The 57,671-nt window shown below is 52.2% G+C and carries 50 protein-coding genes, 1 tRNA gene and 1 other RNA gene (2 of these 52 only partly in view); 27 read left to right on the plus strand and 25 right to left on the minus strand.

Annotated features, from left to right (window positions below; all coding sequences use genetic code 11):
- The 4 genes in view from SH449x_RS26165 to SH449x_RS26180 are tightly spaced (each overlapping or abutting the next) and all read left to right on the plus strand, a layout consistent with a single transcriptional unit that may run on beyond the window.
- Positions 1 to 241, plus strand: partial view of a DUF5691 domain-containing protein gene (locus tag SH449x_RS26165; protein WP_482379028.1) — the 3' portion only. 1,187 nt of this gene lie to the left of the window's left edge; 241 of the gene's 1,428 nt are visible here — the last part of the coding sequence; the start codon falls outside the window, past its left edge; it ends in the stop codon at positions 239 to 241.
- Complete coding sequence (locus tag SH449x_RS26170) at positions 238 to 1,314, plus strand: ATP-binding protein (protein ID WP_482379029.1); 1,077 nt, start codon at positions 238 to 240, stop codon at positions 1,312 to 1,314. Before SH449x_RS26165 ends, SH449x_RS26170 begins: the two co-directional genes overlap by 4 nt.
- Positions 1,314 to 3,536, plus strand: coding sequence for a DUF5682 family protein (locus SH449x_RS26175; RefSeq protein WP_482379030.1), 2,223 nt, complete (start codon positions 1,314 to 1,316; stop codon positions 3,534 to 3,536). Before SH449x_RS26170 ends, SH449x_RS26175 begins: the two co-directional genes overlap by 1 nt.
- Positions 3,529 to 4,701: a VWA domain-containing protein gene (locus SH449x_RS26180; RefSeq protein ID WP_482379031.1), complete on the plus strand. Its 1,173-nt coding sequence runs from the start codon at positions 3,529 to 3,531 to the stop codon at positions 4,699 to 4,701. Before SH449x_RS26175 ends, SH449x_RS26180 begins: the two co-directional genes overlap by 8 nt.
- 195 nt (positions 4,702 to 4,896) lie before the next feature.
- Here SH449x_RS26180 and SH449x_RS26185 read toward each other — a convergent pair whose 3' ends face one another.
- Entirely contained in the window at positions 4,897 to 5,466 is a 570-nt protein-coding gene (locus tag SH449x_RS26185; protein WP_482379032.1) for a hypothetical protein, read from the minus strand.
- A gap of 208 nt (positions 5,467 to 5,674) precedes the next feature.
- Here SH449x_RS26185 and SH449x_RS26190 point away from each other — a divergent pair, with 208 nt between their 5' ends.
- The 3 genes from SH449x_RS26190 to SH449x_RS26200 all read left to right on the plus strand — a co-directional run bounded on the left by SH449x_RS26190 (position 5,675) and on the right by SH449x_RS26200 (position 10,565).
- Positions 5,675 to 6,562, plus strand: a complete 888-nt coding sequence (locus SH449x_RS26190) for a PQQ-binding-like beta-propeller repeat protein (protein ID WP_482379033.1) — start codon at positions 5,675 to 5,677, stop codon at positions 6,560 to 6,562.
- A 68-nt stretch (positions 6,563 to 6,630) separates the two neighbouring features.
- Entirely contained in the window at positions 6,631 to 9,156 is a 2,526-nt protein-coding gene (locus SH449x_RS26195) for a PSD1 and planctomycete cytochrome C domain-containing protein (RefSeq protein WP_482379034.1), read from the plus strand.
- A gap of 5 nt (positions 9,157 to 9,161) precedes the next feature.
- The gene (locus SH449x_RS26200) at positions 9,162 to 10,565 is read left to right on the plus strand and encodes a DUF1501 domain-containing protein (protein ID WP_482379035.1); all 1,404 of its coding nucleotides are present in this window, start codon (positions 9,162 to 9,164) and stop codon (positions 10,563 to 10,565) included.
- 182 nt (positions 10,566 to 10,747) lie between these two features.
- Here the strand turns inward: SH449x_RS26200 and SH449x_RS26205 are convergent, their stop codons facing one another.
- From SH449x_RS26205 to SH449x_RS26235, 7 genes are all read right to left on the minus strand, one after another.
- Positions 10,748 to 11,014: a DUF2442 domain-containing protein gene (locus SH449x_RS26205; protein ID WP_482379036.1), complete on the minus strand. Its 267-nt coding sequence runs from the start codon at positions 11,012 to 11,014 to the stop codon at positions 10,748 to 10,750.
- A 5-nt stretch (positions 11,015 to 11,019) separates the two neighbouring features.
- On the minus strand, positions 11,020 to 11,280 hold the full coding sequence (locus SH449x_RS26210) for a DUF4160 domain-containing protein (RefSeq protein ID WP_482379037.1): 261 nt from the start codon (positions 11,278 to 11,280) through the stop codon (positions 11,020 to 11,022).
- Positions 11,281 to 11,824: 544 nt separating this feature from the next.
- Positions 11,825 to 12,586 (minus strand): YwqG family protein, encoded by a 762-nt coding sequence (locus tag SH449x_RS26215; protein ID WP_482379038.1) that lies wholly within the window; start codon positions 12,584 to 12,586, stop codon positions 11,825 to 11,827.
- A 56-nt stretch (positions 12,587 to 12,642) separates the two neighbouring features.
- On the minus strand, positions 12,643 to 13,182 hold the full coding sequence (locus SH449x_RS26220; RefSeq protein WP_482379039.1) for a hypothetical protein: 540 nt from the start codon (positions 13,180 to 13,182) through the stop codon (positions 12,643 to 12,645).
- Between the two features lie 55 nt (positions 13,183 to 13,237).
- Positions 13,238 to 13,777 (minus strand): hypothetical protein, encoded by a 540-nt coding sequence (locus tag SH449x_RS26225; protein WP_482379040.1) that lies wholly within the window; start codon positions 13,775 to 13,777, stop codon positions 13,238 to 13,240.
- A 100-nt stretch (positions 13,778 to 13,877) separates the two neighbouring features.
- Positions 13,878 to 14,336 carry a hypothetical protein gene (locus tag SH449x_RS26230; RefSeq protein ID WP_482379041.1) on the minus strand — a complete coding sequence of 153 codons (459 nt, stop codon included), beginning with the start codon at positions 14,334 to 14,336 and terminating at the stop codon, positions 13,878 to 13,880.
- Between the two features lie 588 nt (positions 14,337 to 14,924).
- Entirely contained in the window at positions 14,925 to 15,572 is a 648-nt protein-coding gene (locus SH449x_RS26235; RefSeq protein WP_482379042.1) for a hypothetical protein, read from the minus strand.
- A 57-nt stretch (positions 15,573 to 15,629) separates the two neighbouring features.
- Between SH449x_RS26235 and SH449x_RS26240 the strand changes: the two genes are divergently transcribed.
- The gene (locus SH449x_RS26240; protein WP_482379043.1) at positions 15,630 to 15,848 is read left to right on the plus strand and encodes a hypothetical protein; all 219 of its coding nucleotides are present in this window, start codon (positions 15,630 to 15,632) and stop codon (positions 15,846 to 15,848) included.
- 72 nt (positions 15,849 to 15,920) lie between these two features.
- Here SH449x_RS26240 and SH449x_RS26245 read toward each other — a convergent pair whose 3' ends face one another.
- From SH449x_RS26245 to SH449x_RS26280, 8 genes are all read right to left on the minus strand, one after another.
- Entirely contained in the window at positions 15,921 to 16,415 is a 495-nt protein-coding gene (locus SH449x_RS26245; protein ID WP_482379044.1) for a hypothetical protein, read from the minus strand.
- A 439-nt stretch (positions 16,416 to 16,854) separates the two neighbouring features.
- A complete protein-coding gene (locus SH449x_RS26250) occupies positions 16,855 to 17,085 on the minus strand; it encodes a hypothetical protein (protein WP_482379045.1) in 231 nt (76 codons plus the stop codon).
- Between the two features lie 289 nt (positions 17,086 to 17,374).
- Complete coding sequence (locus tag SH449x_RS26255; protein ID WP_482379046.1) at positions 17,375 to 17,800, minus strand: dual specificity protein phosphatase family protein; 426 nt, start codon at positions 17,798 to 17,800, stop codon at positions 17,375 to 17,377.
- A gap of 137 nt (positions 17,801 to 17,937) precedes the next feature.
- A complete protein-coding gene (locus SH449x_RS26260) occupies positions 17,938 to 18,468 on the minus strand; it encodes a hypothetical protein (protein WP_482379047.1) in 531 nt (176 codons plus the stop codon).
- A gap of 116 nt (positions 18,469 to 18,584) precedes the next feature.
- Positions 18,585 to 18,947 (minus strand): hypothetical protein, encoded by a 363-nt coding sequence (locus SH449x_RS26265; protein ID WP_482379048.1) that lies wholly within the window; start codon positions 18,945 to 18,947, stop codon positions 18,585 to 18,587.
- A gap of 124 nt (positions 18,948 to 19,071) precedes the next feature.
- Positions 19,072 to 19,542 (minus strand): hypothetical protein, encoded by a 471-nt coding sequence (locus SH449x_RS26270; RefSeq protein ID WP_482379049.1) that lies wholly within the window; start codon positions 19,540 to 19,542, stop codon positions 19,072 to 19,074.
- 404 nt (positions 19,543 to 19,946) lie between these two features.
- On the minus strand, positions 19,947 to 20,156 hold the full coding sequence (locus SH449x_RS26275; protein WP_482379050.1) for a glycosyl-4,4'-diaponeurosporenoate acyltransferase CrtO family protein: 210 nt from the start codon (positions 20,154 to 20,156) through the stop codon (positions 19,947 to 19,949).
- A gap of 103 nt (positions 20,157 to 20,259) precedes the next feature.
- A tRNA-Ser gene (locus tag SH449x_RS26280) sits at positions 20,260 to 20,348 on the minus strand.
- Positions 20,349 to 20,539: 191 nt separating this feature from the next.
- Between SH449x_RS26280 and SH449x_RS26285 the strand changes: the two genes are divergently transcribed.
- From SH449x_RS26285 to SH449x_RS26310, 6 genes are all read left to right on the plus strand, one after another.
- Positions 20,540 to 21,883: a sulfatase-like hydrolase/transferase gene (locus tag SH449x_RS26285; protein ID WP_482379051.1), complete on the plus strand. Its 1,344-nt coding sequence runs from the start codon at positions 20,540 to 20,542 to the stop codon at positions 21,881 to 21,883.
- Between the two features lie 57 nt (positions 21,884 to 21,940).
- On the plus strand, positions 21,941 to 23,593 hold the full coding sequence (locus SH449x_RS26290; RefSeq protein WP_482379052.1) for an aldehyde dehydrogenase family protein: 1,653 nt from the start codon (positions 21,941 to 21,943) through the stop codon (positions 23,591 to 23,593).
- A 31-nt stretch (positions 23,594 to 23,624) separates the two neighbouring features.
- Positions 23,625 to 25,178 (plus strand): phytoene desaturase family protein, encoded by a 1,554-nt coding sequence (locus tag SH449x_RS26295; RefSeq protein WP_482379053.1) that lies wholly within the window; start codon positions 23,625 to 23,627, stop codon positions 25,176 to 25,178.
- 93 nt (positions 25,179 to 25,271) lie between these two features.
- Positions 25,272 to 25,499, plus strand: a complete 228-nt coding sequence (locus SH449x_RS26300; RefSeq protein ID WP_482379054.1) for a hypothetical protein — start codon at positions 25,272 to 25,274, stop codon at positions 25,497 to 25,499.
- 131 nt (positions 25,500 to 25,630) lie between these two features.
- Entirely contained in the window at positions 25,631 to 25,906 is a 276-nt protein-coding gene (locus tag SH449x_RS26305) for a hypothetical protein (protein ID WP_482379055.1), read from the plus strand.
- Positions 25,907 to 26,289: 383 nt separating this feature from the next.
- Positions 26,290 to 26,964, plus strand: a complete 675-nt coding sequence (locus SH449x_RS26310) for a hypothetical protein (protein ID WP_482379056.1) — start codon at positions 26,290 to 26,292, stop codon at positions 26,962 to 26,964.
- A gap of 91 nt (positions 26,965 to 27,055) precedes the next feature.
- On the opposite strand, the gene SH449x_RS26315 is transcribed toward SH449x_RS26310, so the two are convergent.
- The 4 genes from SH449x_RS26315 to SH449x_RS26330 all read right to left on the minus strand — a co-directional run bounded on the left by SH449x_RS26315 (position 27,056) and on the right by SH449x_RS26330 (position 34,595).
- Positions 27,056 to 27,388 carry a hypothetical protein gene (locus SH449x_RS26315; protein WP_482379057.1) on the minus strand — a complete coding sequence of 111 codons (333 nt, stop codon included), beginning with the start codon at positions 27,386 to 27,388 and terminating at the stop codon, positions 27,056 to 27,058.
- A gap of 18 nt (positions 27,389 to 27,406) precedes the next feature.
- Positions 27,407 to 29,386, minus strand: coding sequence for an arginine--tRNA ligase (gene argS / locus SH449x_RS26320; protein ID WP_482379058.1), 1,980 nt, complete (start codon positions 29,384 to 29,386; stop codon positions 27,407 to 27,409).
- 8 nt (positions 29,387 to 29,394) lie between these two features.
- Complete coding sequence (locus SH449x_RS26325) at positions 29,395 to 30,465, minus strand: GNAT family N-acetyltransferase (protein WP_482379059.1); 1,071 nt, start codon at positions 30,463 to 30,465, stop codon at positions 29,395 to 29,397.
- 89 nt (positions 30,466 to 30,554) lie between these two features.
- Positions 30,555 to 34,595, minus strand: coding sequence for a PQQ-dependent sugar dehydrogenase (locus SH449x_RS26330; RefSeq protein WP_482379060.1), 4,041 nt, complete (start codon positions 34,593 to 34,595; stop codon positions 30,555 to 30,557).
- Positions 34,596 to 34,933: 338 nt separating this feature from the next.
- Here SH449x_RS26330 and rnpB point away from each other — a divergent pair.
- Positions 34,934 to 35,310, plus strand: an RNA gene (gene rnpB / locus SH449x_RS26335) — RNase P RNA component class A.
- A gap of 45 nt (positions 35,311 to 35,355) precedes the next feature.
- On the opposite strand, the gene deoC is transcribed toward rnpB, so the two are convergent.
- Positions 35,356 to 36,087 carry a deoxyribose-phosphate aldolase gene (gene deoC, locus SH449x_RS26340; RefSeq protein WP_482379061.1) on the minus strand — a complete coding sequence of 244 codons (732 nt, stop codon included), beginning with the start codon at positions 36,085 to 36,087 and terminating at the stop codon, positions 35,356 to 35,358.
- 807 nt (positions 36,088 to 36,894) lie between these two features.
- Between deoC and SH449x_RS26345 the strand changes: the two genes are divergently transcribed.
- Complete coding sequence (locus SH449x_RS26345; protein ID WP_482379062.1) at positions 36,895 to 37,905, plus strand: calcium/sodium antiporter; 1,011 nt, start codon at positions 36,895 to 36,897, stop codon at positions 37,903 to 37,905.
- 60 nt (positions 37,906 to 37,965) lie between these two features.
- Entirely contained in the window at positions 37,966 to 38,889 is a 924-nt protein-coding gene (locus SH449x_RS26350; RefSeq protein ID WP_482379063.1) for an alpha/beta hydrolase, read from the plus strand.
- Between the two features lie 36 nt (positions 38,890 to 38,925).
- On the opposite strand, the gene SH449x_RS26355 is transcribed toward SH449x_RS26350, so the two are convergent.
- Positions 38,926 to 39,786, minus strand: coding sequence for a hypothetical protein (locus SH449x_RS26355; protein WP_482379064.1), 861 nt, complete (start codon positions 39,784 to 39,786; stop codon positions 38,926 to 38,928).
- A 128-nt stretch (positions 39,787 to 39,914) separates the two neighbouring features.
- Here SH449x_RS26355 and ilvN point away from each other — a divergent pair, with 128 nt between their 5' ends.
- The 6 genes from ilvN to asnB all read left to right on the plus strand — a co-directional run bounded on the left by ilvN (position 39,915) and on the right by asnB (position 48,897).
- Positions 39,915 to 40,442 carry an acetolactate synthase small subunit gene (gene ilvN, locus SH449x_RS26360; protein ID WP_482379065.1) on the plus strand — a complete coding sequence of 176 codons (528 nt, stop codon included), beginning with the start codon at positions 39,915 to 39,917 and terminating at the stop codon, positions 40,440 to 40,442.
- 97 nt (positions 40,443 to 40,539) lie between these two features.
- Positions 40,540 to 41,547: a ketol-acid reductoisomerase gene (ilvC, locus tag SH449x_RS26365; protein ID WP_482379066.1), complete on the plus strand. Its 1,008-nt coding sequence runs from the start codon at positions 40,540 to 40,542 to the stop codon at positions 41,545 to 41,547.
- Positions 41,548 to 41,857: 310 nt separating this feature from the next.
- Positions 41,858 to 44,257 (plus strand): DUF1592 domain-containing protein, encoded by a 2,400-nt coding sequence (locus tag SH449x_RS26370; RefSeq protein ID WP_482379067.1) that lies wholly within the window; start codon positions 41,858 to 41,860, stop codon positions 44,255 to 44,257.
- Positions 44,258 to 44,392: 135 nt separating this feature from the next.
- Positions 44,393 to 45,724, plus strand: a complete 1,332-nt coding sequence (locus tag SH449x_RS26375; protein ID WP_482379068.1) for a DUF1552 domain-containing protein — start codon at positions 44,393 to 44,395, stop codon at positions 45,722 to 45,724.
- Between the two features lie 283 nt (positions 45,725 to 46,007).
- The gene (floA, locus tag SH449x_RS26380; protein WP_482381855.1) at positions 46,008 to 46,931 is read left to right on the plus strand and encodes a flotillin-like protein FloA; all 924 of its coding nucleotides are present in this window, start codon (positions 46,008 to 46,010) and stop codon (positions 46,929 to 46,931) included.
- A 28-nt stretch (positions 46,932 to 46,959) separates the two neighbouring features.
- Positions 46,960 to 48,897 carry an asparagine synthase (glutamine-hydrolyzing) gene (asnB, locus tag SH449x_RS26385; protein ID WP_482379069.1) on the plus strand — a complete coding sequence of 646 codons (1,938 nt, stop codon included), beginning with the start codon at positions 46,960 to 46,962 and terminating at the stop codon, positions 48,895 to 48,897.
- Positions 48,898 to 48,923: 26 nt separating this feature from the next.
- Here the strand turns inward: asnB and SH449x_RS26390 are convergent, their stop codons facing one another.
- Together SH449x_RS26390 and SH449x_RS26395 are read right to left on the minus strand one after the other, a co-directional pair.
- On the minus strand, positions 48,924 to 49,079 hold the full coding sequence (locus tag SH449x_RS26390) for a hypothetical protein (RefSeq protein WP_482379070.1): 156 nt from the start codon (positions 49,077 to 49,079) through the stop codon (positions 48,924 to 48,926).
- A gap of 69 nt (positions 49,080 to 49,148) precedes the next feature.
- On the minus strand, positions 49,149 to 49,481 hold the full coding sequence (locus SH449x_RS26395) for a DUF1805 domain-containing protein (protein ID WP_482379071.1): 333 nt from the start codon (positions 49,479 to 49,481) through the stop codon (positions 49,149 to 49,151).
- 461 nt (positions 49,482 to 49,942) lie between these two features.
- Here SH449x_RS26395 and SH449x_RS26400 point away from each other — a divergent pair, with 461 nt between their 5' ends.
- The 4 genes from SH449x_RS26400 (at position 49,943) to SH449x_RS26415 (ending at position 56,884) form a co-directional block, all read left to right on the plus strand.
- Complete coding sequence (locus SH449x_RS26400) at positions 49,943 to 52,774, plus strand: WD40 domain-containing protein (protein ID WP_482379072.1); 2,832 nt, start codon at positions 49,943 to 49,945, stop codon at positions 52,772 to 52,774.
- 201 nt (positions 52,775 to 52,975) lie between these two features.
- On the plus strand, positions 52,976 to 54,271 hold the full coding sequence (locus SH449x_RS26405) for a hypothetical protein (RefSeq protein ID WP_482379073.1): 1,296 nt from the start codon (positions 52,976 to 52,978) through the stop codon (positions 54,269 to 54,271).
- A gap of 105 nt (positions 54,272 to 54,376) precedes the next feature.
- Positions 54,377 to 56,038, plus strand: a complete 1,662-nt coding sequence (locus SH449x_RS26410) for a tyrosine-protein kinase family protein (protein ID WP_482379074.1) — start codon at positions 54,377 to 54,379, stop codon at positions 56,036 to 56,038.
- A 12-nt stretch (positions 56,039 to 56,050) separates the two neighbouring features.
- The gene (locus SH449x_RS26415; protein ID WP_482379075.1) at positions 56,051 to 56,884 is read left to right on the plus strand and encodes an ExeA family protein; all 834 of its coding nucleotides are present in this window, start codon (positions 56,051 to 56,053) and stop codon (positions 56,882 to 56,884) included.
- Positions 56,885 to 56,889: 5 nt separating this feature from the next.
- On the opposite strand, the gene pepT is transcribed toward SH449x_RS26415, so the two are convergent.
- Positions 56,890 to 57,671 carry the 3' portion of a peptidase T gene (gene pepT, locus SH449x_RS26420; RefSeq protein WP_482379076.1) on the minus strand. 445 nt of this gene lie beyond the right edge of the window, so the window shows 782 of its 1,227 coding nt (coding positions 446–1,227); its start codon lies off the right edge, out of view — the gene reads right to left on this strand; the stop codon is at positions 56,890 to 56,892.

The following is a 57,671-nucleotide window of genomic DNA, read 5'->3' on the forward strand; positions in this document are numbered from 1 at the left end:
ACTGCTAAAACCGCTGCGAGCTATACAGGACATGAAGAAGCTATGTATGGAAGATTCGTCCTCGAATCATGTCCAACAAGAGACGCTTCGCCAGGGACTGTTTGCTCTAGGATTGCTCGCAGACCGCGCTGCCGCAATCGAACTAGTAAATTCTTTCACGGAAACCAATCTGTTCGCATCTGATCCATTGCTTGGAATGCTGAGACTAAACATTTGCTTACCATTAGGAGAATCTTTGTGAATGAAGTGCTGCGACAACCGGTAGAGTTGACTTATGCCGACGACTTGAACGCATTAAAGGCGGCCGACAAGCAACCTAGGCCGACTGGCTGGGTCCTCAGCCCGCAAGCCGTGGTGACTTATATTGTCGGCGGTACTACCGGCGATCGAAAGATTGAGCCCAAATACGTCGGAAATCGCCGCATCATCGAGACGGCCGTAGCAACGCTGGCGACAGACCGAGCCTTGCTGTTGATGGGTATACCAGGCACGGCGAAGAGTTGGGTCTCAGAGCACATGGCTGCTGCCATCAGTGGTGATTCGACCAAGATCATTCAATGCACCGCTGGGACCGATGAAAACCAAATCCGCTACGGGTGGAATTATGCCCAGTTGTTGGCCAAGGGACCAAGCCGCGAAGCGTTGGTACCGACCCCTCTGCTGCGAGCGATGGAAAGCGGCAGCATCTGTCGACTCGAAGAATTGACGCGCAAGGGGTCCGATGTACAGGATACGTTGATCACGGTCCTGTCGGAGAAGATGATGCCGATTCCTGAGTTGAATGATTCGATTTACGCACAACGTGGCTTCAATGTCATTGCAACCGCTAATGACCGCGATAAAGGGGTTAACGAATTGTCTGCGGCACTGAAGCGTCGCTTCAATGTCGTTGTGTTGCCGTTGCCGGATGATCTGAACGAGGAGATTCAGATCGTGACGCGGCGAGTCGGTGAGATGGCGCAGTCGTTAGATCTGCCCATGCCCAAAAATGTGGCCGAAGAAGTGGCTCGCGTGTTGGCGATTTTCCGCGAATTGAGGACTGGCGAAACCGCAGATGGCAAGACGACTTTGAAGAGCCCATCGGCTAGCCTTTCCACCGCAGAAGCGATCGCGGTAATGGTAAGTGGTTTTTCGCATGCTACGTACTTTAACAACGGGATTCTTTCGGCTGACGGCTTGGCTCCGAACGTGCTCGGTGCGATCGTCAAAGATCCGGTTCAAGACAAAGCGGTACTCGAGGAATACCTGGAGACAGTGCTGAAAAAGCGTCGCGATTACGCTGACTACTACACCCTTTTGACCGAGTTAGTTTAATGCCAGGTCATGTTGAGTATCTAGGCATTCGACATCACGGCCCGGGTTCAGCGCGTCGATTGGTGGAAGCCCTCGATGCCTTGCAACCGGTCGAGGTGCTCGTCGAAGGGCCTTCCGATCTATCGGACTTGATCCCGATGCTGGCAGATCCTGCCATGGTGCCGCCTGTGGCTCTGTTAGCCTATCCCGTGGGCGAACCAGAACGCTCCGTATTCTGGCCATTCGCCGTATTCTCGCCCGAGTACCAGGCCGTCGTTTGGGCGGTCACGCATGGCGTGCCAGTACGCTTTATCGATCTGCCCGTCTATTGGCGATTGCAGGAGCAAAAGTCGGAAGCTGTGACTTCTGCGTTGCCAGACGTTGCTGAGGTCCCGATGATGGAACGCGATCCCATCGGCGTGTTGGCTGCGGCGGCTGGTTACGAAGATGGAGAGAGTTGGTGGCAGCATGTGATTGAAGAGAATCCTGAGCCAGGACCCATTTTTGCTGCGGTGGCCGATGCGATGCGAGTGCTTCGAGAAGATCTTGCTCCCCCTAAAGACGAAGAAGCGGCACGTGAAGCCCACATGCGGCTTGAAATCGCAGCGTCTCGAAAACAAACCGAGGGGACCATTGCGGTCGTCTGTGGAGCTTGGCACGTTCCAGCCTTAACACAAAAGCACGCAGCGAAGGACGATCGCGAACTTTTAAAAGGGGTTACTAAGCGCAAGATATCAGCCACCTGGACTCCCTGGACCTCGCCAAGACTGGCAACGGCGAGCGGCTATTCTGCAGGTGTTACCTATCCTGGATGGAATCGACATCTCTGGGAGACGCCGCGTCGTGAACAATCGACGCGATGGATCGCGCGAACTGCTCGTTGTCTTCGAACGCAGGGACAAGTTGTTTCCACGGCATCCTTAATTGAAACCGAACGATTAGCAAAAAACCTCGCTGCGCTGCGAGGTCGTCCTCAAGCGGGCTTTGATGAATTGATGGATGCAACCATTGCCTGTATCTGCTTTGGCAATCGGACGCTTTGGCAATCGGTTGCAGATGAGATGCTGATTGGCCGTGAAGTGGGCAGTATTCCCCAAGGCGTTCCGTTGGCGCCTTTGCTGGAAGACTTGCAGCGACAACAAAAAGAGGCTCGTCTCAAACCCGAAGCCTTGGAACGCGAACTGATGGTTGACCTGCGAACGGAGAGTGGTCTGTTCCGTTCCACTTTGTTGCACCGACTGTTTGCGTTGGATGTACCGTGGGGCAAATTAGATGATCCAGGACGAAGTCGCGGGACCTTTCGGGAACGCTGGATTCTCCGCTGGGAACCAGAGTTTTCCGTGGCTCTCGTCGAGAACTTGGTTTATGGTGCCACAATTGCACAAGCGGCTGCGGGGAGAATTGTCGCTTCGTTAGAGCAAGCCAAAGGACTGGGGGAGTTGTCGACTTTGGTGTTCCAAGCTCTAACGGCTCAATTACCCGAGGCTGCCACAAAGGTCAGTGCAGCTTTGGAACATCGCGCAGGTCAAGCCACCGAATGTTTGGAGATGCTGTCGGCACTGCCGCCGATCGCCGACGTGTTGAGGTATGGCAAAGCACGCCAAATCGATACCGGCCAGATGTCCACTCTTTTCGATCGAATTGCTGTACAGGCAACCATTGCACTGCACCATGCCGCGCGCGGATTGGATGATGAAGCTGCCGGCATGCTCCGGACAGCGATACGAGACGCTGATCGGTCCATACAGCTTGTTGAATCCAGTTCGTTGGCCAACTGGTTATTGGCGTTACAAGATGTCGTTGACGACGGCCAGTCCACCGCCTTGGTTGCAGGGCAAGCTGCTCGCTTGTTGTACGAAGGCGAGCATTTGCAATCCGAGCAAATCGTGACTTTGTTCGCTCGTCGGTTATCGCCGGGGACCAAGACGTCGGAAGCCGCAGGCTTCTTTGAAGGTTTTTTGGAAGGGGCCGGGGACCGCTTGATTCATGATTCGGCGTTGCGAGAGTGCGTAAGCGATTGGATTCTCAGCCTCGATGAAGAAACGTTCGTCACCTCGCTGCCACTGTTTCGTCGTGTCTTTTCCAGCTTAGACAAAATGGAACGCCAGCGTCTCTTGACCGCTGTTCTGGGGCGAGAAGTGAAACAAACTAGCTTTGAAATCATCGCAGACGGTGACCAGCTTTGGGAGGAACAGATGCAACGTGTTCTCAACATTCTCAACGGGAAGTTTTCTGATGGATGAACGACAACGACGTTGGCAATTGATGCTGGGAGGTGATGCAGAGGGGCTCGGTGAGCGGGATCGTCGCATCAGTGGCGCGCTCGATGCGTTGTATGAACCACCAGACCCATCAGTTAACTCAAAGTCGAGACGTGGTGGTTTGGGACGATCCGCACCGCGCATCGCCAAATGGATGGGGGATATTCGCGAGTGCTTTCCGACGTCGGTGGTCCAAATCATCCAGAAAGATGCGTTCACGCGACTGGGGCTGCAACAGATGTTGCTCGAACCTGAGTTTTTGGCCGCTATGCAAGCCGATGTAAATTTAGTTGCTGATCTGATGAGTTTAAGGGGAATGATCCCTGACAAGGCAAAGCAAACGGCCCGCGAAGTGATTCAAAAGGTCGTAAAGGAATTGATGGAACGACTGGAATACAAAACGGCGGAAGCCTTACGAGGTGCAGTGGATCGCGGTAAACGGACCACTCGACCTCGCTCCGTGGATATTGATTGGCCACGAACGATCCGAGCGAATTTGCATCAGTATTTACCGGAGTTTCAAACCGTGATACCGGAACGACTCATCGGATTTGCACGCAAGCAACGACGTTTGATCGATCTCGATGAAGTTGTTTTGTGCGTCGATCAATCAGGTTCGATGGCACCCTCGGTAATCTATGCGTCCATCTTTGCCGCAGTCATGGCTTCGTTACCGGTGGTCCGAACTCAATTGGTTTGCTTTGACACGGTCGTTCTCGATCTGACCGAACAACTATCTGATCCGGTGGAAGTCCTGTTCGGAATTCAGTTGGGTGGCGGCACCGACATCAATCAAGCAGTTAGCTACTGTGCCACTAAAATTCAACAGCCTCGCAAATCGCACTTGATCTTGATCACCGACCTTTGCGAAGGTGGCAATGCCGACGAGTTAGTTGCTCGCCTCGGCAGATTGGTAGCAGATGGGGTCAACGTGATTGTTCTGCTGGCACTTAGCGATGAAGGGCGTCCCTACTATGATCCGGAATTAGCGAGCACGGTGGCATCCATGGGGATTCCCGTTTTCGCGTGCACACCCGATCAGTTCCCCACGCTAATGGCCTCCGCTTTACGTCGCCAAGACGTGTTTCAATGGGCTGCCAGTGAAGACGTGAAAGTGATCACTCATACCGCGCAAGCTTCGGTCTGACGATCTCGGGGAAACCTTGACTTGTTATCATCAGCCAACCTGAAGAAACGTCGGATGATGATACAGGAGTCCAGATTGATTTAGAGACTCGATTTGGTAGACGGTAGGAATTCCCACTATCACTCAACGAAAAACCCTGGGCAGTTGGACCCAGGGTTCGTTCTCGCAGGCGGAGAGGAGAGTTCTTACTGTGGGCTAGTATGGGCTGGACGCACCGGTGTCAGGATCGCCGCACATGTGGAAGTGGTTGTGGTCGATGTAGATCACTTCGACGCACTCGTTGTCTTCAAGGGAGTACGGAACCGGCCATCCGTTGATCATTCGCTCCTCGAAGTACACGGTACACTTGTAGTGTGCATGGTGTAGTTGAGCGAATCCGATGAGCGGAACAAATCGTGGCTCATCAACGTAATCCGCAATCTTCTCTTTCACGATGCGGACGCGATTGCGTTGCTTCTCGTTTAGGAAGGGGATACCGCCTCGCACGGGGCGAGCACGCTCCAGAGCGTGGATCACCTCATCGTCGCTGGGAGGGTCAATCGCCGCATGGTATGCGTCCGTGATCGGACCCATGATCGGCACCCGAGCGTATCGCTCGTGAACGTGGAATTGGAGTTCCTCGTTATCCTGCAGATATGGACTGATTGGAATCGGAATCGCAATGGGCCCCAAGGCCATATTGCTAAGTGATACACATCCAACCTGAACACTCATGGTTCCCAGAAGTGCGAGGCTGACTAATTTTTTGATCGTATTGCAGGACATCGATAACACCCTTGTCGAGTCGGTGACGATTGTTTCGTCGAACACCCAATGTTTCGGCCTGCTGGGTGTTAAAACTTGCGGGTTTTTCCGATCGCATCGAAAAATCCTAAAAGTTGGAATGCTACTATTTTACGATCTGCTACACTCCGACGACGCCTACAAGCCCACCTGATCAACCCAGATTCTCCCCCTTAGCAAAAGTTGCATTATGAAACTCCTGTATTCTTGTTTATTTACCCTATTTCTCGTACTTACACCTCAAGCTGCTCGGTCCCAGCAGACGGGAGAGGCTCGAAATTTTTTTGCCGCAGATTACGACAAAAAAGTCGCGGCTCTGGTCAATGCCGACAATTCCATTCGATGGAGCTTGCCAATCCAGGCCATTCACGACGCCCAAGAACTCGACAACGGCCACTGGCTACTGCAAACCTCCTTCGGGGAGGTGAACGAAGTCGACGAGCAAGGCAAAATTGTCTGGACCTACAAGCCAACCAAATTGGACGGAGTCCGATCGGTCGAAATCCATGCCTTTCAGAAGCTTGATAATGGCGAGCTAATGATTGCCGAGAGTGGGAATCGACGAATACTGCTGCTAGACAAGAGCCGAAGCATTGCGAGCCAATTCGCGATCACCGTCAAAAACCCTGATCCCCACCGAGATACTCGATTGGTTCGGCATACTCCACAGGATACCTTTCTGGTGTGCCACGAAAGTGACTCGACCATCCGCGAGTACTCCCGAGACGGGTCCGTAATCTGGGAATATCCGATCGGGACCAAGGTTTATTCCGCTGTGAGGCTCGCTAACGGAAACACCCTCATTGGCACCGGAGATGGGAACCGGGTTGTCGAGGTCACCCCAGAGAAACAAATAGCTTGGGAAGTCACCAAGAACGAGCTGCCCGGAATCGAGCTCGCTTGGATCACGATGGTCGATCGACTCCCTTCAGGAAACACTTGGATCGTCAACTGCCATGCCGGACCCAAAAATCCACAAGTGCTTGAGATCACACCGGAAAAGCAGGTTGTCTGGACATTTCGTGATTTCGAGCGATTCGGTAACTCGCTCCCCGTCGCCGTGCCCGCTCGCCGGTAGCTTAGTTTCTTCAGGGCTGGTTGTAGGTGGGATCTCACGGCCTTACAATGAGGGTGAGGAACAAGGCGATGCCAACTGAAATCATTCATCCACTCCGATTTCGAATTGTCGGGGCTAAATTCGTCACCAGCGTTTTGCTGGCTATGGTTTGTTCCCAATCAATCAGCCTATTGGGGCAGTCATCCAGCCAACCGCAACTGCCATCAAACCAGAGCCTTGAGGATTTGTTAGCTCTCGAGGCGCACTTTGAAAAGGCGATTCGTCCAGCCTTGATCGAACACTGTTTAAAGTGTCATGGAGCCACGAAACAAGAAGCTGGACTGAGGTTGGATTCTCGCGAAGCGATTTTGCGAGGCGGCGATAGCGGTCCAGCCGTGATACCGGGGGCCCCCGATGATAGCTTGCTGGTTTCAGCGATTCGACATCTCGACTATGAGATGCCACCAACCCAAAAATTAGACGATTCTCTGATTGATGACTTCGTGGTGTGGGTGGCGGCGGGTGCCGTTTGGCCCGAATCTACCGCAGAGCTCCGCCCGCCGTCGCGTGAAATCACGCTCGAAGACCGACAGTGGTGGGCATTCCAGCCTGTTGTTGCGCAGGACGTTTCGAGCTTGCCAGAGGATCAGTGGGCTAGAAATGACATCGATCGTTTCGTTTTGGCCGATCTTCGCAAAAAGGGTATCGAGCCCGCTCCACCGGCAGAGCCAGCGGCATTGCTCAGGCGACTCTATTTGCAGTTGGTCGGCGTGCCACCTACTCCTGATGAGATTGCCACGTTCGTTCGAGACCCAACGCCTGAGGCTTACGAGCAGACGGTGGATAGGCTGTTAGACGACCAGCGATTTGGCGAACATTGGGCACGGTTCTGGCTCGATTTGGTGAGGTATTCCGAGTCGGATGGCTGGAATCAAGACGCCTATAGGCCCAACATCTTTCGCTATCGCGATTACGTCATATCGGCTTTCAATGAGGATGTCCCCTATTCACAATTTGTGCGACAGCAACTCGCAGGAGATGAGCAACCACAAGATGATCCACAAGGTTTGATCGCTGCCGGTTTCTTGAGGTTGGGTATTTACGAGTACAACCAACGGGATGCCAGGGGGCATTGGAACGATGTTATGAATGAGCTAACCGATGTCCTCGGCGATGCTTTTCTTGGTCTAAGCCTGTCCTGTGCACGTTGCCACGATCACAAGTTTGATCCCATCGCTCAGAAAGATTACTTTCAGATGCGGGCTTTCTTCGAGCCCATCATTTGGCGGGACGATTTAACCGCATCCACCGAATCGGAACGCCAGGTTTATCAAGAAAAGCTTGCTGCCTGGGAAGCTGAGACGGAGCCCATTCGTGAGAAACTTAGGCAACTACAAGAACCTTATGAAAAGCAAAAATGGGCATCGACCGTGGATAAATTTCCACTCGAGATTCAAGCATGCTTTTTCAAGCCTCCCTCGGAACGCAACTCCTGGGAAGAGCAGATGGCTTATTTGGTCTCCCGACAATACCTAGAGGAAGGTGGCGGCCCCTATAGCGGGATGAAAAAGGAAGACCAAGAGTTGCGCAAGCAATACCTTTCAGAACTCGCTGCATTTGACGCTTTGAAACCAGGGTCCCTTCCTAGTGTCATGACAGTAAGAGATCACGAAGGTGAGATCTCAGATTTGATATTTGCGAGCGGAGGGGGTGAGCAAAGCGTTGCACCTGAGACACCATCGGTTTTGCCCAGGTGGCCAGAACAAGAAGGTTTATCCGTTCGACAAGGGTCCACGGGGCGGCGTACTCAACTGGCTACATGGATTGCCCATCCGGAGAATCCGCTCACCAATCGAGTCATAACGAATCGCGTCTGGCAACAACTTTTTGGTCGAGGCTTAGTCCAGACTGCCAGTGATTTCGGAACGCTAGGAGATCAACCCGCACAAAGTGATCTGCTCGATTGGCTAACGCTAGACTTCATTCAGAGCGCTGGTCGAATCAAGTCTCTGTGCAAAACCATCGTGATGTCGTCAACGTGGCGACAGAGTGCTGACCATCCCGAGGCGGAGAGAAATCAATCGCTAGATCCCGAGGAACGTTCATGGTGGAGATATCCAGTGCGGCGTTTGTCGGCTGAGCAGATCCGCGATGCGATGTTGGCGGCGAGCGGTGAGCTACTATCTTCGTTTGGAGGCCCAAGCGTTGAGGAAACCGAGCCTCGACGTTCGATCTACGTCAAGAGTTTGCGAAACAACACGAGCAACTTCTTGCATAGCTTTGACATGGCCAATGGATTGCAAAGCATCGCAATGCGAGACACTACAACCACCCCGCTACAAGCCCTGACGTTGCTGAATAGCCGCTTTGTACAGGAACGAGCAAAGAAGATGGCTGCCAGGATTTTAAGCCAAAGCAGTTCCGTGGACGAGTTGGTCGACCAAGTTTGTTTGCTCACCTGGGGACGAGTGCCTGAGCCTGCCGAGCGGGATCAATTCCACAGTTTCATGGACCTAAACTTGGAGGATCCCGATGCTGCTAACGTGCAGGCATCCCAGGTCGAGGATTTATGCCATGTGTTGATGAACTCGAATCCGTTTTTGTATGTAGAGTAGCGATAATGGAAATCACAAAAGGGACGAAAGCTCGAGAATCGATCACACGGCGGGATTGGCTTCGTGGAACGGGGCTGGGGCTAGGTGCAATCGCTTGTAACATGCTGGCGTCACAGGAGGGTCATGCTGAGGCTCACCATCCTGCCTTGGCGAAAAACGTAATATGGATCTTCTGCGAAGGAGGTCCGAGTCATATCGATCTGCTAGATCCCAAACCATTGTTGAATGAATTGGCGGGATCTCCGTTGCCTGCGAGCTTTAAGGAACCCATTACCGCAATGGGAGAGAAAGGGGCACCGCTGCTGGCAGCTCCTCGAACATGGACACAGCACGGAGAAAGTGGACTGTACGCATCGGAATGGATTCCAAATATTGGAAATTGCATGGATGACATTGCAGTCATTCGATCGTGCTGGACCAATGGGATCAATCACTCGGGTGGTGTTTGCCAGATGAACACTTGTATTAACGTGGCAGGACGCCCGTCACTTGGCTCGTGGGTTCAATACGGCCTGGGCTCTGCCAACGAGAATTTGCCCGCTTTCGTGGTTCTGTGCGACAACGCGGGAAGGCCCGTGAATGGACCTAGAAACTGGGGGGCAGGGTTCATGCCAGCTTCTTATCAAGGAGTCCGTATTCAAGGAGGGGATGGAGAACCGATTCCCCATCTCGTGTCATCTGCCGATCAAACTCCAACTCGGCTACAAAACAAGCTTGGCCTGCTCGATTCCTTGAACCGTTCGTTTGCTAATCAGTATCCGCATCAGACCGAATTGCAGGCCAGAATCAAGAGCTACGAGTTAGCATTTCGGCTGCAAGCTGAGGCACCGGAAGCTATCGATCTAGCCGACGAGACCGAAGAGACGCACGCGTTGTACGGCTTGGATAAGAAAGAGACCCAAGCCTTCGGAAAGAATTGTCTCATGGCCAGGCGACTCGTCGAGAGAGGGGTTCGATTCGTACAGCTCTACCATGGAACGGGCAGCAAATGGGATGCTCACGCTGGGATAGAACAAAACCATTCCCGTTTATGTCTTGAGATGGACAAGCCCGTGGCTGGCCTACTGATGGATCTAAAGCGACGTGGGCTTTTGAAAGACACGTTAGTCATCTGGGGCGGAGAATTTGGTCGCACTCCGATGAGTGAAAAGGGAAATGGTCGAGATCACAATCCGACCGGATTTTCGATGTGGATGGCGGGCGGTGGAGTTAAAGGTGGACAGGTGATCGGCGCGACCGATGAGCTGGGGTTGTATGCGATCGAGGACAAGATGCATGTTCACGATATCCATGCATCGATTCTGTGGCTTCTTGGTTTGGATCATATGAAGCTCTCCTACAATAGCAAAGGACGAATCGAGCGACCCACGATCAACGAGGGACGCTTTGAGCGCAAACTGATCTCATAGTCGACGGATTGAAACCAAATTGATGCATCGGTACCGTTTTTCTTACGCAGTCCTGCATACAAAAGTGTTGGGGCGAGTATTGCGGAAACAGTCATTAGGCCGACAGTAGAGGCAGGAAGAAGTGGATCGGCGGAGCAATCCACGACATTGTCGCTGCCCGCTCCGTCGGTCAGTTGCCGGAATCAAATGAAACGTCCGCCAATTTCTTGTTCATCGGGAACCAAAGAGCGTATTGCCTCAGGTGCCAAGTCAGCACCATTGGGCCAGCAGACAGTTTTGCAGACAGGATCGAGGGTGAACTTCGCGAACATGTTTGGATCAAGAAGCGGTTCGAAAATCGGGCCTGACAGCAGTGGCTGCAAATCAACCGTCGCATCAAAACCATCGCTAAAAGTGACGCAAAGCGAAGTTGGCCCCGCGAGTTCGGCGTGGAGAATATGTAAAATCATCGCAATCAATCCAAAGGTTCAATTGGAAGTAAAGGCTGCTGTGCCTGCGCAAGAGCCCGGTCCGCGAGCAACGCGTCGCGTTGAATCTCGCACCATTCAGCCACAAGTTTCGCCGCACGTCGTGGAAGTCGTCCGTCCAGTATGCCACCGGTGCTGATCTCGATGATCGCTTCCGACTCACCGTAGATTGCATGAAAATGCGATGGGTTGTGGTCTCTGTAGTAAATATAGACGGCGATGCCGTAACATTCGGAGATACGTGGCATAGCTGTGGCATAGCTACAGTATACCGGATGGTACCTCGATAGGCGGACTTGTAAATATCCCGGCTTCGTCACCGGGAAGATAGTCATTGTCGGGTGTTATCCCGGGCAAGTCAACGATTTTGATTCCTTTCCCGATTTGAACGAAATGAGTCGTTGGGGGGACCGTTCGAACCATCCGGCGATGGCAACAATCGGGCCGAATGTAAAAGGTAACAGTTCAAGAGATTGTTGGTCAAAAAGGGAGTCGCCCCTCTACGGCGAGACATTGCTCATAGGCTAGGTAAGAAAATTTGTGGTAAGAAGATTGAAGTATGCCGCCGCAATCATCTTAACATAATCTTCCTACCATCCATCTTCCTACCATCCATCTTCTGACAGATTTGAGTGGTGTTACCCACAAATGGCACTCTCGGTAGAGTTGCGAATCGGGCTGCGCATATCGCGAAATTGACGGAGCGGATTGGGGAACTCGAAAGACAACTTGCCAAGGCAAACAAGTACGCTCAACACCCTCGCTTCGGTCCGTCGGATTGTTACACGATGGTCATCCACATTGCGTAACCATCCAGACACGATCAAATCGGCAACTCGCGAGATCGTCTTGGTGTATAAACCAGTATAGAGCACCAGCATCGCCCCACATCATATCTCCCATCTCGAAAAGCTGCAGGAGCAATACCCATTGCTCCGGTGTCCCAAAGCCAAACGCATTGACGCAATCGAGTTCCATGGTGTCAGACTGTACAGGGCTTGGGTAGCCACCAATTTGAATGTTGGGTTGAATGCTGCCACAAAATTCGAGGTAACACTCTTCTGCGACATCGTCATCAAAAGTGACCAACTTTCTTTCATACGATGGATAGCTAGTCGAAGGCGTGAGGCTAATATTGACGCGTTTGTAGACCTTCGGTTGAACGGTCTTCTTTCGAAGTCCGAAAAACGCGGGTACTTGAAGAGAGGGCAGCTCCGGCAGAACGCGCGATGCATTCCCCGACAGATGAACGACGATGGCGTGCCCGAGATCGCTCGGTTTGTCGCCCCAGTTGCGATTATCGTAGAAGAACAAAAGATCGCCGTCGTCACTGGGGATCAAATCGACATCAGAGCAGTGAAGTTGCCCAATAAAGGAAAGTGGGTGACCGTCTTTTGCAGGCCATTGGAAATCGGAAGAGACAAGTGGCATGCCTCCAAAGTAAGTCTCACCGACGGTCTCGATGATTTTACCGATGAGGCACGGGCGAGACGCATCCCGAATCGCGTCGGTGTAGCGGCTCAATTTATGTGATCGAAGTTCGGCGTCATGCATAGGTTTGAGTCGGGTAAAGGGGGCGATCACCGATATCGCGGCAAGTAGACTTACCATCAGGAAACGACCGATCCGCGACTTCGGCGCATCGCTTTGCTCGTCCTGGTTTTCAGGTGTTTGTAGTGCGTTTGCGTGTATCTGTCGCCATATTGGATCGATGTTACCGACCGAAGAGGAATTCGATCAGCATCTTCGTGAAATACTCCCAAACCATCAAAGCAGTGTACGGTGCCAATTGTTCGAGTGCAAGTATCAACGATTCCAACCCAGCAATGAGCGGATTTATTCCCGCTTTCCACCAAGACCGGTTTTCCAATTAATGCGGTAATGGTTGTTTCCCACGATTCGATGTTTAACCGCTGAACGAATCGGTCAGGTTTTAACCAAAAGCCTTCTTTTCGCATCAACGCTTCAGTGTATTTGTGAGATGGCGTATCGCACGTGCGACTCGTTATGTCTTTTTTTCGAATGAAGACGTAGCCGTCTAATTGAAAGTCGACTTCTCGGTGAAGGCAAATTAATTGCTCAGACTCATTGACGATGACGCCATAGAGCCTGCGAGGATCAATTCTCTTTCGTTCAATCGTGACAAGCATGGTATTTGAAGGACGCTTTACGTCACCCAGTCGCGGCAAGTAACATCTCTAAAAGTCAAGGCACCCGACCCGCGACTTTGGTGCACGTGATTGTTCTGTCGACCTCCCTCGCCGATTCCGTCAGATCGTGAGTGAAGTTCTCATTCATGTAGATTCGATCTGGGGGGAGTTCCCTACAGAGTATATCCGCAATTTGCTGCAATTGTTTGCCAGTAAATACAAGGTCGTCACCTATTATCCTTTGTTTTCCTTGAGAGTCTGTCCAGAGGATATGTCTTTCATCGAAATCAACAAAAACACGGCTTGCGTCATCGAAAAGAAGACAGCACGTGTCGGATGCACGTTCAACGCTTCCAAAAGAGAGAGAAGACTCACTTAACTCAACGAACCGCGTGGTTGGCCACAAAATTTTTCTGAGGCTATTCAGAAACGCCAAACATGCAAGCGATGCCATGAATCCACACATTAGGAGCGAGATGATACCATCCATCTTCATCAGAAAGTAAAAAGCAATCACGACGACGGCGAACCCTGCCAGTGCGATAGCCCCTGTCACTTCCGCAATGTCGTTTGTCTGACGCTCGAATCGCAACAATCCTCACTCCTCAGACAGAACGGAAACCATAACTGAGTAGCCGCTAAAAAAGTTTCTAAAGTCGAGCGCGGGCGACCGGCCGCTTCGGTGCATGCTTTTATTATCGGACGTTGTGAAGCTTTCGGAACAGAGACAGCATTGTATCATATTCATCCGTTGTGAAAACATATGGCCCAAGACCGGGAAACCAATCCACTCGGGTCCCAACATCAGTCTGGCTATGGCTGCAATCCAAGCCAAATCGATTCCAAGTGACATATTCTTCGTCTCTAGATATAGACGCGACAATTACAGTGCAATTGAAATCCAGATCGTCTGGGCAAATCAAAATTGGACAATTTTGCGTCTGTCCGATTTCGGGCTTTATTCGGTCCCATGTCAATTTGCGTTCTAATGCGGATTCCATCCAGTTCAGGAGCGACGGGACAAAACCGTCGAAGTCATCATTCCCCGTATGAGTTGCTATCAAAGCATCGAGTGGTATAGAGTCCAATTCGATGATCAGATGCTCGTTGAGTGCGAAATTAGAGCGGCTCAATGTCGCGCGAATCGTATTCATTAGCACCTGTGTCCGATAGCCTGTAAATATCCCGGCTTCGTCACCGGGTAAGTAGTTATTGTCGGGTGTTATCCCAAGGAAGTCAACGATTTTGATTCCTTTCCCGGTTTGAACGAAATGAGTCGGTGGGGGATAGACTGTATCGGGGGATTCCTAGCCCAAAAAGGTAGGGCTGTACCGAGGCCATCATGGACCACACAGAGAGATTTTAGGATGGGTAAGAAAATTTGTGGTAAGAAGATTCAAGTATGCCGCCGCAACCATCTTAACATAATCTTCCTACCATCCATCTTCTGACAGATTTGAGTGGTGTTACCCACAAATGGAACTCTCGGTAGAGTTGCGAATCAGCCTGCGCATATCGCGAAACTGACGGCGCGGGTTTGGGAACTCGAATGACAACTTGCCAAGGCAAAGAAGTAATCGTCCAAGGCCTAAGGCCGTGAACGCTTACTGTAAAAGTACGCTCAACACCCCCGATGGAAAAAACCACCGAGGTTCAAGTGCAAGAAGGGTGGCTTCGAGAGCAGTCTGGCAATTCATAACGAGGGCGCACGGATGGGAGAAATTCTGACGCAATATCTACGGCTATTTATGTTCTGCCTCGAATCCGTATGTGCGTGCAAACCATTCCGCAAAACGTTCAGACCGTTTTGTGGAGCGATCAGGATGAGAGCGGTCAACATGATGTCCAATTTCATGTACGAGAACATCCCATAGATAGAACCTGCGAATTGATTCGTCAGTAAATGTATAGACCCACTTTCCTTCGACATGGGTCATCTTAACGCCTGCTCTCTGGTACGCGTGGATCTCGGCAGGTTTATGGAGTTCTGGCGACGCCCAGAGTCGACGGCATTCAGGGAACGCAAAGAGCGTGATGGAACAGTAATCGTAGCATCCGTAGCACCACTTCGGATTCCACGCAGACTTTACTTGCCGACTTGTGCCTCCGAGCAAAGCGATTCGGCGAAGTCCGATTAGCATTTCTTGCGGAACGATCGCGAGCATACGCTTCACATCGTCACAATCGAACGGTCGAACGAATTTGTTGTGAAGCGGGAGCATCAGCAATTGAATTTTGCTGCCGTCTGGAAGATCGTAGCTGGATACTGGTCGTGCGCGACTCAGCGAATTCATTTCGGATTGCTGCGGGTCGTACCTTGACCAGTTGGTGTATTTCGAGGCCGAGTACATATTGGATCGACCCGCACTCGGTTTAGCATGTCGATTCATACGCGTCTCTACGCTATGGTAATTGGAGATTCAAAAAAGGAAAACTTGGACCAAACCATGACAAAAGTAACAATAGCCGATGAGATTGTCGAGCGAATCCGCAACAGCAACGGCCCAACCGAGTTAGTCGATTCACAGGGGCAAACCGTCGGCATCTTGCACCGACCGCCCACCGACACAGAAATTGAGCGAGCACGTAGCCGAGCATCCAAAGTCGGTAAACGGCTCTCGTGGGCTCAAGTGTCGGCGAAGGTCAGGGAGGGGATTGCCGAGTGATTTATGACGTCGAGTCGGTGGTCGTTGAAGTAGCCGATTTTCGAATTGTTTAAGGGGTACGAACGACTGAAATCACGCGGTTTCGGCCGAGTGAGTCACCATTAGTAAACGCGTTTCCCGGAATTCGCGTGCATTTACTTGTTGGTCCGTTTTCAATGCGTACTGGACATCTGGCGGAAGATAGATCCAAACAGATCTTTTCGTTGAGTACGACCACTCTAGCGTAAAGGCTGCTAGCGCAATCGTCGCTGAGCCCGATTGCCGTCGCAATGTGCGTTGTCCCCAACCGGTCCGCCTAGATTTGTATTGAATGAAGCAATTGAGAGTACCGCCATCGACCAAGGTCCCATTGATCGTTTTCCATCGAAAAGCGGCACTTTCACGATTCAACCAATAGCTCGCCCGCAGGGTTTCGAGGACGCAGAAGGTTCCGTTCGGACTTCTAAGAACCAAAAAGTCATTGCGTTTCAATTCAACGACGGTTTGATCGTCTCCAGAGGTATTGAATGTTGGAGTGAAATCCACCACGGGCTTCTCGCACTTGCACCGGTTTAGCCAGTCCAACATTAATTTGTGACCCAGCACGAGACGCAAATTTGAAAGGACGAACTTGTAATCATCCCGGTTTCGCCACCGGAGAGTCGTCATTGTCGGTCATTGTCTCGGGAAAGTCAACGATTCTGCCCCAGGTGGCCGCAATCCGGGATAAGAATTATCGGGGCGCTTATCCCGGTTTGAACGACATGAGTCGTGGGATAGAGGAAAGATGCCGCAGGCTTGCCCTGCGGAGCTTCACGTTTCTCGCTAAGTAATGACTCGCCCAACGCCCCCCTCATCCCGATTCACCGATCCTGCCGCGGGGCTTCGTGAACACGGGCTTATATGTTGGCTATCTGCTGGCCCGCAATGAAGTGAAGAGAAACCATCAGGCGCGACGCACGCTCTCCCCCGACTATCCGACGCAACATCTAAGCCTGTTTATGTTCTGCCTGTTCTTCGAGCTGAGTTACCATTCATTCAGGTCTATCCCTTCACATCCGTCCTCGATGGCACGCGACATTGCGTCAAGATCAGATTTGTCAATCACGCCAGCGAATCTCAGAAGGTCGGCTCCTCGAACGCCGTGGATGGCGGAGGTTTCTAGCGTTAGCGCAAACTCCAACACTTGACGTTGCCTATCAACAGGCAATTTTTCCAGGCAGTTGGAAAGCTCGGTTTGGATCGTTGCATCAACCATCAATTCGACTCCGCTAACTTAAGTGGCCGAAACGTTCATCCGCTGCGCTTGCCCTGTTTGTGGCAGAACATGTAACTATCCCAGTTTCATCACCGAGTAAGCACTTATTGTCGGGTGTTATCCCAAGGAAGTCAACGATTTTGAGTCCTTTGGCCGCAAACCGGTATAAGAATTGTCGGGGCACTTATCCCGGTTTGAACGACATGGGTCGTTGGGGGCCGTTCGAACCATCCGGCGATGGCAACAATCGGGCCGAATTATGATCTTCCACGATGTGTTTCGGAGACGATCAGTCGGATACATGGTACACCCGTTTGACGTGCGTCCATAGTATCGGCGAAACATCATTGGGGGCGTCAGTAATCAGTTGCATTAGGCATTCATCTGGATCACGACCAGTCAGTAACGAGATCGAACCGGCAGCGATGCTCGGCGCTCGACTCATGCCTGCACTGCAGGCAACCAATGTTGGTGTTTGTTGGCGAATCAAGGACGCAATTGTGCGAATCGCCAAAATGATCAAGGCATCACTATTGCCATCGCCGTCATTTAGCGGAAAACGACAGTAAACGAATTCCCGACCGAGTTGGGCCGGAGGCTCATTGATTGCAAGATCCACTACCGCGCGGATACCGTTGTCATACAGCAACCGAAGATCGCGAGCGTCAAACGCATTGCCGATGTATAGTAAATTAGAATGTGCAACGCGGATCAATCAAACGACTCGATGGTCAGGAGTATTTTTGAGTGGATGAACGATCACGATCACACCACCCGACCTAAAGGTGTGGCGAGCAGGAAACGGCAGCCCGAGGGCTGGGGTGGATCGGGTCGTTATCCGGCTTTATATGGTCATTGCATACTGGCGAATAGGGCAAGTATTGCAACGGCAGCCAAAGACGCAGTCGCTGTCCATCCCGCTCGGGTGACCATCTGCGGCAATGACACTAAGAGTGCTGGTATCAGACCAATAGCGGTGTAAACGGCAAATACCTTTGATAGGTCGATAAACATTGAGGGAGGAATCATAATCGGCCACGACCAAAATGTTAAAACGCCAATTGCGGTAATTCCAAGCAGAGCAACTAGAATCGTTGGCGAATACCGGAACGAATGTTTTCGGGTGATAACATGTGAAACGCAGGAGGCAATCGCAAGGCCAGCTGATACGATCAGTGCCATAAAGTGCGCTTGGTCATGGAGCGAATAAAGTCGGAAATGCCCTTGCCACACAAACGATTGGAGTAAAACGATCACGAAGAGTGATGTGAAAAACGTAGAAAATCCCAGTCGAACGAGCTGCAAGTTTGGTAGCCTCGATCGCAAGTCAGACTCAAGGATAGTTGGTGCAGTATATGGAATCAAAGTTATGTCATGCGTCATGGTCATTCCTATCGGTAACGCTAACGATCATCCCGCCCCAGCGGTTGACTCAATGCAAGTCACAACGGCCGATCGAGGGATTGGTTGCAATTCATTGTTCGTCTATTCTAACACGATTAGGGGCCATCGACAAAGTGTGAAACCAAAACCTCACCAGTTGCCTTCCCACCATCAAGAAGAATGGCGACCGACCAGACTCGCCCCATCAGAAAGCCAGCGTTATTGGTGCGATTACATCGTACAAAATCAATAGCTTCTCGCGGAGGTTCTTTCTCGGACCAGGATTTCATCGCGACAAATGAAGCGTTCCTTTCGATAGTGCATTGGAATCCTTCGATCTTCAGTGCTGACTCGACTTCCTCGATTGTCATACCAGGGCGAATCAACGCACCAATCTCAGTCTGCATTCTATCCGGTGCATCAATTTTTCTTGTCTTGGTGGTTGCGCACCCGAGTACCATCAGGACTAGTAGTAGCACAATTTGCTTCCAGTTCCCTATCGTCACGCACCAGTCCTTTCAGTCGGCAAACGGACGAATTCAGCCAGTGCGAGCAGGAGCCCCAACGAAAATCGCGATGGTTGCCCGAGCACTTGGCTGTAATTCATTGTTCTGGCGCGGTTTCGGCGTGACGGTTTTCAGTCTCAAGGAATACGATCCAAGCCTCTCGATTTTCATGTTCACACCATACCATGAATACCGTGGGAGTTGGCTGTGTAGGCTCTTCGGAGGACCAGTATAGGTGCTTTGGACAATCGTGTGCAAGTAGCTTCTTGAAGAAGCTTGATCGTTCGGGCGATTTTCCTAACAAGTTCGTCATCACAAATTCAATCTTTGAGATCACACCCAATTCGACCAGTCGACGCATATGGTATGCATGTGCGGGACCGGCCTCTGTGACATCAATATAAGCCAGTCCATTCATGTCTACAGTTGTAGGGCCGTTTGTCACGTAGTCATTTAGGGTGTCAAAGCGCCAACGATGAAACATGATCACGGCTGGACGAACCGTCAGAACCGTAGCCGTCAGCATGACACTTGCGATCAGAAGTAAAGAGATCGTACGTTTGCTCATAAAACTCGAAAGCCAGAACTTGCAATTATCCCAGTTTCTTCACCGGGTAAGTCGTTATTGTCGGACGTTATCCCGGGGAAGTCAACGATTTTGAGTCCTTTGGCCGCAAACAGGGATAACAATCATCGGTGCAATTATCCCGGTTTGAACGAAATGAGTCGTGGGATAGAGGAAAGATGCCGCAGGCTCACCCTGCGGAGCTTCACGTTTCTCGCTAAGTAATGACTCGCCCAACATTCCCCACGTCAAGCGTGGGGCATTTCCAGAAAATGGATTAATGAGCTGAACAGCTACCTATCGCAATAGTTACCCAATCGAATCCATTGCAATAAAGCTCGTCGCTGGCCCGTGTTAAGATCGACGCCCAACTTTTGATTTCACTACACCTGTTCGAAGCAAGTGTCTCAACGCTTCGCCAGGCAGTGCATAATCTTGTCGAGGCGTCTCTTGTTTTCTTGTTGAAGCAAGGAGGGATAGGCGTTGGGGATCATCATCGCGAGCCCAAAAATGAGGCTAATGTTATAGCTCTGATATACGGCAAAGGCCGCCACGAACAGGAAGCCGATCCAATGGCTGATCTCTGCAATGGTCATTTGGAGGCGGAGCAAATCCAAGTCGATGTGCTTTAGCGTGAAATCTAGAATGGACCATATCGGACCAGAAATGCAAAAACCCCAGGGGTTCCGGGGTTTTGCTGCATTCTCTAGAAAAACAAAGCGGAGAGGACAGGATTCGAACCTGCGGTAAGGAGTTAACCCTACGCCGAATTAGCAATCCGGTGCTTTAGACCACTCAGCCACCTCTCCAATTGTGTAAGCTATTGTGCCGAATCCGTTTTTCTTCGCAAGCTCGGTTGGACCATTTTTCTCAACTCGGACTGCACAACTCCCGCCAACCAAACCCTCTCGCTATGACAATGCACAACTTTCTCACCTTCCTAACACTCCTCGCAACCCTTATTTCTGGCCTACCCGGACCCTCCTGCGGGCAATCTCCCTTGTCCGGAAATCCGCCGGCCCCCTCTTCCCCTGGTGCGCCGCAGCCACCAAACGTGGTCTTTATCATTTCTGATGATCAAGCGTGGACGGATTATGGCTTTATGGGGCACCCGACAATCCAAACTCCTCATATCGATCGCCTGGCGAGCCAAAGCGCTGTGTTTCGCAACGCTTATGTTCCCACTGCACTCTGCCGCCCTTCGCTGGCGACCATCATTTCCGGAAAATACCCGCACCAACACCGCATCACAGGCAATGATCCGGCACCGGAATTGGCACCGAACGACCCGGCCAAGTACAAAGCGTTGCAATCGCGGCTCATCGGATTCATCGACGAACAGCCGCTACTCCCGAAACTACTGGCCGCCAAGGGTTACCGGTCGTTTCAATCCGGCAAGTGGTGGGAAGGGAGCTTCTCGCGAGGCGGGTTCACCCACGGAATGACCAAGGGATTCCCGGAGCCGGGCGGGCGGCACGGGGATGCGGGCTTGGACATCGGCAGAAAAGGACTCGAGCCCATCTTTGAGTTCCTAGATGCCTCCCAACAAGCAAGCGAACCATTCTTTCTGTGGTATGCCCCGTTCTTACCTCACTCTCCGCACAACCCGCCCGAGCGACTTCTCAGCAAATACCTAGCCGACGCACCATCGATCCATCACGCTCGCTACTTTGCCATGTGCGAATGGTTCGATGAAACCATTGGTCAGCTTATATCGCATCTAGAGGCGAACCAATTGATGGAGAACACGATTATTGTCTACACAGGTGATAACGGTTGGTTGCAATCGGCCAATTCTCCGAACTATGCTCTCCGCTCCAAGCAGTCCGCCTACGATGGTGGGGTGCGACAACCGACGTTGATTCGCTGGGATGGTGTGATACAGCCTCGCGATTATCCCGAGCTGGCCAGTACTATCGATCTCTTGCCGACGATTGCTAGCGCGACGGGTTGCAAATTGCCTGAGGGTCTGCCCGGTTTAGATCTATTGCCATTGATTCGAGATCAACAGCCGTGGACTCGCGATGCGATCTTTGGAGAAGGCTTTGCGCACGATGTGTATGATCTCGACGATCCCAGCAAATCGCTACTATACAGATGGGTTCGCAAGAACAACTGGAAACTGATCTTAACCACCAACGTGCCTCTCGGTCGTTACTCGGAAAGTCATCTGCGGGCGGAGCTTAGGCCGCAATTGTTCGACCTCGAAGCGGATCCGTTTGAGGAAAACAACCTCGCATCGAAGCATCCGGATATGGTGGCTGAGCTGGTGAGGGCGCTGGATGATTGCTGGAGATTGCCACCGACGGGTGTGGTGGTCGAATGGAACGATAAGCAGGATTGATAAACTTAACGGTATCAAGTCCTTTTATATCGTCCCCGAGAGTGGTATTCTCATGGCATGAGTATCTCTCAAGAACCCAGGGCAGCCCAAACAACGCCCACGACAGCAGCTTCTGCCAAGCCGACCTTGGCAGCTAGATTTTCACGCGCTTATGGTGCGCAGTTGCTGTGGCGGGATCTCAAGCTGAGAGATCGATTGGCCATCTTGTCGAAGCTGCGCGAGTTATTGGTGCGTGATCGATTGATGTTGGCACAGGCGATCCAGATACCCAATCGCCAGAGCTATGCTGAAACGGTTTCCGCCGAGCTGATGCCGTTGGCTGATTCGGTTCGCTGGTTATGCCGTCGAGCTCGGTACGTTTTGAGAACGCGTTATACGCAGCGACGCCACACACCTCTTTGGTTAGGGTGGCTCGAGTCGAGCATCGTACGCGTACCGCATGGACTCGTTCTGATTATAGGTGCGGGGAACTATCCGCTCTATCTGATGGGGGTTCAGGCACTGCAAGCTCTCGCGGCAGGCAACGCGGTTGCTATAAAGCCCGCCCCGGGAGCAGAGTTGGTCACCGAACGATTTGTCGAACTGCTCATCGAAGCTGGCGTGCCGAGGGAGTTGTGCGTGATCCTGGACAGCTCCATCGAGTCCGGACAGGCAGCGATCGAGGCCGGGGTCGATAAGGTCGTCTTGACCGGGAGCAGCCGATCTGGCCGGAACGTGCTCAAGCAGCTCGCCGATTGTTTGACACCAGCCACGATGGAACTGAGTGGTTGCGATGCCATGTATGTTCTGCCCGGTGCCGATCTGCATCGCGTTTGCGATACGTTGGTTTTTACGTTGCGACTCAACGGAGGGGCGTCCTGTTTGGCACCCAGGCGAATTTTCTTGCCCGAAAAGACGTACGAAGTCTTTCATCGGTTGCTTGCACAGCGACTCACATTGGACAGTCAGAAAGCGTGGCGAACCCAGATCCCCAAAACCGTTTTTGAGAAACTGAAGGCTGGAGTCAAGGAGGCCGTGCAATCGGGTGCTCGCGTGTTTGAGAGCCCGCATGCGAACATCGTCTTGACCACGACTCAGACCGACCTTTCGAATGACTCGTGCAAGCAGGCGTCGAACACGTTTCCCAACGCGACGGTTCCCAACGCGACGGTTCCCAACGCGACGGTTCCCAACGTGACGGTTCCCAACGCGACGGTTTCGATCGGGCATCTCGTTTTGACTGATATGCGGCCGTCGATGAGTTTGTGCTCGGCGGATATTTTTGCTCCGCTAGCCATGATTGTTCCGGTGGCTGACTGGGCTGAGGCGCTTCAATTTGACTCGATGTGTCCGTATGCGTTGACCGCGTCTGTTTATGGTCCGGTTGAAGATGCTTTGCGAATGACCAAATTCATTTCGGCGGGCTCGATCATTATTAATGATACGTTGGTTCCCACCGCAGACCCGCAGTTGCCGTTTGGTGGGCGAGGGGAGAGCGGTTATGGCGTCACGCGCGGCGATGAAGGATTGCTCGGGATGACTGTGCCAAAAGTAATCACGCTAAGGCGAGGCCGTTGGTTGCCCCATTTGCAGCCCCCGTCTCCCGCAGATGAATCCCTTCTAGACGGATTGCTACAATTCAACCACGGTGGTAGCCTGCTCAAGCGGTTACGAGGTCTCAAGCAGACGATTCAAGCGGCCATGGCTTCGAGGAAGAAGCCTCAAAAGTAGGCAAAAGACTCAAAAAAGGAAACGATGGAATATGATTGGGCAAGCATCGCGAACATTGCAAGTTGGAGTCGTCGGCGGTGGTCTAGCGGGGCTAGCGGCAGCGTGCACTTTGGCAGCTCGTGGGCACAAAGTAACCCTGTTTGAAAAGAACGCTTGGGTCGGCGGGAAAGCTGCCGTTCACGAACAAGATGGCTACCGATTCGATATGGGACCGACCATTTTGACGCTGCCCTCCGTGTTGAAACGGATCTTCAATGAAGCGGGCAAAAAGATCGAAGACTACATGGATCTGGTGCCGCTCGATCCGCAATGGCGATGCTTTTTTGAGGATGGTGGCGTGCTGGATCTCGTGGCGAACATCAAGGCCATGAAAGAGAACCTCGACAAGTTCTCCAGCAATCCCAATGCTGGTGCTGGATACGAGCGGTTCATGCAGATCTCCAAGCAGTTGCACAGCGTCTCGGACAAGTTCTTCTTCTGGCGTAGCGTCGGTGGTATCGCAGATACGATGGAGGTCGGCGGGGCCTTTTCGGCATCTGTGCTCAAGGATGTGTTGAGCCTCCGCATGGGGCGTTCGGTGGCGGGGCTCGTTCGTTCGTGTGTGCCTGACGAGCGTGCCGCACAGATGATCGATCACTTTACTCAGTACGTCGGCTCGTCACCGGAAGCATCGCCGGCAGTGCTTTGCGGGATCGCACATATGCAAACAGAGGAAGGCGTATGGTATCCCATCGGTGGGACGCGAGCGGTACCGGTGGCTCTCGAGAAGTTAGCTCGCGAGCTCGGAGTCGAGATTCATACCGAGACCGACGTCGCATCGATTCTGAACAATGGGAAGCGAGTCACGGGGCTAACCACGACCAGTGGTCAGAGCTTTACGTTTGATGCCCTCGTTTCCAATTGCGATTCTGTTCGGACACACCGAGAGCTATTGAATGGATCTGAGACCCAGAAGAAATTCGACAAACGCCGCAAGTATGAGCCAGCGTGTTCCGGGGTAGTGCTCTATCTGGGGCTCAACAAGAAATATGATCACGTCCTGCACCACAACTTTGTTTTTTCCAAGGATCCGCACGAAGAGTTTGACTACATCTATCGACAAGGCAAACCGGCGCCGGATCCGACCGCTTACGTTTGTGCACCGTCGATCAGTGAACCAGCGGTTGCACCGCCTGGAGGAGAGGCACTTTATATTTTGGTGCATACGCCGTACTTGCGACCTGATCACGACTGGTCCAAGATGTTGCCCGAATATCGCGAAGTGATTCTCGACAAGCTCGAGCGAACAGGTGGCATGAAGGGGATTCGGGACCGGATTGTTTGCGAGTCCTCGTTGACACCGGAGGGGATCCACAAGCGGTATCGCGTTCTCAACGGTGCGATTTACGGACTGGCTAGCCATGGTAAGTACCTGGGTGCGTTCAAGCCTGCCAACAGATCCAAGGATCTTAAAGGATTGTATCTAGCTGGTGGTGCAGCCCACCCCGGACCTGGCATGCCGATGGTGCTTATGAGTGGTTGGATCGCGGGGGACACGGTGGATATCGACACGCAAGCCGGCAAGCTGGAGATGGCATCGGTTTAGGGGAAGTGGATTTGCCATAGGATGATGGTATAATGAAATGTCAGATGTATCCAAGATGCAATCTACATCTCTAATGTTTGCGGAGCGAGTCCAATGGATAAGCAAGTGCTCGATAATGCGATAGCCGAAGGTCCGATCAGAATCACTATGAATAATGGTGAGATATTTGATATTTTGGATCCCAAGACCGTTCTTGTAGATGCTACCACTGCCTACGTTTTGCGTCGGGCAGAAGATGGTAAATTGCGAGCGGTCTGGCTTGCACTTGTTTGCATGTGCAAAATTGAGCGACTTCTATCCAAACCGCTCGAAGCCCCCTGATACAAATGTTGACCTGCGATTTCGATGGTTGCGGTACGCAATGTTTTGGTGGGATTTAGTAGGGTAAATTCGAGTAGATGGAATCGGACAAGCAACGGTTCAGTGAACTTGGGAAACAGGAGATTGAGGATATGCTATTAGGACAATTACCTGATTTGCGTGATACCCAAGCCGGCAAGGAACTCATTGCCATTGGTATCAAGGAAGGCATCAAGGAAGGCATTAGGGAAGGCATCGAGGAGGGGCTTGAAAAAGGAACCTTGATAGGGACGATCCGCACTTGCCGAAGTGTATTGGGAATAGAGGCGATGGAGGAAGCGAGCTTGATTTCGAAGTCGATTGCCGAATTAAAGGAGTTGGCAGGAGAGCTTCAGGAGCAAGTTCGTAATCGTTTTGGCTCGAATTAGTCATTGTGAAAGCTTGGAGAGAAAATTGGTAATCAACCCCTGGGGTTAGCGAGTTACAGTAGGTTGAGCGATTTCTCTAGCGGATTTAATGAGTGATCTGGGCGGGGCCATCTAGCGACCGTGTTACAAATCTCGTGTCTTCTTTTTGATGTCGCGTAATCAAACTGATTACAGCGTTGAGTTGCCATTCAGGTCGCGATGGATACAAGCTTACAAGAAAAGCGTGAGAGTCTTGAATCTTTTGCGTTTGCGTGCATTTGGCACGGCCTTTGTTACTCCTTGAATACAGTCCAGAGGAATTCACCTGGACCGTATCGGGGATTCTTGGAGGTAAAGGAACTAGCGAAATGAAAACGCACATTAAAACTTTTAGGTGGTTTGCAATGGCACTGAGCTGCGTCGCCGTCGGGTTCGCGGGATTGGCACACGCGAGCAACCCATGGTCGAGCGAGGTCGGTGAGGCGCGAAACGTTCAGCGAACCGCGACGGAAATCACTCGCAGGTTGAATGATCAACATCCTTTTAGCCCCGCGGCAGACGTCGCAAGAATACTCGATCAGCAGTCCGCTCAATTGTTGAGGGTGATTCGTGATGGAGCCTCATGGAATCGGGTGGTGCTGTCATTGAATCAAACCAAGGCTGTGTACTGTAACTTGACTACGGTGGTCAGCATCGACGGAGGGACACGAAACGACCGAAGCTTGCAGAGGTCTATCGAAGCATACGATCGACGTTTCAATCGCTTGGAAGCCGCACTGATACGAAGGTACGGAAAGCTGGCACCGCCGATTTGGTCTCCCGTTCATCGACCGCCGGTTTTGGTACCTACCGTTCCAGTTCCTCCCTTTCACAGGGCACCGGTCGGTCGACCACCGGTTTACCAAATCAGTGCGCCGCACTTTGGAGTGCAACAGTTCGGGGCACAACAGTTTGGAACGCAACAGTTAGTCAATCCACAGTTCCATGGCGAAGCATTTCCCATCCACGGGGTTCAAAATCGATCCGCAGGCCGACAAGTTTTGTCGATCGTTTTAAACGAATTAGCCAATCGGCTGTGAAGGGGTATCGAGGTTGTTGTGAAGAATGAAACAAGCGTCGTTAATCCACATGGCACAGTCCAAACGGGCTGTGCCAATCCAAAGGGCCCGGTTATCGTTTAGGCAGTTCTCTGTTCAGCTGAACTAGGTTTGGTGGCTCATTCTCAAACGTTTCCAAAACGTCTGCATCCGAGTCAGGTCCCTTCTCTTCTTGCTGCGGTCTTCTGGTGGCGATGTCACGGGTAATGTTTCCGAAAATGATCAAAGAAACGCCCATCAAGAACCTTACAAAATAGGTTTCCACATTACGCTCAAAGCCCCGTTCGCTTCCCCAGTAGATGTAAACGGAAACGAAGATCGAAGCAACCAGGACAATTCCCGTGACCATCATGACCAAGCCTGCTATGTAACTCGTTTGCGGCTGATTCGTGCTTGTTCTATTCATGATACTGCATTGCTCGCCTTACATCCGTTCCACTGTCCCGATTCCCAGCAGTCCTAATCCTCGCTGCAAGACGCGGCCGGTTAGTTCTGCTAGCTTCAACCGGGATAGCTTTTTCTCTTCGCTATCGGCTTTGAGAACGGGACATTGATCGAAGAACGTGCCAAAGATCTTCGCGGTATCAAACAGGTACTCCGTGATTGCATTCGGTAGAAAATCATTCATTGAAAACTGCAAGGTGTCCTCGAATCGAGCGATCTGAATGGCTAGTGCCCGTTCAGCGGGAGCCTCGATCAGGATAGGAGCCGTTGACCACGCGGACTCAGCAATGCCTGCTTCGGTGGCTCGTCTTAAAATGCTTCGCGTACGAGCATAGGAGTATTGCACGTAAGCGGACGTGTTCCCCTCCAACGCGACCATCTTGTCCATATCGAATACATAGTCGCTAGTGCGGTTATGGGATAGATCGGCATATTTGATTGCTCCGATCCCGATCACTTCTGCGATATTTCGTTTCTCGGATTCGGTTAGTTCGAGACCAGCCGACTGCAAGCGATTTGGATTGCAAACGACAGCCCAAGCGCGATCGATGGCTTCGTCGAGCAAGGACTCCAAGCCTATATTGTCCCCGGCACGTGTTTTAAAGGGTTTGCCATCTTTTCCCATCACCGTACCGAAACTGATATGACGGTAGTCGGTGTGGGTTAAACCGAGTTTGGCTAAAACAGCAAAGAGTTTTTGAAAGTGCTCGCTTTGCCGATGATCGACCACATACAAACACACGTCAGGACCAAACTCTCGCTCCCGAAACAGGGCGGTCGCAATATCAGTTGTGGAATAAAGAAACGCGCCGTCTTGCTTTTGCACAATCATCGGCGCATCGAACTGTTCTAAAAATACGCAGATCGCCCCTTCGCTTTGAGTCGCAAGCGATTGGTTTAGCAATTCCTCGATCACGGCGGGTAGCATGTCGTGATAGAAGCTTTCGCCGTACTCGTGGTCAAAGGTGACTGAAAGCCGTTTGTAGATGGCGTGAATCTCTTCCTTGCACGCAGGTAGAAACTGCTCCCAAAGAGCTACATTCTCTTTATCACCTCGGTGGAGCTTAGCTGTTTCCTTGAGGACTAAGGAGTCTAGGTTCGGATGGTCCGTGCACCACTGATGAAGCTGGGAATCGGCAGCGACTGCCGAGATCAGTTCCGACGCTTGTTCGTGCTCATCCTTTAGGTTCTTCAGTGCTATGGCTGCAGAGTTGGCCTCTTTCGCAAGCTTTTTATCCTTGGGGTTCTCCGAAGCTTTCTGCTGGATCGCCACAATCCGTGTGGCGGCGGTTTCGATGCCTTTCTCTCGAGTCGCGATGCCGCCAGTCGCTTTTTGGTACGAGATGATTCTCTGAACGATCCGATACAGGCGGCCCAATTCTTTGACAGGTGCTGCCGCGAAGGCTTGTTCGTCGCGAAAATGCTTGTACCCGTAGATGATCATGCCAAATTGCGTACCCCAGTCACCCAGGTGATTATCGGTGATAACCGAGTGTCCGAGGAACTGCAATGTCTTAGAAATTGCATCGCCGATGACCGTCGAGCGAATGTGCCCGACGTGCATTGGTTTGGCCACATTCGGAGAAGAAAAGTCTACGACGTAAGTCTTGGGTGCAGCGGTTTGCTCGACACCTTGGCGTTCGGATTCATAGGCAGTCTGCATCAAGTTTACGAGGAACGCATTCGAGAGCCGCAGGTTTACGTAGCCTGGGCCAGCGATAGCGACTTCTTGACAAAAATCATCGACTCGGATGCCATCGACGATTTCCTGTGCGATGGCCAAAGGTGGTTTGCCGACCAGCTTTTGAAGCGGCATGGCCACGTTCGCTTGGTAGTCCGCTAGATTCGCATCCTTGGAGGGAACGATACGTTCGAGCGCAGTTTGCAACTCTTGCGGATCGGTCAGCCATTGGCTAAGTACTTCGGTGAATCTGGCCCGAATGGAATTTAATAATTGCATGAAAGGATCTATTCGTCGCGTTGAAATACATCTGCGCGAGAACGCAGTTGATAAAAAAGAGCTCGCTTTTGCTCGGGTAACGAGTATTCGAACCCGAGTTTTAGGAGAAATGCATCGGAGGAGCTGATCGCCATCACCTCGATAATTTCTTTTTGTTTGGCAAGCTCCAAGCAGGCTTGTACAAGGGCGCTACCGATTCCTTTGCCTTGGTGCTCGTCCGAAACGGCCAAGCATTGGATCTCGCTCATTTTTTCTGAGTAGATCTCGACCGAAGCAAATCCGATGATTCTTGATTGGGAGGCAGACTCGCTAGCGTTCAGTTCAGCCACAAAACCCGTAGCCATCAGCAGCAGGATTTCAGAGCGATTCCTTTGCAGTAGCTTCTTCTGCTGGAAAAAGGTGGAGAGGAATTCGGCTATTTGCTCTTGCTCGTCGAACCGTGCCCGTCGAATCTTGTAGCCGGGCAACTCCTTTAGTTTGGGCGCCTGTGGTGTGGTTTCCCGGCTACTGGTTTCCGAAATCGTAATTACAGACTCCGTGTCCGACAGATCCTCGACTTCGTAAAACAAGGCTCGCTTCTGTTCAGGGAGTGAGTAATCGAACCCAAGATCTCGAAAGAAATGGTCGGAGGAGCTGATCGCCATGACCTCCATCACACCCTTGGCACGCGCTAGTTCAACGCAGCCACTTACCAGTTCGCGTTCAATCTGTTGGCCCGAGAATTCCGGGGCGACGGCGAGGCACTGAATCTCTCCCAGTTTCTTGGAGTAGATTTCGACCGAAGCGAAGCCAATGATTTCCGATTTTTTTGCGTCCGAAGCCGTGGCTTGTTCCTCACAGGCGGGAACCTCCTGTTCGAGCGTTTCCGCTACGAAACCGGTAGCCATCAGCAGGAGGATCTCGGAGGGTGAACGCTCCAGAAGCTTCTTCGCCTGGAAGAAAGGAACGAGCAACTCATAGATCTCGTCTTGATCATCGTAATGAGCGCGACGCACTCGGTAGCCCTTTTCAGGGCCACTGTCGGGGGGGGCGGCGGCCCCGAGCGAATGGCTTGGGGGGTGGAGATCAGAGTGCGACAAAGGAGTAAGCTCGACAAACGGTGGTTCGATTTTCTTTGGTATCGTACCCCGAGAGGTCGATCGTCACAACCGACGGGGATTCCCCTAAGTTAGCGGCGAACTGCTGCTGGTCGCTGTTCAGCAACTTGCTCCTGGGGAACATAGCCCATAAAGGCTAGCAGATCCCTAATTTCGGTTGGCGTCAGATCATCCAAAAGACCAGAAGGCATCGCGGAAACCCGGCTTGGCAAGATCTCCTCGATTTCGTCCTCACGGATTTGCACCTCTCGATCTTGATTGATTCGCAAGGTGATACCGCCAGGTGATTTAACTAATATGCCGGTGTAGGTTTGTCCGCTGGTGGTCAGGACCTTTTTCGAAGCATATTGGTCGCTAATCACGTGAGATGGGAAGAGTGTTGACTCCAGGAACTCGGTGCGTGTGAATCGCCTCGCAGCACTTGTCAGATCGGGGCCGAAACCAGAGCCTAGGTTCTCCATCTTGTGGCATGCGGCGCACTGGGCAGTTGCAAAAATGCGAGCTCCGTTGTCTCGCGATCCGAATTTGCCTTGCTCGCCATCGAGGAATTGTTCTAGGAATTCGATCGACCAACGTGGGCGTTCGGTTTCATGAGGCAGAACGGCGGGCTGGTTATCTGGATATCGCAATTCGTACCAGCGTTGCCAAGCGCTCATGGGAGTCGCCTTGGGGTCGGAGGATTCACGCATGGTTTCCCCGGTCCAGTATTCGAGCAGCTTGATAGCTGGGGCTGGATTCATCCCATTCTCAACGAGTCGACATCCCTGCAGGATCGCTTGTCGGATTGCCTCGGCGTCTTCGGTTGCGACATCGATTTTCCGCAAGGCGGCACACACGTCGGGGATGGCAAACGGTTCGAGGATTCCCAAGCTGCGAACCAGGTAGTCCCAGTTTTCTTCTTGTGGATTTTGTGCAAACGCCAGCGCGATCGCAGCACGCCGGTCTGGGCTCTTTCGCCAACGCGAGCGCAGGTATTCGCCAGCTTCCGGATCATTTTGTCCGGAAAGGATTGCAGTGATGCCGGTCTTTAGCCGTTTGAACACATCGGGCTCCAAGCCGCCGCGATCGATGGCGGAGTCGAGCTTGATAAGCTGCTGGACAGTATCAGAATCCAGCTCATCGGGTAACCTCATCAGCGCAGCTAAGGCGGCGTTCGGATATTCCTCGCCGAGAGACAAGATGCGAATGGACTCCTCCTCCGTGAGCAGTTCGGACAGTTCGTTGGAAGTGTTCATCACGTAGAGATGATAGGATCCACCGCCACGTTCCTTCTGGGCAGACTCCAGGAATTGCAAGCAGGCCATGCGCTCCTTGGAGGTCCAATCGTGCGGCATGTGTGAAAGATGCATCGCGATCAGAACTCGTTCGGGCATCGAAGTGTCCGTTTGGAGATACCTGATAACCTCGGCTACCAAATCCGTTTTGAGGTGTGCCGCGATGCGGATGAGTTCCGCGTTGATAAGCGAATTGCCTGCAGGGAACTCTGAGGAGACCAACTGGCTCCACTCAGACGCTTGCTCGGCATCGGGAGTAACCAGGTGCATCGTTACTTGCGCGACGCGGAGCAAGTCGACGAAATCGGCGTCGCTCACGAAGTCCGCGGTCAAACGAGCTAGCGAATCCAACACTGCTGTCGCATTTTCGCGATTGGGAGATTGGGTAATCAAGGTCAGTGCGGATTGGATCACCAGGCGATTCGAAGGGCTTGCCAGGAAATCATCCTTCCAGGCATCCTCGGGAATCATGGCGAGCACACGCCGGGCCAGGAATCGCTCTTCACGATCTTCACTTTGCAAAGGTTTGAGCAGCGAAGCAGGATCGCAAACCACGCCAATGCGGAGCATGGACTCACAAGCGATCTTACGTACGGTGGGCGAGGAATCCTCAAGAAGTTTGACCAGTCGCTCGGCAATTTCTGTTTCCGCGTGCAGTCCCATCAGTCGAGCGCATTTGGTTCGCACGGCCTCGTTGGTTGTGTGGCTGAGTTCGATCAGTATTTCTGGAGTTGGGGTTGGTCCCAGGAGTTGCATCAAATCGAGAGCCTGAAGTCGATACTTTGCAGGGTTTTCGTTGCTGTAGGCAACACCGGCGACTAGCTCGCCCCATTCGCTACCAAGTTCTTTTTTCGAGAGCGCGGCTGCTTGGCGACCAAACGCAGAGTTGATCTGTGGCAATCGGATTGCTTTGGTGATGCCTGTACCAAGTTGCTTGTTCTTATCAGGCACATCACCGGTCCATTCGACGCGGTAAATGCCACCGTCGGTACCTCGTCCGCCAGTACAGAAATAGAGCCAGCCATCGTTGCCCACCTCGATGTCGGTTACATTCATCGGAGTGCCGACGACGAAGTCCTCAAGCTTGGGGGCTGCTTTTCCATTAGGATCCAACGTGCAGGCGATGATCCGCCCCTCAGACCAGTCGGCTAAAAATAGCGTTCGCTGGTATGCCGATGGAAACATGAAGTGATTGTAAAAGATCATTCCGGTTGGCGAACCGCGCCCAGAGGTGGTCAACGCTGGCAAGCGGTCTAAGTAGTACTCTGGCCAATTTGCCCAACCGCTTCGCCATCCGTACTCGCCACCCTCCACGACGCGAAAGAGAGAAGTCCGACGATGCCACACCGAGCCTTGATCGGCTTCCATATCGCTGTCGTGAACATAGAGAGATCCGTCGGGGTGAAACGCTAAGTCGTAGGCGTTACGCAGGCCGCCTGCCACGATCGACGCTTTCGCGCTTGCTAAGTCGTATCGAACAATGGTTCCGCCTGGGGCCTTGACATCGACAGCGTGTCCGCCTGGATCTTCTTGCCGGGGCTGCACCAAATCTCCTTCGTAGGGTTTAGGATAGGTGTAGTCGTCGTTCCACGGCTGATCGAGCTGTGAATGGTTGCCTACGACTATGTAAAGATTCCCATCTGGTCCGAAGGCGATCTGGTGTGGGCCGTGCTCTCCCGGAGTTCCCCGGAATTTGAGCAGCAGCGTTGCCTTCTCGATTTGGCCGTTTCGGTCCCTATCTTCGAGCCGATACAGTCCAGCACCTTGTTCCCCGTCACCGGTGACGTAGACGTCGCCGTTCAGAGGCAATATGCCCTGCACGTTGCTGACCAAATCACAATAGGTGCGCACGGTGTCTAGCTTGCCATTCTTTTTGGAATCGTACAGGAGCAGCAGCGGGCCACCTTCCTGCGAAGCGATGATATGGCCGAATTCGTTGAACGCCATCGATATCATCGATCCAACCTGTTTTGGCGAAAAAACCTCTCGAACAACGAAGCCAGGTTTGGTGGTAAAACGCTCGCGGGGCGGAGACCCTTTAGTGGAGTCGTAGTCGGCGAGCGTGGCTTTCACCGGGGCGGCTTTCAGTCTGTCCAAGGGGGAAGAGTTGCTGTTTGCAAAAGGTTCTTTGGCATTCCGGCCCGTCTCCATCGCCAGATCCGGCGGAGGTGCATCATCTCCGCGTTTCGCAACCACCGGTGAGCTGAAACCTTCAACCTCAGAGATCGCCTGCGGCCAAGCGGAATCGTCAAAGGCAGGAAGCTGCCAATTGGGGCGAGCGGAAGTTGTCGCTTTCCATTCCGAATCGCTGATAACTATGCGCCATTTCGCATCAACCGGTTTAAAAAAGAAGCCGACTTCGAGGAAAGGGTTGTTGTTAGATCGATTGGTCGCACGAATCGCTAGGACATTTTTACCTGGGCGAACGGCGGCGGAAACATCGATTCGCTCCATCACACCAGCCTTACGACCCATCGCTAGACGCTGACCGTTTAGGAAAACCTCGCAAAATTCTGATGCCCGGAACTCGATTTGAGCTTTCTCTGTTCGAGGTAGCTCCATGATTCGACGAAAATAAGCATCACCTGCCGTTTCGTTCTGATCGTCGGCCCAAATCAGCTCTCGTTCGGTTTTGCCCTTGGATGCAGGATTACTTGGGCCAGCGTTATTGCTTGGGTTAGCAGGGGGGCGTGGAGGTGCTGCGCGATTGCTGGACGAGGCTATTCCCTTCTGAGCAAACAGGCTTGGGGACTGAACGACCACACAAATCGAACTGCACAGGGCAAGTAAAACCGATAACAGGTGCCGATTTGGTTGGGATAGTTCTGACCTCACCATTTTCTCCATCCTTGGATACATGTGGTTCTCGCTTAATTCTCAACCCACATAAATAAGAAAAACTTGCTTGTGAAGGCAAGGTCGGTTTTCCACTGACGGAAATTGCCGTTGGCAAGCGTCACCAGTACGGGCTCGAAAGTACGGGCTCGACAAGCTTGGAGAGTCTGTTACACTCATTGATCTACCATCTAGAGACCGCGTCCGGCATTTCTGCTCGGAAGTGGCTCTCGCGAGGGGGAAGCGCGAATCGGGTCAGGACTTAAGTGGAGCAGCCATAAGCGTCATACTCTTGTGCGAGGGCCTCTTCCGCGCAGAAAAAATTCAGCTTGAGTTTGCCCTGCGGAGACGGATGCAATCGCTTGGGGGGGAATCTCCCTCCAAGAGGAAAGTCCGGGCACCACAGAGCAGGGTGGTCGATAACGTCGACCGGTCGTAAGACTAGGGAAAGTGCAACAGAAAGCAAACCGCTAGATTCTTCTAGTAAGGGTGAAACGGTGGGGTAAGAGCCCACCAGAACGGGTGGTGACATCCGTTGCTTGGCAAACCCCACCCGGTGCAAGGCTAAACAGAGTGTTGGATTAGCTTGCTATTCCAAGTGCTGGCTCGGCATGATTCACTCGGGTAGGCCGCTCGACAAACAGAGCAATCTGTTTGCTAGATAAATGATTGCAGCGTGCAAATGCAACAGAACCCGGCTTACAAGTCTCCGTGGGGCAAACTGAAGCAGTCCGGTTGCGTTGCGACCGATCCGGGATCCGACTTAGTAGCCGCCAGCCGAGGTTGATGGCGTTGCTGCTTGTATTGGTGGCAAGCCCAGTCGCTCGCGTGCTTCACCCAGCATCTCGGCCGTTCGAGAGGCACCAACTCTTGTTACCCCCATCTTCCAAGCCTTGATCAAGTTGTCGCAATCCCGAATTCCTCCAGCTGCTTTGACTTGGACGGGCTTTTCGACATTATCAAGCATGAGCTGCAAGTCTTCAAATGTTGCTCCACCGGTTCCGTAGCCGGTGCTGGTTTTCACCCAATCGGCCCCTTCGTCACAACAAATTTTGCAAAGCTGAATCTTCTGTGCATCCTGAAGATAGCAGTTCTCGAAAATCACCTTAACTCTCCGTTGAGCAGCGTGAGCGAGCTTGGTGATTTGAGAAATTTCGGATTGTACTAGAGACCAATTCCCACTGAGAGCTGCGCTGATATTGACGACCATATCCAGCTCGAGACAGCCCTCTTCGATTAGCTGTTCGGCTTCGATTAGTTTGGTCTTGGTGTGGTTTGCTCCATGAGGGAAGCCAACGGTGCTGCTGGGGGCGACCGTTGTGCCCCGTAGCAATTCGACGCAACGCTTGTGGTAATGCGGCATAATGCAGATGCTTGCAACGTCGTAAGCGATTGCCAACTGGATGCCAGATTCGAGTTGTTCTGTGGTCAAAGTCGGGTTTAGCAGAGAATGATCGATCATTTTGGAAATATCGGAATATTGAAATTCAGCCATACTTTGCTCCGAGGAGTTGGGTTCAAGAAATTAAGAAATTACGAAATTACGAGCCTGTACCGCAGGTTTCGAGCGTGCAGTGATCGCAAAATAGTCCGCTCCAGGCATGAGATCTCGCCCTGTCGAGGCATCCTGCCCTGCACCACACTCGTCATCATCACCGGTGCGAGTAGAATGAACAAGTGGAAAAAGGTTGTTGCTCGAGGTGACGAGCTAGGCGTCGGAGCAGACGGAAATGCCGATCAAACGAATACGTGAAAAAGCCTGTTGCCTTTGCAAAGTGTCCAACGAAGTTCTCTATCGCGTGCGGATCGACACGTCGAGAGAGTGGGTTTTCGTATGCCCTACCTGTTTGGAACACTGCAAATCGAATAATCCTCACTATCAGTACGGAGGAACTTGGAAGAGCAAAAAACGCCACTGAACCGCTGGCGTTGTCGCGTGCCTAATGATCAGTCGTCATCGAACGTTTCCGCTCTGAGCAGTTGAATTCGATGGCGAAGCAGTTTTTCTGATGAGGAGATTGCTGGGGTCGAGGATGCTCTGAGGCCTCCTCGTCGCTATTTGTGAGGTAAGCTGCGTACGGGTTTTGGCTTCGCATATGGTTATAATAGCCGCAACGTAATACTTGCAGATCGATGTTCCGTGCTGTTCTGTGAAATTTTTGGCCCTAGAATGCAAGCCGGTTTCTGGATGTCCACGCAAACTCGTTACCAACCGAGTTCCTTGTACTGCCTCTAAGCTCAATCCAATTGGAAGACAAGTGATCGTTAAAATGACCAAGCTTACGTGCGGAGGAGACAAGTTTTGCTAGTTCCGATATTGGCTTTAGTGTTAGGTCTCGGTGCCCTAATTTGGGGAGCTGATCGATTCGTGATCGGTGCTGCATCGACTGCGCGATACTTTGGAATGCCAGCTCTGCTTATTGGAATGCTTATTGTCGGGTTTGGGACTTCTGCGCCAGAGTTGCTCGTTTCTGGAATCGCTTCTTACCAGGGAAATTCTGGTTTGGCTTTGGGGAATGCGTACGGCTCCAATATCGCCAACATTGCACTCATCTTAGGAGTAACCGCACTAATCAGTCCGATTGCGGTGAAATCTAGCGTGCTGCGGATCGAGTTGCCAATCCTTTCTCTAGTAACGTTGGGGGCGGTGTGGCAGATTTTGGACTTAAAAGTATCCAGAACTGATGCCATTGTCTTATTGCTTGTTTTTGCAGGTTGGGTGGGATGGTCGCTTTGGGCCAGCGTGAGAAGTCCCAAGGATGCGTTGGGTGAGGAGATTGAAGCGGAGCTTGCCGCCAAAGACCTACCGATCCGCAAGGCAGTCCTCTGGTTGATAGTGGGGCTGGTCGTCCTAACCGTTAGCTCACGCATTCTGGTTTGGGGAGCTGTTGAGATCGCTACTTCTTTGGGGGTAAGCGATTTGATTATCGGATTAACCATTTTGGCGATAGGAACCTCGCTGCCGGAACTGGCCTCCTCGGTCATGGCAACGAGGCGCGGAGAGCACGACATCGCCCTCGGCAATGTTCTTGGCTCAAACCTCTTTAACACACTTGCCGTGGTGGGCTTGGCCGGAGTCATCGGGGAAATACATTGTGATCGAACATTGTTGACGCGAGACGTCCCAGTGATGTTGGGACTCACATTCTTACTTTTCGTGTTTGGCTGCGGCTTTCGAGGACCTGGCCGCATCAATCGCTTTGAGGGCCTAATACTGCTAACGATTTTTATTGCTTACAATGGATACTTGGTTTGGAGCGAAATGCTCAACGGAGCGCCAGCAGTCGAAGCTGTATCGTTGATGGCTCATTAGATCGAGCCTATTGATTTCGCCACGTATCGCGCTGCCCTCATTCCTCTCGGAGTCTCAATCATGATGCGACTTGTGCTGGCTTGCGTATCCTGCGCAATGGTTTTTTCATTGTATGATTCGGTTCTTTTCGCAGAGAAGCCAGATGTAATTATTGATATCTGGCCGAGCGATCCACCGAGCGGATTACTCAAAGTTGACGACGAAATGGATTTCACCAAAGACTCGGACAAACTGATTGCTGGTCGTCGCATCATCAAGCTTGGGAATGTAAAAACTCCCCAGGCCCACGTGTTTTTACCACCTGCAAACTTACGGACTGGCGCCAGTGTTGTTATTTGCCCTGGCGGTGGATTTTCTATTTTGGCTTGGGACCTCGAAGGGACCGAGGTGGCTCACTGGCTTTGCAGTCACGGCATAGCAGCCATAGTGCTAAAATATCAAGTCCCGACTCGAACGCAGTCACCTGCTTGGTTAGCTCCTGCCCAGGATTTGCAACGAACAATGTCGATTGTGCGATCAAACGCCAAGGAGTGGCAACTCGATCCGCTGAAAGTCGGCGCCCTTGGATTTTCCGCTGGTGGTTCGACTGTCGTGCATGCTGCGTTTAGCCCGAATCGACTTTACAACCCGGTTGATCAGATGGACGAACAGGCTTTCGTTCCCAATCGTGTTATGCTTATCTACTCGGCCGGTCTTCCGGAAAGTAGCCAGCCCGACTCGCTTAAGGATTGGCAGGTTACTGAGGACAGTCCTCCGATTTTTATGGTCCACACGTTCGATGACTTTGTGCCCGTTCTCGGAACAACTCACCTATTTCAAATCGCCAAAAAAGCGGGAGTGAGCACCGAGCTGCATATCTTTGACGCGGGCGGTCACGGGTACGGACTACGCAACGATCCCGAGTTTCCGGTAAGCAAATGGCACCACCTGTGCAGCGATTGGCTAAAGCGAGCTGGTTGGATCGACCAGAACAATCTCCCCTGATATCAGCTGATACCCTAGGAATTGCTACTAGTCGTTTCAAAATTCGAATCGACTTGCAAACCCGCAATCCAGCGAGCGACCGAAGGAGTCTTCAAGCCCTGCTTGCATGATCGTGTTAGCACCAAGTTGTTGCTTGCCAACTTGGCTGCTCAGCTCTCGAGTTAATTGCTTTAAGTCGATATCTGGTGAATGACCGCAAAGTAAAACGCAGCAACGTTCATCGGACAGCAAGTCCCAGCATTTGGTCAGCAGCGGAGACAGATGTTTGTAGATATTCCATGTCTCGTCTCGTGTGCCGTGTCCGTAGGTTGGAGGATCCAAAATGATGGCATCGTATTGATGTCCCCGTTTTGCTTCTCGCTCGACATACCGAACCGCGTCCTCGACTAGCCAGCGAATGGTTGTCGACTCTAGGCTCGAAAGATGGCAACTTTCCCTGGCCCAGGCGACCGTGGGTTTCGAGGAGTCTACGTGCGTAACCTGACAACCTTGTTTGGCAAGAAAGAGCGTGGTTGCGCCAGTATAAGCAAAAAGACTTAGAACCCTCGTTGATGATGCGTCACCGCGTTTATTTCGAAGGCAGCTAACGAGCCAATCCCAATGCTGCCAATGTTCTGGGAAAATCCCGATTTGTCCGGCAGCAGTTGGCCGCAGCTTCAAAGTCAGTCCCCGGGGCGCGATTGTCCAGGGATTTTTACAGAAATCGACTGGTATACGTTCCCGCCATCGACCGGTAATTTGGTCGAAGAAGAGGCTTTCTTGCCCCCACAGTGGTGAACCTGCCGGGGGGGATTTGGCTCCTGGACAAGGTCGATTGAGAATGAGCCCCCCTACCTTTTCCAGTTTGCGCCCGTGCCCGAAGTCGATTAATTGGTAGCTCGCTTCGGTGTGCAGCATGGTTGTAACGGTTAGGATGGCTTCATTAGCCTTGAGGGAACAGGGAATTCCATTATGATTCTCGCTGTTGACGAAAGATGCAACCCTTTCATTATCCGTTATTGGTCCGAACAAACGATTGAGTAGGAATGCGGCACGTACTTTCCGCTGTAGTTCAAAACGTTCCCGGTGTGTTGGCACATATCTCTGGTATGTTGGCGTCGCGCGGTTACAACATCGATTCCTTGGCTGTCGGCGAGACAGAGAACAAGAATCTTTCCAGGATGACCTTTGTGGTCGTCGGCGACAATCGAGTCTCTGAGCAAGTGCGTAAGCAGCTCGAAAAGATTGTAACCGTGGTTAGCGTTCAAGACGTATCGGCACGCGACTATGTCGAACGCGATCTGATGCTGATCAAAGTCCGCGTAGAAACCGGCCCACAGCGAACCGAGGTTCGCGAGTTGGTCGAGATTTTCCGTGGCAGAGTCGTGGATGTGGGACCTGAGGAATTGATGATCGAAATCTCTGGTCGCGAGAATAAGATTCAGGCATTCATCGAGCGAATGCGTCCCTATGGAATCCTGGAACTGGTTCGAACAGGCAGAATTGCCATGGTTCGAGGGAGCAATCCCGACGCAGTTCTGGAATTTGAAGAACTAGAACAAAACGCGGACTAAAACTGCTCTGTTGGGCATTCTTGATCGCAGCCGTGTCCTAAATCGCGGCTTTTTTACTTTGACCTCCTGTTAATTCTCTCACAAATTAGTATCCAAAATGGCAGCAAAGATCTATTACGACGGCGATGCAGACCTCTCCGCACTCAATAACAAAACGATCGCGATTCTCGGCTACGGTTCCCAGGGGCACGCTCAAGCTCAGAACTTAAGAGACAGCGGTTGCAAAGTGATCATCGGGCAGCGTCCCGGCAGCAAGAATTATGACTTGGCCGTCAGCCACGGATTCAAACCTCTCGATATCGCTGAGGCCACCAAGCAAGCAGACCTCATCAATATTCTTCTTCCCGATGAAGTCCAAGGGGATCTTTACAAGGCCCACATCAAGCCGAACCTTTCGGAAGGCAATGTGTTGATGTGTTCGCACGGTTTCAATCTGCACTTTGGCCAGATCGAGCCACCAAAGGGTGTCGACACGTTGCTGGTTGCACCGAAGGGACCAGGGCACTTGGTTCGCAGCGAATACACCAAGGGTGGTGGCGTTCCTTGCTTGATCGCTCTCGGAAACGAAGCCAGCGATACGACCCGCAAGCTCGGGTTGGCATATGCTAAGGGGATTGGCGGTACGCGAGGTGGGGTGATTGAGACCACGATCGCAGAGGAGACCGAAACGGATCTCTTCGGCGAACAAGTCGTTCTGTGCGGCGGGGTCAGCGAACTGGTCAAGGCTGGTTTCGAGACCTTGGTCGAGGCTGGTTATCAGCCGGAGATGGCCTACTTTGAATGCATGCACGAGCTCAAGCTGATCGTCGATCTGCTCTATCAAGGCGGATTGAACTACATGCGATACAGCATTTCCAATACGGCTGAGTTCGGAGATTACACCCGTGGTCCTCGAATCATCACTGCGGAAACCAAAGCAGAGATGAAGAAAATTCTCAAGGAGATTCAAACTGGCGAATTCGCCCGTGAGTGGATTCTTGAGAACAAAGCCAACGCACCGGCATTCAAGGCGCAGCGACGAATCCAACGTCAGCATCCGATTGAAATCGTTGGCCGCAAGCTTCGTGGCTTGATGAAGTGGATCGATTCCAAAGTCGTAGAGTAAGGACTGGTAAGCCACCAGGTTCGGTTGATGAATGATGAGTAGCTGCACGGATGGCTCCGGGGCAGCCTTTAGTCATGGCTCGCCGGGGATGGTGGTTTAAACGGCGCGATGAGGGCTGGGATAGACGGCCCAGCGCAGGGCGATTCCCGTGCGGTGAAACCATTTTGCTTTGCGGAGTCTTTTGGAATATACTAGTAGTCGATGCGATTTGTGACCTCGCAGCCTACCAATCCCCCTCCGGCGTTCCCATATGACCCAAAAACGCTTTTGGATATCTACCTGCCTAATTTTGCATGGGTTTGTTTTGACCGTGCCGGCCTTCTCTCAAGTAGAGAACGCAACAGAGGCTGAAGCGGTCGTACAGCAGAAGGCTCTCAGTTTCCCAAACCTTGGCAACCCTTTTCTTGCCAAGTACTGCCTCGATTGTCACTCCGGCACCGAACCAGCGGCTGGTGTTCCGCTCGACATCTTCGATTCGAACGAACGCATTATTCGTGAGAGACGGGTGGTCGAACGAATGAGTGATCTCGTTCGATTTAGCCAGATGCCACCATCGGACATGGATCAGCCGAACAAGGAGGAGATGGATTCCTTTTTGCAATTGGTCCAAGGGATTCTTGATGACCACGACCTAAATGCACCGCCCAATCCCGGGCGAGTTACCATGAGGCGCCTGAATCGAAACGAGTACAACAATACTGTCCGAGATCTAGTCGGTATCGATTTTACTCCAGCCGAAGACTTCCCTGCAGACGATGTTGGGCATGGGTTCGACAACATCGGCGACGTGTTGTCTCTCTCTCCTTTGCTCATGGATCGTTACTTGGCCGCTGCCGAGAGCATCGTCGAGCGAGCCATCATGCCGACCCCGCCTTCTCCCTCAAAGAGATGGCAACACGCTAAGTACTGCGAGCCAGCCGGTCCGAGTGTTCCTATGGACGAGTATCGACCGGTCGTAAATGCGGGGAGCAACGACCCTATACGAACCGGACCGATCCATACTCCCTATGACCTCAAGCGTGGCGACTATGTTTTCCGAACTCGAGTTTATGCAAAGCGAGACGACGAAAGTGACCGTCCGGTAAAAGTTGCCGTACTGCTGCATCAACCAAATCTCGCCGAGGCGGAATCGGGCGATTCGCATGGTTTGAGTGGAGAGTCTCTCAACTCACTAAAGCCGTTTCGAATTGTAAAAGTGCTTGATGTCACGGCTCGGGACGAACAGTCTGCACAAACCCTAGAGGTGCCACTCAAAATTGAGTCGGGAGCAACTCGCATGGCGGTTGCGATGTTTCGACCTGAGGAGGGAGAGTCTCCGGCAACACTTTTTGTTCAGCACTTGGCACTCGAAGGGCCGATGGATATGAGGCCGGAATCGCATCACCGTCTGTTGGGGGCTCCAGAAGCTGGTGATTCTGAGCGTACACGGTTCGTGATAGAACGGTTTGCTAAGCGGGCCTATCGCCGCACTCTGTCCAACGACGAACTCGATCGCCTTGTGAACTTGGGCAATTCGCTCATGTCCAGTGGAGAATCGTGGGAGTCGGCTATGCAAACTGTCTTCCAGGCGATCTTGGTTTCACCGAAGTTTTTGTTTCGTGTGGAGCTTGACGAGAATCCAAGCAGCACGGAATCGACTCCGATCGATTCGTTTCAATTGGCGTCGAGACTCTCTTACTTTTTGTGGAGCACGATGCCCGACGACCGACTCCTCGAATTAGCGGAATCGGGAGACTTGGAAGCGAAAATCGATGAAGAGATTGACCGCATGTTGGCCGATCCTCGGTCGGATCAGTTGGTCGAGAATTTTGCTTTGCAATGGTTGCAAGTGAAGCGGCTGGAGGGACTGAAGCCTGATCCGGCTCTATTTCCTGAATTCAACGATCGCTTAAAGCAAGCCATGCTACAGGAGACAAGGCTGTTCTTCACCGCCATCATGCGAGAAGATCGTTCGCTGTTGGAGTTGCTGGATGCGGACTTCACCTTTGTGAATGGCGCTCTGGCTAGGCACTACGGGATCACTCTCGACTCAGATGCAGAACGTCGTTCCGAGAGACGGGGAGGTCGCTGGCGAGACCGCAATCGCGATAGCGTGGGTGACTTCGTGAGAGTTTCTTTGGACAAAGATTCTATGCGAGGCGGATTGCTGACGCATGCAAGTGTTTTAACCGTGACATCGAATCCGACTAGAACTTCCCCAGTAAAGCGTGGGCGTTGGATTTTAGAGCAGATTCTAGGCCAGCCCCCACCGCCGCCACCTCCCGACGTTCCTGAGCTCGAAGAGCAAAAAGAAGAGTTAACTGGCAGTCTTCGAGAACGAATGGAGCAACATCGTGCCAATCCATCGTGCGCCAGTTGCCATGCTCGCATGGATCCAATCGGTTTTGCGTTCGAAAACTTCGACGCAATTGGTCGTTACAGATCAAAGGACGGGGAGTTCGAGATCGATCCATCCGGAACGCTGCCGGGGCAAGGTGATTTTGGTGGCCCATCAGATTTGAAGCAATTACTCCTAGCCGACGAAGCTACCTTTGTAAGAAGCTTCGCCGAGAAAATGCTCATTTATGCATTAGGTCGGGGGCTGGAGCCTTACGACCGCCCAGCTGTCAATCGGCTGGTTAAAGAGATCGAGGCAGACGGCTTCCGTTTTTCCAGTCTTGTCAAGGCTTTAGTAAAAAGCGAGCCATTCCGCATGAGGCGTGGTGGATAGCTGGGCTGGAATCCTTGTTGTTCTCCCCCCCTCTAGTCATGTATAATTCATACAGCGGAGGTTCTTAAACTCCCACTCCCACCCCGCTATCATCCCACCCTTCCCCGCCTACCACTCAATGGAGTTCAAACAGCCATGACACAACTCTCACGACGAACCATCCTCCGCGGTCTTGGGGTTTCCATGGCATTGCCTTGGTTGGAAGCCATGGGGCCGATGAACTCTTGGGGAGCGGCAACAAGTCCCATCGGTACGGCTCCTAATCGGATGGCATTTCTGTATGTTCCAAACGGCGTGAACATGGCAGATTGGACCCCCACGAGCGAAGGATCTAGTTTTGAGCTACCGACCATTTTGCAGCCACTCGATCCCGTCAAAGAAAAGTTGATGGTTTTGACTGGTTTAACTGCTGACAAAGCCAGGCCTCACGGTGATGGCGGTGGCGATCACGCACGAGCTCTGTCGGCTTTCTTGACCGGTGCTCAACCTCGCAAGACGGACGGCACCGAGATTCGAGCTGGGATCTCCGTCGATCAAGTAGCTGCGTCGAGGTTGGCGGAAAAGACGCGGCTCGCGTCTTTGGAGATTGGTTGCGAGCATGGAGCTATGGCGGGCAATTGCGATTCGGGCTATAGCTGCGTTTACTCATCGACCATGTCGTGGCGGTCCGCGACCCAGCCACTTCCCAAGGAGGTAAATCCCAAGCTCGTCTTTGAGCGACTTTTCTCATCGGTTCCCAATGCACAGCAACAAGCACGAGACGCAAAGCGGAAGAGTGTTCTGGATTTCGTTAGAGAGGATTCCCTCGATTTGACTGGCAAGCTAGGAGCCAATGACGTTCGTAAGCTAGACGAATACTTCTCCGTGATTCGGGATATCGAAATGCGAATCCAGCGGGCTGATAAATTGCCTCCGGTGCAGCGGCCTGACTATATCGTGCCAGATTCCATCCCGGCTGATTATGCCGAGCACATAAGGCTCATGTGTGACCTGACGGCTTTGGCGTTTCAAGCAGACATTACGCGAGTTATAACGTTTGTTCTCGCCAACGAGGGTAGCAATCGTGCCTATCCGTTTATCGGTGTACCGGATGGCCACCATGATCTGTCGCACCATGGGAACGATGTCGCGAAAAAGCAAAAGATTAGGGATATCAACCGTTTTCATGCTGAGCAATTGGCTTACCTATTGCAAAAGCTGAACTCGATTCCCGAGGGGGATGGCATGTTGCTCGACCACTCTATGATTGTGTATGGGAGTGGCAATTCCGACGGGGATCGGCATAACCACGATGATCTCCCGATCGTTGTAGCCGGAGGGGGCTGCGGGACTCTAAAAACGGGGCGACACATTCGGTACGCAAATGAAACGCCATTGAACAATCTTTGGGTTTCGATGCTAAATCGATTAGAAATTGACGTCGAGCAACTCGGTGACAGCACCGGAGCACTACCTGACTTGGGATAGAGCCGTTTTTGCCCCAGGGACGAGGAACAGAAGAATTTGCAGGAAAGTAGGTCGGTCGATATTAAGCGACCTCCATCGCTTTATCGTGAAGCCTCGATGGCAAAAATTAGAGCTCTCCAAGAAATTATTGAGCTCCCTGTTACCACTGGGTTGTTTTGCCTGATATACTTTGTGGAGTATTTCCTTCAGGCAATTGACCGCCTGTGATTTGAACCACCTTTGCGGGAACACCATGGATATCGCTTTGTTTGCTCAACAATCTGTCGACATTCGAGCCGTCGTGATGATTGGACTTTTGGTGTTTGCGGTTTTGGTAGGCTTCGTAGTCATGGTCGTTTTCTGGAGTTTTGGTAGCCTCTGGTTGCAAGCCAAGACGAGTGGTGCCGACGTGACCATGGGTAGTTTGGTCGGCATGTATTTCCGCCAAGTTCGTTCGCAAGTTATCGTAAACGCAAAGATCATGGCGGCCCAGGCCGGATTGGACATCAACCGTCGCACGGGAATCAGCACACAGAGACTGGAGGCACATTACCTTGCAGAAGGCAATGTGATGAACGTGACCAACGCGATCATTGCCGCGCAGCGGGCTGGGATCGATCTGGATTTTGATCGAGCTGCCGCTATTGATTTGGCCGGTCGCGATGTCCTTGAGGCCGTGAAAACCTCCGTTCACCCTCGGGTCATTGACTGCCCCGACCAACGAACAGGCAGCGCGTTCCTTTCCGCGATTGCGATGAACGGGATCGAGCTTAAGGTCAAGGCTCGGGTGACTGTTCGCACAAACCTTGATCAGCTCATCGGCGGTGCGACCGAAGAGACCGTCATTGCACGGGTTGGCGAAAGCATTATTAGCTCGATAGGTTCCTCTGAGAATCATTTGCTCGTTCTGGAAAACCCGAATCTCATCACCCGTACCGTTCTGAAGCGTGGACTCGACAACCAGACCGCTTTTAGGATCGTCTCCATAGACATCGCGCATATCGAGGTCGGACAGAATATTGGTGCTCGTTTGCGGGCCGACCAAGCTGAGGCGGACGTCCGAATGGCACGTGCTCAGGCAGAGCAACGCCGCGCTGAGGCCATCGCTCAAGAGCAGGTTATGAAGGCTAAGGTGGCGGAAAATCGTGCAAACTTGGTCTTGGCAGAAGCTGAGGTTCCCAAGGCAATGGCTAAAGCCTTTATCGACGGCAACTTTCAAACTGTCTAGCGATCCCGCGGGCCAAACGTAGTAGCTCATGTGTGGAATCGCAGGCGGTGTCTGGGAATTAGGACAGGTAGGGCTGGATTCCGCAATGCTAAGCCGGATGACGGATGCCTTGGTTCATCGCGGCCCGGATGATGCTGGCCAGTGGATACAGTCACCGCAATCGTCGAGTCTTCTAATCGACGGGCGGCCGCGACTGGGGGCAGCGCTTGGATTTCGCAGACTGTCTATTATCGATCTCGAGCTTGGACACCAACCGCTCGGTAACGAAGATGGCTCCATCCAGATCGTATTCAACGGCGAGATTTACAATTACCAAGAGCTTCGCCGAAGACTCGAAGGCGCAGGACATCGCTTTCAAACTCAGTCCGACACAGAAACGATCGTCCATCTTTACGAAGATCTCGGAACAGATTGCTTTCAGCATTTCAATGGAATGTTTGCAATCGCCCTTTTCGATTCCCAGCGAAATCGATTAGTGTTGGCAAGGGATCGGCTTGGCAAGAAGCCGCTGTTCTATACCGTTCAAAACGGTCAGCTCTTTTTTGCGAGCGAGCTAAAGAGTTTGTTACAAGTTCCTGGCATCGATCGAAATATCGACCCGGGGGCGATCGATCTCTATCTCACCTACCAGTATGTTCCGCACCCTCATTCCATATACAAAGGAATTTTCAAGCTGCCGCCAGGGCATTTCGCTGTCTACGAGGATGGCGAGCTAACTGTCGCTCCCTACTGGAGGATCGACTGGTCGCACGAAGAAAGTACGACTTGGTCGGTCGCATCGGAAAAGCTTCGCGACTTGCTTACCGATTCCATTCGTCTCAGGCTCCGAAGCGATGTTCCCGTAGGTGCATTTCTTTCTGGGGGAATCGATTCGTCTTTGGTTGTGGCGATTGCTCAGACGATTGTTGAGCAACCCATCCATACGTTCTCCATCGGTTTCTCGGAGGCTGATTTCGATGAAACGCACTTCGCACAACAAGTTGCCCAGTACGTTGGTACTAAGCATGAGCGGTTTCAGGTTAACCCGAACGCCTTGGAGATCGTTGACAAGCTGGCTTATCAGTATGACGAACCGTTCAGCGATTCGTCAGCCGTACCAACATGGTACCTGTGTGAATTGACCAAGCGATCGGTAACAGTGGCGTTGAGTGGGGATGGTGGCGATGAGTTGTTTGGAGGGTATGAGCGTTATCGAGCACTGATTTTAAGCCAGAGGTTGCAGAGTTTTCTGCCGACCAAATGGCTGACGAATTCCAGGATTCTGACAAAATTACCAGATTCCACGGCCCAACGTTCGTTTTTTCGCCGGGTTCGTCGATTTTGCGAAGCGTTGGGGCAGCCCGCACCGGATCGTTATATGAACTGGATTCAGATATTCGGTGAAGCCCATCGAGCGGCATTGTATAACGACGATTTTTTCGATCAGTTACCTGCGAGAGATCCAGCCTCCTTTCTGAGGCAGGCGTGGTCGCGGTCGGGAAAACGGGACCTTCTCAGTTGTGCGTCGAACGCAGATTTGCAAACCTACTTGCCGTGCGACCTGATGACCAAGGTGGATATTGCATCAATGGCCCATTCATTGGAGGCTCGTCAACCGCTGCTTGATTATCGCTTGGTCGAGTGGGCGGCATCGCTACCAAGCAGTTTTAAGCTCCGTGGCAAACAGGGCAAGTATATTCTGAGGCGAACGTTCTTTGACTCGATTCCACCACAGATTTGGGATCGCCCCAAGATGGGGTTTGGTGTTCCGATTAACAAATGGTTCAAGACTTCCTTGCGGGATCGGACCTATGATGCCTTGTGCGGCAACGACACCAAGATCAATTGTTTTTTTCGCCCCGAGGCCATTCGAAAGCTGGTCGATTCGCACATGAAGGGAGAGGAGAATCACGCCTATCGACTTTGGAATTTGCTCATGCTGGAACTATGGATGCGACGATGGACTCCTACCGTCGGAATTAAATAATTCGTAGCCGTACACTGCGTGCTCGGTTACGTCGATGAATCATCGACAACGCGGTGGCGTTGTCGCGGGTTTGACCAGGCATTCATCGGATCGGCGGAGCGATCCGCGACATTGTCGCTGACCGCTCCGTCGGTCAGTTGCCAGAAAGGAATTAAACCTATAACGAATCTTGACTCGACCATGGAATTGGATCTGTACTGCGTGAACAGTTACAACAATTCTCAGGAGACTTCAATGCCACGACCCGTGCATCAATCGTCCGGGCACATTAGCTTAAGAGCTTCGCGGCCGGACATTCCTTCTGTGATACCAAGCTGGCGAGCTTGTTCGCTGAGTTCAACAATCTTTGCCTCGTACAGATCCTCTGGTTCTCTCAGGGGGTGAGAGGGAGTGCCACGAGCGATAGCAACGGCGTATCCAAATTGACTTGCAATTTGGCAATCATAAAGTCCACAAGCCACGATCCCTCGGTCGGTATGGATCGCGCAATATTGCCCACCCGGCCAACTGTAGCTGGTGCCAAGGCATTCGCCGAATGGCAGTCGCAAGACTTCGCTTCTGTGAGAAAGCTTCTCGATACTCATAATAAACGACAACTCCGGAGGCTAACTGAATAAACGAATTATAACCAGTCGGACCAATCAGTGAACTATTTTGTAGGTGATTGAGATAGTGCACTTTCTGGGAAAACAAGCTGAATTAGGACCGTTCTCAGTGAGCTTCACCGACTTCACCCTCCCCAAACTTCGTTCTGGGGAGGGTCAGCCCGCGACAAGCGTGGCTGGGGAGGGGCATTTGCATGGTTGGAAGGCCCGACTTGCCCTGCCCTCCCCGGCAATCTAGCTTAAAGCTCGATTGCCGACCCTCCCGGTCGCTTCGCTGGGAGGGTGAAGTCGGTGGCGATCAGCGAGGATTGTCTGAATTGGATCGACTTTCGGGGATTTTCTACTCTTCGCAGGAAGCAGGCAGGACGATTCGAGCCCCGTAGACTAGAATAGATTAGTAGGAAACGAACGCCTTCCCTCCCCAACCTCACATCCCCACCATGTTTAGGTCCAGCTTTTCTTTGCTCGCGACTTTTGGCTCGTCGAGTTCTTTACTAATGCTTGCGATTAAATCCCTGGTCGGTTTATGGGCGATCAACTCTGTCTGCTCGGCGACCGATTTTTATTCGGATGTTTTTCCTATCCTTAAAGCGAATTGCATAGCATGTCACAATGCCCAGAAATCCGATGGCGGATTGAATCTGGAAAGCTTTGAAGCTATTCAAAACGGAGGAGACAGCGGGGCTGCTTACTCGACGGAATCGGTCGATGAGAGCAACATTATCCGTCGCGTAACTGGAGAGGACGAGCTGATGCCTCCCGAGGGAAATAACGTTGGGGCAAAACGGCTTACAGAATCCGAAATCGCGATCATTCAAAAATGGATCGTAGAGGGGGCGATCGCGGGCGCTAAAATGTCCAGTGCGATTCTCAATTGGCAACCAGTTCCAGAGTCAGTAAAACCGATCTACACTATCGACACTTCGTTCGCCGGCCAAACGACGGTTATGGGGCGAGGCAATCTCGCAGTCGTCCAGGAGTGGGCTGCTGTTGGTGTCGACGAACAGTTGCTCCTGAGCGATGGCTCAGTAGCGAACCGTTTCCAACGACCGGCAACCCACTTGGATATCGTTCAGTCCGTTGCGATTACACGAGATGGTGATCGAATCGCGACGGGTGGCTTTCGGGACGTAAAGATTTGGAAACGAGTCGCCGGAGAGCTTGAAAGCAGTCTGTCCAAAAAATTGAGAGGTAGCGTTGTCATCTGCACCTCGCCGGATGGCAGCAGAGTAGCCCGCACAACGGACACACCTTCTATTGAAGTCTTCGATACAGCCTCGGCTCAATTGCTTGCTCGCTGGGATTCCAACGATCCGATTGATGCGATGGATTGGAATTCCGCTAGCGATTCGCTTGTTGTCAGCTCCGCGACCGGCGATCTGTATTTCTTGGACGGAATCGCTAGCAAGGAAAACTTGAATAGGAATTTGTCCGAAGAGGCCAGGCATCCGACAGGAATGAAATTCGCAACACTCCAATTGGGAGCCAGCGATTATTTGCTAGGATTGACTTCGGACTCGGTCCTAGCTGCTTGGCGAATTTCCCGTACCGAGGATGGTAATCGCTCGCTGGAGGTGCTTACCAATCTACCCTCGATGGACATGGTTAATTCCTTCGCCGTCATGAGCGATTCCATGGTTGCTGTGAGCCGCGAGGGACAGCCCACCATTTCAATCGTGAATCTAAACGACGGGATGGTTGTTCGCACCATTGACGCGACGCCCCAGGTGCAATTACTTGCCATGCCCTCTGGGATCAGCCTCATTGGGCTTGGTATGGATGGAGTTACGCGATGTTGGAACTCTCAGGATGGCAGCTTGATTTGGGAGAATCGCGAGGCTCGTTCTCGTCAGATGACGGTTGTTGGGGCCGAGACCTTGGTCGCCAGGCAGAAAGCCAAGGTGGACCGGGGCACCAACGCCATTCCGGAGTGGGAAAAGAATAAGTCCGATGAAGAAGCGAACTTGGCCAAGGTGACCAAATCGCGAGATGATGCAGACGAGGCTGTAAAGAAGAAATCTGCGGAGCTGACCGAGATTCAAAATCAGCTCGCAGTTTCCGAGCAAGCAGTCGAGGCTGCCAATCAGGCCGTCGAAGAGGCGAAAGCTAAGCTGGAAGCTGCTCAGAAGGAAGCGGCAGCGAAACGAGAGCAAGTGGCAGCGGTCGAGAAAGCTCGAGCAGAGTTAGAGCAGAGACTAATGGCATGGAATGGAACCGTTCAATCTGCGACCGAAACCGTAAGCAAAGTAACAAACGCGTTCGCTGCGTTCCAAGCTCGTTTAGAAGAACTCAAGCAAGAGCTTGTGACCCTCGAAGCTAGTAAGGCAAGCGTGAATGATGATTCCATTGCGACTACAGGGCTAGCCGGTTGCTTAACTCCTGACGCTAGGCGGATCGTCTGCTTTATGGATTCTGGAGAACTGAGAATCATCCGAACCGATAACGGAAAATCCGAACGCAGTCTATCCAGTGGATTCGACGAGCGTGGCACTGTGGCTGCTGACTCAAACGGAAGGGTGTATCAGATCTGTCGGGATGGACGAAGTCGATCATGGGAATTGGGAATGCGATGGGAGCTCGAGCGAACTATTGGCTCGCCAGAAGATTCACCGTTTAGCGATCGGGTGACCGCGATGGTCTTTACCGAAGATGGGTCACAATTAATCGTGGGAAGCGGGCCCCCCAGCCGATTTGGAGAAATGAAAATCATCTCCGTTGCGGACGGCTCGATAGTCAAGGACTTTGGCGAGGTTCATAGCGATACGATCCTTTGCCTTAAGGTCTCCCCAGATGGCCTAATCGTCGCTTCAAGCGGTGCAGATAAATTGGTGAAACTGCACAGTCTGCGAGAAGATCTGGAGACAAAAACACTCGAGGGTCATACACACCATGTTCTCGGATTAGCGTGGCATGACGATGGCTTTTTGCTAGCAAGCTCGAGTGCGGATAACACTGTAAAGATTTGGGACATAGAATCTGGACAATCAACCCGTACCATTTCTGGTTTTGGCAAAGAAGTGACAGCTTTGGCGTTCGCCGGCAGGACTAGCCAATTGGTTTCCGCGTCGACCGATCATCAGGTTCGTGTGCACGACATCAACAACGGAGCTCACCTAAAGAGCCTTGCAGGAGCAAACGATGCACTTTACAGTTTGGCGGTGATTACAGGTTCTCACGAGAATAACGATAGCATCGCGTTGAGCGGTGGCCAACAAGGTGTCGTCTGGGTTTGGAAGATATCCGACGGCAGCTTGATCAAGCAATTGCAGTGACCTGGGGGAATTGCTCTTCCCCTGCGGCGACTACAGCTCTATAAGCACGCTAGGTAGCAGGATTTGCCTAATGTGCTCATATCACCTTATCGGCAAATGCTAAAGTAACATTCATCCACAGCCGATACTCAAGACACGTCGCGTTGTGCAAGGCCCTGGTCTGAAAACCCTAGGGTAGGAGGGATCGAAAGGAATCGATCAATGGCAGTTCCAACCCAGTCAAATCAAAGAAGTAGTTCGTTAGAGCAAGCAGGCGTTCCTGTTCTGTTTTCGATCAAGAACGTTCAGCCACTGATTTTTGCTGCACAGGCTCGCGCCACGTTATCTTCTGAATCAGACACCGCTCGGTCCTCGACCGTTGAAACTGCTGGTGTTTCCGACAATGCTCAATCGAAGGTAACGGCTCCTATAGCACAGGCCATTCCGTCTGCTGAAAGCAACGCTCCGATCGCTAAAGCACGGCGAAGCAATTGGTTGTCCAAGGCGGTGACGACCGGCTTCGTGGTCATGCTAATCGCGCTGGTTATCCGATTTTCGGTTCCCGGTTCGAGGAATGAAGGCGAGTTAGCATCGACTGGAGCCGACGGAAATCAAACAGAAGCAAACTCCCATGTGCCTGAGATGATCGTCGGCCCGGAAGCCAACGCTTCAGAAAGCTTGAAAACACGAGTCGCCTCTCGTCCTGCTGTGGGGAATGATACATTCCTCGGAAATGATACCAAGCTCGACCAGTCTTCACTGCCAGCCTCCGAAGTACCAGCGTTGCCACCTCTCCTAGTTTCATCCGAACAATCGCCAGGACAACACAACACTGCCAACGTTGAAAGTGAAAGTACACTGCCATTCATTCTGGGACCAGTGGCCTCTGATTTGCCCGATCAAAACGGCATGCAGTTGGGTGAATTCAATATCGTCAATGAAGCAGGTAGTGAGAGCACTCTCGCTAATCCAGAATGGAATCTAGGTCCGGTAGGGGGGGCTCCGGCCAGAACCGGTAAAGGTATGCATGCCGACGCATCGCAAACGGCGACGGGGAGCGTTCCGGGCGGTGTTCAGGCAATCGAAACGTTGACCCCTGATAAAACACTCGCGGAATTTATGCAACTATTCCGAAATGCCACCCAGACTTCGCCACCGCAGTCACCCGCATTCCTGTATCAGCCAGTGTCGACCGGTGGTGCTCAAAGCGTTGCCGGCCAATCCACCAACGGTGGGTCGCAGTACATTCCCATTTTCGCTGGACAGTCGGGAGTCAATGACCAGAGCCAGAATGTGGAACCCCCTACTGGCTACAAACCACTCACGATTCCCGCCTATGAGCAAAGCATACCCGGCCAGCCACTAAACCGTTATCAGCCGATTAAACAACCGCAGCGAACACCTCAGTCAGATGGTGCACCCGCTTCAGTTCCCTATCAGCCCTTGGTGAATCCAGAGGCAAACGCTCCAACGGGAACGAGCTTTGGGTATCCACCGGTACAGTTTCCCCCTGGATAACGCAGAGCTCCAGCCGGGGCATAGAAAGCAGTCAAATCCCAGTGTGATCATTTCCACGGGTCCCACGCAACCAAAACGCAGTTCGTCAATGGAAAGTCCGCGTCTATGAGTAACGAAGTCAATCAAGCGTTTCTTCGGGCTTACGTGAAGAATCGAGCCGATCGTGCTTTGCATCGACAGAATACGCAACATCCAGCTCCGACGGAAGGGGCGGAAACTATTCGAGATCTTCCCAATCGCGGCGATACCCTGCGGATTGACCAGGTTGCTCGCCAACAGCCTCGGAGTCAAGAGGAAGAAACCAGTTCCCCAACCCGCTCTGTACAGGTCCCCTTTCTGCCGCATGGTCCAGTCAAGGAGCGGGCTCCTCAACTAGCTCCCACACGACCGGCAAGTAAGCCAGTGGAAGCGGGAAGCAGTGTAGAAGATGGAAGCGGAGTGTGGTCGCCGATCGGTGTCGAACGCGCGATGAAGGGGAGCAACCGGGGGAGCTCTGTTCCCGCTGTTGTTGTTAACGCACCTCGTTCCCTTCCATCGGCCAATGCGACTCGGGTTGGGTCTCGGACGGTTCCTGCATCATCCACGCCTGACACCCAACAGCCAACTCAGCCACTGAGGCAGGTCCAAGCTTCCAAGGTTGCTTCGTTGCCCACAGCTGCTACATCAACACAAAGAATGCGTATCGATGATGGGCATGGCACTCAGAAACGCCCTCATATTCCGTCGGTCTCGACAGCAAAACAAGCCTCCGCTGATTCGTTAAACCGTACGGGAAACTCCAACCCAATGCAGGTCGCACCGAGTGTTGTTTTAAATGATCAACTGGGAAACCTCGGTGATCGAGCCTTAGAACGAATGATGATTCCAGATGCACCGATCATGGCAGGGGCTGGACTTGAATCGACTCGAGTTCTCTCTCCGTCACTCAATGTAAGTACCAAGGAATCTGCCCCGAAGGGGTCTACCTTGCCGACGAAACGTAGCTCTCCTACCATGCCTCAAAACGGGGATCTTCACACATCCCATGCGAGAGTGCCAGAACCCAAACTTGGGCCTACTGTAAAAGATAAAACCCCACTAGCTCCTTCCAGCCTTCCACTCCCCGTCGCCTTCTCTCCAAGCTGGGAGGTAGATAGCTTCCTGTGGCCGGAAGTACTTAGGCAAATCGAGAAATCTGATGTCGCGGCGTTTCATGCAATTTCTAAGCATTTGAGATTAGCTAATCAAGACGGCTTGAAAGTTATGGCGGTGACGAGTGGCGAGCGTGGCGTCGGTAGAAGCACAGTAGCTATGCATTTGGCACGCTGTGCAGCGGCCTCCGGTCTCAACGTCGCCCTGGTTGACGCAGATGGTTTTCATCCTAGCTTGATCGATCAGCTAAAGCTGGACCTAGATCACGGCTGGCAAGAATGTCTTTTCGAGAACGTCCCCTTGGAAGAGGTGGCTGTTAAATCTCTCGAAGATAACATGACGTTCTTCCCGTTGACCTCAGTGATTCCAACGCAGCAATTGCATGTGAATTTGCATCGTATGGCCAAGGTTGTGAAGCGTATTTCCATGGCGTTTGATATGGTATTTCTCGATTCCAATCGACTCAACCTTGAACAGAGGGATTTGATTGGTGTTTCCCAGGAACGAATCATTGATGCAGCGATTATTGTTACCGATTCCGAACTAAGCATTAAGGAAAAGATCGACACGGCAGTCTCCATTCTGCATGGCATGGGAATCGCATCGGTGGGACTCGTACAGAATTTTCATAGCTAGAAAGACAATGCCATGTACGAAAGCCATTGGGGACTAATGCGACTACCCTTCCAAGCGAAGATGGATTTAGAGACGTATTATCCGTCTGAATCGCAACAAGCCGCTGCACTTAAGCTGCATTATGCAATCGAACAAAGACGAGCGGTCGCGGTGATATGCGGTGAGCCCGGTTTGGGGAAAACCATGCTCCTGAACTCTTGTTTAGGGCAGTTGCCGGACAGCGTCGCACCCATTGTCAAGTTGGTATTCCCCGCGATGGCTCCTGACCAGCTTTTGCGATCGATCGCCAAATTGATGGGTGAGCAGCAATCACCTGCGGATCGCAACCTCAGCGAGTCCGTAGATTTCATCGATGAAATACTCCGTGACAATCTGGCCGATGGCAAACACGCAGTTTTGGCAATCGACGAAGCGCACTTGCTGGACCAACATGACTCGCTCGAGCCGTTACGGTTGCTTCTGAATTTGGCGGGGGACGTATGCCAGTCTGAATCGCCGCTGACCCTGGTTCTATGCGGAGGAACCTCGCTAATCTCTCATGTTGCCAAACACTCATCGCTTGATGATCGAGTAGCTGTCCGTTGTCATCTCGAGCGGTTTTCACTCGATGATACGGTCGCCTATGTGCTCCACCGCCTGCGATGCTCTGGAGCCAAACGTGAAGACATCCTGTCCAGCAAGGCCTTTGAGCAATTGCATTTGCTTTCTCAAGGAGTTCCCCGCCGAATCAACCGACTGTGTGACCTGGCCTTGATGATCGGTTTTGCTCAGGACCTAGATCAAATCGAAGCTCGAACCATTCAGTCCGCCCACGGCGAACTATCTTCTCAAAGACAAGCTGCGTAGGGCCGTTAGCTCCCCCACAATTGTAGCAATTTGCACGCATGCTCTGCGGCTTGTTCCATTTGATCCAGCGAAGCGTATTCGCGGACGGAATGGATATTGTACTGACCAACTGATAAATTCGGCGTTGGTAGTCCCAGGGCACTCATCAATGCTCCATCGGTTCCGCCGCGGATGATGTCTCGCCGACAGGGGCGGCCCAATTGCTCGAATGCCTTTTCGGCAAGATCGGCAGCTCTCGGGAATTTCGAGAGCACATCTCCCATATTGCGATACTGCTCTTTGATTTCAACAGTTGCTGTAACACCTGGATACGTCGAACCGATGGTTCTCGCTATCTCGCGAAGCATCTCTGCGTAGGCGGTGAGCTGAGATGTTTCAAAATCTCTGATAATCAGATGAACCTCGGAGGATTGAACACCACCTCCGACATGATAGGGATGGATAAAGCCTTCGCGGTCCGACGTCGTTTCTGGCGATAGCTTTGATTTGGGGAGTGCTGCGAGGAATGCACCGGTGGCCCTGAGCGAGTTAACCATTTTCCCTTTGCCAACCGAAGGGTGGGTATTGCGTCCCTCGAACCTCACGATCGCCATGTCAGCGGAGAAAGTTTCGACGTCGATCGTTCCCGCTCCTCCGCCGTCCAGCGTGTAGCCCACACAGGCTTTCGCTTTCGCCAGGTCAAAGTGCTTGGTGCCAGCACCTATCTCTTCATCGCATGTAAAAAGCACTCTCAGCGGTGCGATCTGAGCACTGGGGCTCTCGAGCAGTGATTGGGCAACCTCCATGA

It is taken from the genome of Brakhagea baltica (assembly GCF_052161605.1).
GTDB lineage: Bacteria > Planctomycetota > Planctomycetia > Pirellulales > Pirellulaceae > JBKCUI01.

Coding starts and splice junctions, on each gene's coding strand:
- SH449x_RS26200 (WP_482379035.1), top strand. CDS start 9,162: ATGGAAATCACAAAAGGGACGAAAGCTCGAGAATCGATCACACGGCGG.
- SH449x_RS26405 (WP_482379073.1), top strand. CDS start 52,976: ATGGCAGTTCCAACCCAGTCAAATCAAAGAAGTAGTTCGTTAGAGCAA.
- SH449x_RS26240 (WP_482379043.1), top strand. CDS start 15,630: ATGACAAAAGTAACAATAGCCGATGAGATTGTCGAGCGAATCCGCAAC.
- SH449x_RS26190 (WP_482379033.1), top strand. CDS start 5,675: ATGAAACTCCTGTATTCTTGTTTATTTACCCTATTTCTCGTACTTACA.
- SH449x_RS26205 (WP_482379036.1), bottom strand. CDS start 11,014: ATGATTTTACATATTCTCCACGCCGAACTCGCGGGGCCAACTTCGCTT.
- SH449x_RS26390 (WP_482379070.1), bottom strand. CDS start 49,079: ATGGTCGAGTCAAGATTCGTTATAGGTTTAATTCCTTTCTGGCAACTG.
- deoC (WP_482379061.1), bottom strand. CDS start 36,087: ATGGCTGAATTTCAATATTCCGATATTTCCAAAATGATCGATCATTCT.
- SH449x_RS26180 (WP_482379031.1), top strand. CDS start 3,529: ATGGATGAACGACAACGACGTTGGCAATTGATGCTGGGAGGTGATGCA.
- SH449x_RS26315 (WP_482379057.1), bottom strand. CDS start 27,388: ATGAATAGAACAAGCACGAATCAGCCGCAAACGAGTTACATAGCAGGC.
- SH449x_RS26230 (WP_482379041.1), bottom strand. CDS start 14,336: ATGAATACGATTCGCGCGACATTGAGCCGCTCTAATTTCGCACTCAAC.
- SH449x_RS26375 (WP_482379068.1), top strand. CDS start 44,393: ATGACACAACTCTCACGACGAACCATCCTCCGCGGTCTTGGGGTTTCC.
- argS (WP_482379058.1), bottom strand. CDS start 29,386: ATGCAATTATTAAATTCCATTCGGGCCAGATTCACCGAAGTACTTAGC.
- SH449x_RS26300 (WP_482379054.1), top strand. CDS start 25,272: ATGGATAAGCAAGTGCTCGATAATGCGATAGCCGAAGGTCCGATCAGA.
- SH449x_RS26310 (WP_482379056.1), top strand. CDS start 26,290: ATGGCACTGAGCTGCGTCGCCGTCGGGTTCGCGGGATTGGCACACGCG.
- SH449x_RS26415 (WP_482379075.1), top strand. CDS start 56,051: ATGTACGAAAGCCATTGGGGACTAATGCGACTACCCTTCCAAGCGAAG.
- SH449x_RS26220 (WP_482379039.1), bottom strand. CDS start 13,182: ATGCTTGTCACGATTGAACGAAAGAGAATTGATCCTCGCAGGCTCTAT.
- SH449x_RS26295 (WP_482379053.1), top strand. CDS start 23,625: ATGATTGGGCAAGCATCGCGAACATTGCAAGTTGGAGTCGTCGGCGGT.
- ilvC (WP_482379066.1), top strand. CDS start 40,540: ATGGCAGCAAAGATCTATTACGACGGCGATGCAGACCTCTCCGCACTC.
- SH449x_RS26330 (WP_482379060.1), bottom strand. CDS start 34,595: ATGGTGAGGTCAGAACTATCCCAACCAAATCGGCACCTGTTATCGGTT.
- SH449x_RS26215 (WP_482379038.1), bottom strand. CDS start 12,586: ATGCATGACGCCGAACTTCGATCACATAAATTGAGCCGCTACACCGAC.
- SH449x_RS26260 (WP_482379047.1), bottom strand. CDS start 18,468: ATGACGCATGACATAACTTTGATTCCATATACTGCACCAACTATCCTT.
- SH449x_RS26250 (WP_482379045.1), bottom strand. CDS start 17,085: ATGGTTGATGCAACGATCCAAACCGAGCTTTCCAACTGCCTGGAAAAA.
- SH449x_RS26195 (WP_482379034.1), top strand. CDS start 6,631: ATGCCAACTGAAATCATTCATCCACTCCGATTTCGAATTGTCGGGGCT.
- SH449x_RS26290 (WP_482379052.1), top strand. CDS start 21,941: ATGAGTATCTCTCAAGAACCCAGGGCAGCCCAAACAACGCCCACGACA.
- floA (WP_482381855.1), top strand. CDS start 46,008: ATGATTGGACTTTTGGTGTTTGCGGTTTTGGTAGGCTTCGTAGTCATG.
- SH449x_RS26400 (WP_482379072.1), top strand. CDS start 49,943: ATGTTTAGGTCCAGCTTTTCTTTGCTCGCGACTTTTGGCTCGTCGAGT.
- SH449x_RS26395 (WP_482379071.1), bottom strand. CDS start 49,481: ATGAGTATCGAGAAGCTTTCTCACAGAAGCGAAGTCTTGCGACTGCCA.
- SH449x_RS26175 (WP_482379030.1), top strand. CDS start 1,314: ATGCCAGGTCATGTTGAGTATCTAGGCATTCGACATCACGGCCCGGGT.
- SH449x_RS26305 (WP_482379055.1), top strand. CDS start 25,631: ATGCTATTAGGACAATTACCTGATTTGCGTGATACCCAAGCCGGCAAG.
- SH449x_RS26245 (WP_482379044.1), bottom strand. CDS start 16,415: ATGTTGGACTGGCTAAACCGGTGCAAGTGCGAGAAGCCCGTGGTGGAT.
- SH449x_RS26355 (WP_482379064.1), bottom strand. CDS start 39,786: ATGCTGCACACCGAAGCGAGCTACCAATTAATCGACTTCGGGCACGGG.
- SH449x_RS26210 (WP_482379037.1), bottom strand. CDS start 11,280: ATGCCACGTATCTCCGAATGTTACGGCATCGCCGTCTATATTTACTAC.
- SH449x_RS26350 (WP_482379063.1), top strand. CDS start 37,966: ATGATGCGACTTGTGCTGGCTTGCGTATCCTGCGCAATGGTTTTTTCA.
- SH449x_RS26185 (WP_482379032.1), bottom strand. CDS start 5,466: ATGTCCTGCAATACGATCAAAAAATTAGTCAGCCTCGCACTTCTGGGA.
- SH449x_RS26235 (WP_482379042.1), bottom strand. CDS start 15,572: ATGAATCGACATGCTAAACCGAGTGCGGGTCGATCCAATATGTACTCG.
- SH449x_RS26410 (WP_482379074.1), top strand. CDS start 54,377: ATGAGTAACGAAGTCAATCAAGCGTTTCTTCGGGCTTACGTGAAGAAT.
- asnB (WP_482379069.1), top strand. CDS start 46,960: ATGTGTGGAATCGCAGGCGGTGTCTGGGAATTAGGACAGGTAGGGCTG.
- ilvN (WP_482379065.1), top strand. CDS start 39,915: ATGCGGCACGTACTTTCCGCTGTAGTTCAAAACGTTCCCGGTGTGTTG.
- SH449x_RS26270 (WP_482379049.1), bottom strand. CDS start 19,542: ATGAGCAAACGTACGATCTCTTTACTTCTGATCGCAAGTGTCATGCTG.